Origin of the sequence: Pseudomonas sp. GM33, assembly GCF_000282295.1 — a bacterium.
In the GTDB taxonomy this organism is placed as follows: Bacteria; Pseudomonadota; Gammaproteobacteria; order Pseudomonadales; family Pseudomonadaceae; genus Aquipseudomonas; species Aquipseudomonas laurylsulfatiphila.
This window is the reverse complement of sequence record NZ_AKJO01000075.1, coordinates 1-44041: the sequence shown is the minus strand read 5'-3', so window position 1 is coordinate 44041 and position 44041 is coordinate 1. Positions and strand designations below refer to the sequence as shown.

Genomic DNA, 44041 nt, shown 5'->3' with positions numbered 1-44041 from the left:
CAAGCCCGCTCCCACAGGGTTACGTGGGCGCTACAATCGGCTCCTTTCCCCCAGGAGCAGACTTCCATGAGCGCTTCCCACCGCCGTCCGGTCCCTTTGTCCAAGGCTTATCGTCTGCTCAATCATGGCCCGACCGTGCTGGTCAGCGCCGCCCACGATGGCCGGCGCAACATCATGGCGGCAGCCTGGGCCATGCCGCTGGATTTCGAACCACCGAAAATTGCCGTGGTGCTGGACAAGTCCACCTGGACTCGCCAGTTGCTGGAAGCCTCGGGCACTTTTGTGCTGAATGTTCCTTGCGCTGCCCAGGCTGACATTGTGCAGACCGTCGGCTCGACCTCCGGCCTGGAATTGACCCAGGGCCAGGGGCGCGACAAGTTCGAGACCTACGATTTGCAGACTTTCACCGGTGAATCGGTCGATGCGCCGATGCTCGAGGGCTGCGTGGCCTGGCTGGAATGTCGCCTGTTGCCGGAGCCGAACAACCACCAGCAATACGATCTGTTCCTGGCCGAAGTGATTGCCGCCCAGGCCGACGAGCGCGTGTTCAGCGAAGGGCGTTGGCACTTCGAAGGGCAAGACGCCTTGCGCACCTTGCACCACGTGGCGGGCGGGCACTTCCTGACCATTGGCGAGCCGGTGGACGGCAAGACCTTGCAGCCGTAAGGTTTCGACTATTCAGGTTGTAAGCACATTCACCAGGAGGCCAGGCGATGAGAAAGCTGCGTGTAGGGATAATCTTTGGCGGGCGCTCGGCAGAGCACGAAGTGTCGTTGCAATCGGCGAAGAATATCGTCGACGCTCTCGATCGTTCTCGCTTCGAGCCGGTGCTGATCGGCATCGACAAACAAGGCCACTGGCACCTCAACGACCCTTCCAACTTTTTGCTGAATCAGGAAAACCCGGCGCTGATCGCCCTCAATCAGTCCAATCGCGAGCTGGCCGTGGTGCCCGGAAAAGCCAGCCAGCAACTGGTGGAAACCAGCAGTCAGGAAATGCTTGGCCATGTCGATGTGATCTTCCCGATCGTCCACGGAACCCTGGGTGAAGACGGTTGCCTGCAAGGTTTGCTGCGCATGGCCGATCTGCCGTTTGTCGGCTCCGATGTGCTCGGCTCGGCCGTGTGCATGGACAAGGACATCAGCAAGCGTCTGCTGCGTGATGCCGGCCTGGCCGTGACGCCGTTCGTGACATTGACCCGCGCCTCGGCGGCACGCACCGGGTTTGCCGAGGTTCAGTCCCGGCTCGGTTTGCCGCTGTTCGTCAAGCCGGCGAACCAGGGCTCTTCCGTGGGCGTGAGCAAGGTCGCCGACGAGGCCGAATACAGCGCAGCGGTGGAGCTGGCCTTGAGTTTTGATACCAAGGTGTTGATCGAATCCGCCGTCAGCGGCCGCGAGATTGAATGCGCAGTGCTCGGCAATGAAGAGGCGATCGCCAGTGGTTGCGGTGAGATTGTGGTCCGCAGCGGGTTCTATTCCTACGACAGCAAATACATCGACGACATGGCTGCTGAAGTGGTGGTGCCGGCCAATATCAGCGTCGAGGCCAGCGAGCGCATTCGCGCCCTGGCCGTCGAGGCGTTCCAGGTGCTGGGCTGCTCCGGCCTGGCCCGCGTCGATGTGTTCCTGACCGACAGTGGGGAAGTGCTGATCAACGAAATCAACTCGCTGCCCGGTTTCACCCGCATCAGCATGTACCCGAAGTTGTGGCAGGCCACCGGCATGACCTACAGCGAGCTGGTGACGCGGTTGATTGAACTGGCGCTGGAAAAACATCAGGTTCGGCAGGGGTTGAGGATCAGTCGCTAAGTGCGCTGCTGATTTTCGCCTGCTCATGAACAAAAGGGCCTACCCACCGGTAGGCCCTTTTTTGTTCTCGCGTGCGACTCAATCCCCCAGCGCTTGTCCCTCACGCCGCGGGTCGGCACCTCCCGTCAGCGACGCTTTGCCCTGGGCGTCCTTGACCCGAACAATCGCCTGGGTGCCGCTGGTCATGTCGATTTCGCTCACGCTGTGCCCTTTGTCTTTCAGCGCCTGAATCAGCGCGGGGCTGAACTGGCCCTGTTCCAGTTCGGTCGGGCCGTTGCGGCTGCCGAAGTTGGGCAGGTTGATGGCCGCTTGCGCATCGAGATTCCAGTCGAGCAGGCCGATGGTGGATTTGGCCACGTATTCGATGATTTGCGAGCCGCCAGGGGAGCCGACAGTGGCGAGGAATTCGCCGCTCTGGCGGTCGAAGATCAGGGTCGGCGCCATGGACGAGCGCGGGCGTTTGCCGGGTTCGACGCGGTTGGCGACTTTCTGCCCGTTTTCCTCGGGGATGAACGAGAAGTCGGTCATCTCGTTATTGAGCATGAAACCCTGAACCATGATGTGCGAGCCAAACGCTGACTCGATGGTGGTAGTCATCGACACGGCGCCGCCTGCGTCATCGACGGCCACCACTTGCGAGGTGGAAATCCGCAGTGGCGAACGGTCCGGCGCATAGGCCACCTGGATGCCCGGCGGTGTGCCGGGTTTGGCCGTGCCCATGCTGCGTTCGCCGATCAGGGCGGCGCGGCTGGCGAGGTAGGCCGGGTCGACCAGGCCTTTGACCGGCACGGGCACGAAGTCGCTATCGGCCAGGTACTGCGCGCGGTCAGCGTAGGCCAGGCGTTCGGCTTCCGAGATCAGGTGCACGGCTTGCGGGTCGGGTTCGCTGCCGGCCGGGGCTGTGGTCTTGACCGGCTTCAGCGGTGCCAGCGCCAGGCGCTTGTCGCGAGCCTCCAGGGCTTGCAGCGTGCCGAGGATCTGCGCCACGGCGATCCCGCCCGAGGACGGTGGTGGCATGCCGCAGACTTGCCAGCGCTTGTAGTCGGTACACAGCGGTGCGCGTTCTTTGGCCTGATAGTTGGCGAGATCGGTCAGGGACAGGCTGCCGGGGTTGGCGTGGCCCTGAACCTTGGCGGCGATTTCCTCGGCGACCGGGCCTTTGTACAGGGCATCCGGGCCTTCATGGGCGATGCGTTTGAACACGGCGGCCAGTGCCGGGTTCTTCAAGTTTGTGCCGACTACTTTTGGGCTGCCATCGGCATTGCGGAAATAGGCCATCATTTCCGGGGAGCGCTGCATGGACGAATCCGCCGCGATCAACTGGTGCAGGCGTGGCGAAATGGCGAAGCCTTGTTCGGCGAGCTGGATCGCCGGTTCAAACAACTGCGCCCAGGGCAGGCGTCCGTGTTTTTGATGGGCCAGTTCCAGGGCGCGCAATACGCCGGGAGTGCCCACCGAGCGGCCGCCAATCTGCGCCTGGGTGAAACCCATCGGTTGTCCATTGGCTTGCAGGAAAAGCTTCTCGGTGGCACCGGCCGGGGCGGTTTCACGGCCGTCGTAGGTGCGTACCGCCTTGCCATCCCAGAGTACGATCAATGCACCGCCACCGATGCCCGACGACTGTGGCTCGACCAGCGTCAACACCGCTTGCATCGCAATTGCCGCGTCGATGGCCGAGCCGCCCCGGCGCAGCATCTCCCGCCCGGCTTCGGCCGCCAGCGGGTTGGCCGCCGCTGCCATGTATTTTTCGGCGTGTTGAGCTTTCAGGTCGGTGCGGAAACCGGAAGCGCTTTCCGGGGCGAGCGGCAGCGTCGGCACCGAAGCGTTGTTGCACGCGGCCAGGGTCAAGGCACTGACGACCAGTGCCAGGGCAGGCAGGCGATGGCGGCGCAAAGCGAAGGTTGAAAACACGTGGGGTACTCCGTCCGTTGGATCTACGATCAGTGGACTTTATCGGCCGACCGGGAGGGACGCAAACCGGGGTCCCATGGCACTGACGTTTTTGTCCTTCATCAATGGCAGGAATTTCTGTAGGGTCGTTGCCAACAGACAGGCCAGAAAATCAACAAGAGGCAGACATGCACACCGAGTTCCCAACCCAGCCCGGCTACCGTGCCCAGCGTGAACAGTTCCTGGCCGCAGCGGCTGCCGCAGGCGCAACCTTGACTGAATATCCACACCCGCTCAAAGGTCCGTTCGGTGAGTCGCTGAGTACCGATGTGGCGGTGTTGGGGGATCCGGGCGCCAAGCGTCTGTTGGTTGCGCTGAGCGGCACTCACGGGGTTGAGGGCTTCTATGGCTCGGGCTGCCAGATCAAATGGCTGCAGGAGTTGGGCAAGCGTTCCCTGCCAAAGGATGTCGCCGTGGTCATGATCCATGCCATCAACCCCTGGGGCATGGCGTGGTTGCGTCGGGTCAACGAAGACAACATCGACCTGAACCGCAATCACCTGGATTTCCAGCGCCCGCTGCCGGACAACCAGGCCTATAACACCTTGCATGAAATCTATGCCTGCCCGCAGTTGCACGGCCCCGAGCGTGAGCGTGCCGATGCCTTGCTCGACGAGCAGATTCGCCTGCATGGCTGGCCAGCGGTGATGTCGATCGTCGAGGGCGGTCAGCATGCTCACCCCGATGGCCTGTTCTACGGCGGGCTGGCGCCGAGCTGGTCGAACCGCACGCTGCACCGGATCGTGCAACAGCATGTGGCCCATGCCGAAGTGGTCATGTGTTTTGACTTGCACACCGGTGCGGGTGAATACGGTCATCCGATGCTGCTGACCATCACCGAGTCCGCCTATCCGGCGCTGCCGGATGCGCAGGCGATCTACGGGCCGTGGCTCTACAGCCTGCAAACCGGCGCCGACACTGTCAGCGAAACCGGTGTGGCGGCAACGGCCACTGGCTACACCTCGCAGGCATTGATCAATGCACTGCCGCAGGTGCGCTTGATGCCTTTTGTCATCGAGTGCGGAACGTATCCGGGGCCGGACGTTCACCGCCATTTGCGCGATGACCACTGGCTGCATCTGTATGGCAATCCGGGTGACGCAACAGGGCGCGGGATCAAGTTGAATCTGCTGGAGCAGTTCTATCCGGCCGATAGCGATTGGCAGTCGATGGTCTGGTTGCGCACGTGGCAGATCTGGGAGCGGGCGTTGTCGGTATTGCCGACCGTGTAGGAGCGAGCCTGCTCGCGATGGTCGTTAACGATAACGCGTGTTTACTTGCTAAACGCGTTGCTCTTGAGTCCATCGCGAGCAAGCTCGCTCCTACAGGGATATAAAAGCGAGGCATAAAAAAACGGCCTACCTTTCGGTAAGCCGTTTTTAGTACTTGGTGGCTACACAGGGACTTGAACCCCGGACCCCAGCATTATGAATGCTATGCTCTAACCAACTGAGCTATGTAGCCAAGTGGCGCGCATTATTCACCGGTAACGGGGATGCGTCAAGCATAAATCTAAAATATTTCTCTGCGCTTTCAACCGTTTATCAAAATCTACCTTCCAAGCAGGGGTGACGGGCAGCGCTGGAACCAGCGACTGGCCTGTTCGTACGCGTGCGCCAATTGCAGCACAGCGAAGTCGGCCTGGTGTCTGCCGATGATTTGCAGGCCCATCGGCAGGCCGCTGGCGTTGAAGCCGACCTGTACGTTGGCCACCGGGCAGCCGGACAAGGTGCCGGGAATCACCACCTCCATCCAGCGGTGATAGGTGTCCATGCTCACGCCTTCAATGGAAGCGGGCCACGCTTGGGTCTTGTCGAACGGGAATACCTGGGCGCTGGGCAGTAGCAGGTAGTCATATTGTTCGAACAGCCTGGAGATCGCCCGATACCAGTCGCTGCGCGTCACTGACGCGGCAAACACTTCGCTGGCCGAGAGTTTCAGGCCGTTTTCCACTTCCCAGCAGGCTTCCGGTTTCAACAGCGCACGCTTTTGCGGGTCGGCATAGGTCGCACCCAACGAGCCGGCGACCATCCAGTGGCGCAAGGTTCGCCAACTGCTCCACAGCTTCTCTGGCGCGAATTCGGATTGAACCGGTTCAATGTGGCAACCCAGGCTTTCGAAGTCGGCAAAGGCTTTTTCGCACAGCGAGAGGACGCCTTTCTCCATCGGCAGATAGCCGTTGAAGTCGCCGAGCCAGCCCAGGCGAGTGCCTTTGAAATCGCGATCCAGCGGTGCCGCAAAGGCACTGCCGGACTCGGCAATCGACAGTGGCGCCCGCGCATCGGCCCCGGCCTGCACCGACAACAGCAACGCGGCATCGCGCACGCTGCGCGCCATGGGGCCTTCGTAACCGAGTTGGTCGATAAACAGGTCGGCACTGTCATCGAAGGGCACGCGGCCCTGGGACGGACGGAAGCCGAAGATGTTGTTGAACGCGGCCGGATTGCGCAGCGAACCCATCATGTCGCTGCCATCGGCCACCGGCACCAGGTGCATGGCCAGTGCCGCCGCTGCGCCGCCGCTGCTGCCGCCAGCGGTCTTGCTCGGGTCGTAGGCGCAACCGGTCGTGCCGAACAGCGGGTTATAGCTTTGCGAGCCAAGGCCGAATTCCGGGGTGTTGCTCTTGCCGATGATGATCGCGCCGGCGCCCTTGATCCGCTCGACCATGATGCCATCGCGTTCGGGAATGAAGTCCTTGTACAGCGGCGAACCCAGGGTGGTGCGGATGCCGCGCGTCAGGGACAGATCCTTGATGGCATGGGGCAGGCCGTGCATCCAGCCACGGTATTGGCCGCGGGCCAGTTCGGCATCACGGACATCCGCCTGGGCCAGCAGGTCATCCGGCGCTTGCAGGCTCACCAGCGCATTGATCTGCGGATTGAAGCGTTCGATATGGGCAAGATAAGTCTGCATCACTTCCCGGCAGGAAACCTGGCGCAGGCGGATGCGTTCGGCGAGTTCATGGGCCTGCAACAGGACCAGTTCGCTGATGATATTGGAGTTCATTGCAAGCGGCCTTTCAGACGGCTGGAAAAACGCCCCGCCTTTGCGTCGGGGCGGTGGAGATCAACGCATCAGGTTGGTCCAGAGACGGTCGGCCAGGCGGATCGCGCCTTCGCCGCAGGTCTTGCTGAACACCACTGGTGTGCCTTCGGGAATGTGCAGTTCCGGCGCGTCCTTGAGGCCTGCGTCGAGGAACGGCTCCACACCCTTGATCGGGCTCTGGTGCTTGAGGAAGTTCTGGGTCATCGCCGCGTTTTCAGGCTGGCTGAGGAACGCGATGAATGCCTTGGCGTTCGCCGGGTTCTTGCTGCCGGTCGGGATGACCATGTTGTCGACCCAGGCCAGTACGCCTTCTTTCGGGTACAGGTATTTCAGGCTCGGTTTCATTTCCCGGGCGCGCATCGACGAGCCGCCCCAGAAGGTCGACATGTCGATTTCACCGGATGCCAGGTTTTCGCGGATCGAGCCCGCCTTGGAACTGTAGGTTTTGACGAAGGGTTTCTGCGCCTTGAGCAGGGTCAGGATCTGCTGCATCTGCTTCGGATCTTCACTGCACAGCGGAATGTTCAGGTACAGGCTGGCCATGTCCACCACGTCACTGACCGAGTCGAACATGTTGATTCGCCCTTGCAGCTCGGCCGGTGGCTCGTAAAGCACCTTGAGGCTGTCGGCAGGGCCTTTGTAGCGCTCGGTATTGATCACCACGCTGGTGGTGCCCCAGATGAACGGTACGGAATAGGCGCCTTCCGGGTCCCAGGTCGGCTTTTTCAGGTTATCGACGACGCCGGCGTAGTAAGGCTCGCTGACCGGATCGAAACGTTCCAGCAGTTTTTCCTTGATCAGGATCGGAATGAACTGGTGGGAAGGGATCGCTACGTCATAACCGGCGCCGCCCTGTTTCAATTTGGCCAGCAGGGTTTCGTTGGAGTCGTAGGAGTCGACGGTGACTTCGATGCCGGTCTGCTTCTGGAATTTGGCGAGAATTTCCGGCGAAAAGTAACCGCTCCAGCTCACCACGTTGAGTTTTTCCGCGGCCTGAACACTGCCGGCCATGGTCAGCGGCAAGGTCAGGAACAACGAAGCGCCGATGCTTTTAATCCACTTGCTCATGCTATTTCCCCACAGTACGTAGAAAGTTCAGGATTTCTTTTTGCCCAGCAGATAGGAAAGGGTCACGAACAGCACCGAGACGCCCAGGATCAGGGTCGAAACGGCGTTGACGTCGGGTGTCACGCCCATGCGCAACAGGCCGAAAATGAAGATCGGCAAGGTCGTGGTGCCGGCCTGGGAGACCATCATCGAGATCACGAAGTTATCCAGCGAGACGATGAAGGCCAGCATCAGCCCGGAGAAAATCCCCGGCATCAGCAGCGGCAACGTGACTTTGCGAAAGGTTCGCCACGGGCCGGCGTAGAGGTCGGCCGAGGCCTGCTCCAGGGACAGGTCCATGTCGTTCAGACGGGCGCGGATCGGCAGAAAGGCAAACGGAATACAGAACACCGTGTGCGCGATGATCAGGTTGCCGTAGCCCAGGGACAGGCCGATGGTGGAAAACAGCGCCAGGGTGGCGACGCCGACCACGATTTCCGGCAGTACCAGAGGCAACATGATCGCGCCCATGGACAGTTGCAGGCCTTTGAACTTGGCACCCCGAGATGTGCCGAGGGCGGCGAGGGTGGCGATGGCTGTGGCGACCATGCTGGCGCAGACCGCGATCAACAGGCTGTTGCCGGCCGCCTGGCGCAGGGCCTGGTTGGCGAAGGCCGCGCGATACCAGTCGAAGCTGAAGCCGGTCCACACCGTGGCCGACTGGTTGGCGTTGAACGAGAACACCACCAGCACGACGATCGGCGCGTAGAGGTACAGGTAGAACAGGAAACTGAATCCGCCGAAGCCGGGGAAGTCCTGCACGCCCAGCGTATTGCGTTTGAACAGGCCGATCATCACGCACCTCCTTTGGCGATGCGCTGGCGTTCGGCACGCAAGGCATAAACCGTCAGTACCAACATCACCGCGGCCATCAGCACCAGTGAAAGCGCCGCGCCGAACGGCCAGTTACGTGCATCGCTGAACTGCCGGAAAATCAGGTTGCCGAGCATCATCCGCGTGCCGCCGCCGAGCAGTTCCGGGGCGATCATCGCGCCCAGGCAAGGCACGAAAGTGAGGATGGCGCCGGCGATGATTCCCGGTTTGGCGATCGGCAACACCACTTTGCGCAAGGTCCGGACGCGTCCTGCATAGAGGTCCTGAGCGGCCTCGAGCAGGCGGGTATCCATCTTCTCCAGCGTGGCGTAGATCGGCAGCACGACGAAGGGCGCATAGGTGTAGACCAGCCCCAACAGCACCGCGCCGTCGGTGTAGAGCAGTTGCAACGGCTGGTCGATGACCCCGAGGCCCATCAGGCTGTTGTTGATAACACCGGTGTTGCGCAGCAGCAGAATCCAGGCGTAGGTGCGGATCAACAGGTTGGCCCAGAACGGCACGGTGATCAGGAAGATCAGCAGGCCACGGCGATGGGCTGGTTGCATGGCCAGCCATACAGCCACCGGAAAACCGATCAGCAGGGTGATGACGGTGGTCAGCCCGGCGATGCCGATGGAACGCAGGGCGATGATGAGATAGGAGTCGGCAAACGCCAGGCTGTCATCCAGTTGTCGCTCGAACAGCAGCGAGGTGTAGGCGTCGCTGCTGAAGACCTTGTTCACCCCGCCGTAGGGGTTGGCTTCCATCAGCGAGTATCCGATGACGATCAGGATCGGCACGATCAGAAACAGGCCGATGGCAATCAGCGCCGGGCTGACACCGAGAAAACTCTGGAAGGCCCGCCGACGTTCCAGCGTGTTGGCAATCGGTAATGCGTGCATGGCAATTCCTCGTGCTCAATCGTGCAGGACGCTGGCGCTGCCCTGGTCGAACAACAGACCGGCCTGGCTGCCGACGGCGAAGCGTTTGCTCTGGTCGACGCAGTTGGGGGTGCGCACGGTGAGGCGCGAACCGTCGCTCAGGCTGACCTGGTATTGCAGGTCGGTGCCGAGGTAGATCTGCGCTTCGATCCGACACGGCAGAGCGTTGCCCGTGCTGGCAGGCACCAGATGCAAACGCTCGGGGCGCACGGACAGTGCGACGTTGGCGCCGACTCGCACATCGCTGCACGGCTGTGCGGGCAGCGGGTGACCGGCCGGGCCGGCGAACCAGGCCAGTCCGTCTTCGACGCGGGTGACCGTGCCTTCGATGAAGTTGGTTTCACCGATGAAGTCGGCGACAAAGCGGTTGCGCGGGCGTTCGTAGATGTCTTCCGGACGACCGACCTGCTGCACTTCGCCTTCGGACAACACGGCGATGCGGTCGGACATGGTCAGCGCTTCTTCCTGGTCGTGGGTAACGAAGATGAAGGTGATGCCGGTGCGTGCCTGAATGGTTTTCAGCTCTTCGCGCATGGCTTGGCGCAGCTTGAGATCGAGGGCCGAGAGCGGTTCGTCGAGCAGCAAGACTTTGGGATGCGGCGCCAAGGCACGAGCGAGGGCGACGCGCTGCTGCTGACCGCCGGACAGTTGCGCCGGCTTGCGGTTGGCAAAGCGCTCCATCTGCACCAGGGCGAGCATCTCGCGCACCCGTTCGGCCATCTGCGTTTTGTTCAGGATCTTGCCCATCGGGTGGGATTCAAGACCGAAGGCCAGGTTCTCGGCGATGGTCATGTGCGGGAACAGCGCGTAATGCTGAAACACCGTGTTGACCGGGCGCTGGAATGGCGGGCGGTCGGCGATGTTTTCGCCGTAGAGCAGAATCTCGCCTTCGGTAGGGAATTCGAACCCGGCGATCATCCGCAGGAGCGTGGTCTTGCCGCAGCCCGAAGGGCCGAGGAGGGTGAAGAACTCGTTGTCGCGAATGTCCAGGTCGATGCTTTTGAGCGCCACCGGGCCAGTCTTTGGATCGCCGTAAACCTTACGCACTGAGCGGATGGACACCGCCAGCGTTTGCAGCGAATGCAGGGCATTCATGCGTTACCTCCGATTCCCCCATCGTCCGCGAGTGCTGTAATCAGCCGGGCCGTCGGACCATGGATATTATTTTTCTGGGCAGGATCGAGATGCGTTCGAGTGTTGTAACCAGCTGTTTTTTTGTTCTGCTGTGGCTGGATTATCAGCGAGGGGTTGCGGGGGGGAAACTTCAATTTTAACATAGGGGCTGTTAAAAAATTTAACAGCAGAAGGCGTTCAGAACCATGCCTGACCAGCGTTTGCCACCCCTCAACGCGGTGCGTGCCTTTGATGCAGCGGCGCGCTTGGGCAGCTATGTGGAAGCCTCCAAAGCCCTGCACGTGACCCAGCCGGCCATCGGCCGCCATGTGAAGTTGCTGGAAGACTGGCTGGGCATCCAACTGTTCGAGCGCACCTCTCGCGGGGTCAACCTGACGGCGGCGGGGCAGAAGTACCACCGCAAGATCACCGCCGCCTTGCAGTTGATCATCGAAGCCGGAAAAGAGGCGCAGCCCAAACACGCCGAGCGCTGGCTGCGCATCATGGTAGTGCCAGGGTTCGCCAAGCGCTGGCTGATGCCGCGCATCGAGGCCATGCGTCACCTGCGCCCGGGTTTGAAGTTCGCCATCGAACCCAATTCGACCTTCACCGAAGTGGATGGCAAAAGCGCTGATCTGGGCATTGTCTACGGGGTGGACGGCCAATATGCCCACTCCCGCACCAGCCTGATTTGCCCTCGGGTGTTTCCGATCTGTTCCCCTGAATATCTGGCCAGCGTCGAGCCCATCGGCAGCCCCGCGGACCTGGTGAAACACAACCTGATCCACGTCGATGACGGCGAGTGGTGGAACCTGTGGTTCGCCGCCAACGACCTCGACATTCACCTCAATTCGGACATGCTCTACGTCAACAATGACCACGCGCTGTCGGTGGCCGAGAGCGGGCAGGGCATTGCGCTGGCCAACGAAGTGCTGGTGCGTGAAGAACTCCATTCCGGCAAGCTGGTGCGGGTGGTGGACGCGCAAGTGAAGCTGGAAAGCTATCGGGTACTCACGCCGTCCGCCGAACTGTCGGCGGACGTGGCGTGGTTTATCGACTGGCTCAAGACCGAACTTGAGCGGGACTTCCCGGAAGCGGTGATCCGTGCCTGAGCAGGGCTGCCGGATTCAACTCAAGCGGAAACGCCCGGTGTTGTCGCTCAAGGCTTTGCTGCCCTGACTCAGGGTGTCCGCTGCCTGGTTCACCGCACGGGCACCTTCGAGCAAACGTAGCGCCGCCTGATCGACCTGCTGAATATTGCCGCTGACCTCGTCGGCGGTACTGGCCTGCTCTTCCACCGCCGTGGCGATGTGCGCCAGGGTATCGGTGACACTCTGCACCGCACTGGCGATTTCTCCGAGCCGTTCGCCAAGGCCGGTGACCGCTTGCGCATCACTCTCTGCCTGAGTGCACGCAGCTTCCATCAGGTTGACGGCCTCGTTCACGGTGTGACGCAGGCTGTCGACCGTGCCGGCAATCTGTGCGGTCGACGATTGAGTGCGCTGCGACAGGCTGCGTACTTCATCGGCCACTACCGCAAAGCCACGCCCTTGTTCGCCCGCCCGCGCCGCCTCGATGGCGGCGTTGAGTGCCAACAGGTTGGTCTGCTCGGCGACGCCGCGAATGGTGTCGACCACCAGTTGAATCTGCTGTCCTTGCTCGCTGACCCGGCCCAGGGCGGCCGCTGTCTCGTTCAGACGTTGATTGAGTTGCTGGATGCTCGCGGTGGTGCGCTGGCTGTCGCGGCTGCTGTCGGCGGCAATGCGCCGGGTGTGCTGGGCGCTGCCGGACGCCTGTTCGCAACTGTGGGCGACCCCTTGTGAGGTGGCGGCCAGTTGCGTCGCCGCTGCGGCAATCTGGCTGATCTGCAATTGCTGGGCTTCGACTTCGCCCAGGGCGTCACTGGAGTGATAGTTGAGGGATTGCACCGCGTGGCTCAGTTGCAGGGTTTCGTGATCCACGCCTTGCAGGCTGGTGCGCAGTTGCACCACGGCGACGTTCAGCGCGGTGCTGATGACCGCCAGTTCGTCCCGTCCCTGAACCGGCACTTGCAGGCTCAGATTGCCATCGCGCAAGGCCTCGGCCAGCACCGTGATGCCGCTGGCGCTGCGGCGGATCGAAGCCTGCAAGCAGATGAACAGATACAGCGCAGCCAACAGCAGGCAGCCGAACACGGCGGCCACCACAATGAACTGGCGGATCGCCGAGCCGTGGTAGTAATCCAGGCGTTGATCCAGCGATACCAGCGACTGCTGGCGCAACGAGGCGAGGTCAGAGAGCAGGGCGTCTAGACTGCGTTCGAAGTCCTCTGGCTTGAGGTTGATGCTGCCGCCGAACACGCCGTCATCCAGCACCTTAAGGCCCGTATCGAGGCGCTTGAGGCTGTCATGGTAATGCCCGGCCCAGGTTTGCAGGGCGCTGGGCAAGCGCGCTTCGAGCAGACCAGCGGTTTTAACAAGCTGCTCTCGTGCATCGCCGATGCGGCTGCGCAGGTCGCGCAGTTGCAGGCGGCTTTGCAGGGTGAACTGCCCGGACACTACCGACGCCTGGCCCACCGCCGCCAGGCGACCGACTCGTTCGATCAGGTCGGGTGCGTGTTGGGTGGAGATCTGCGTCAGCAGATAAGTCTCCAGCCACGGTGCCAGTGTCAGGCGATTGTCCATGGCGATCTGCTCGCGCAAGGCCTGCAGGGCGCTCAGGGCGTTGGTGAAGCGATCGTAGCCATCCGGCCACCAGCCGACGCTGCTCAGGCTTTTCGAGTCGAGGCCATCAAGGGCGGTTTGCAGGGCCTGATAACGGCTGAGTGTTTCGCTCTCGGCAGCTTCTTTTTGCAGGGCATTGCCCAACTCGACGGTGGCCTGGCTGACGGCGGGTTGGACTGCATCGAAGGCGGCCATCGCGGCGAGGGTGGCGGGTGTCGGCTGGCGGTTGGTTTCCGTGGCGCGCCAGCGGGCGGCGCGATCACGCTGGGCGGCGAGCAGATCATCCAGTGCATCAAGCGCCAGCAGTTGCCGCACCCCGGCACGTTCGCCGGAGATCAGGCTGAGTTTGTCGCGATAGTCCTGGCCGATCATCCACAGGCTGCCGGCCAGCGGCAGGATAAACAGCAGAAACAACAGCTGGAATTTGCGCGCAAAGCCAAAACGCCCCAGCAACCCGATCCCCGGTGATAAAAAAGCCTGCATGCCCCAAGACTCCTATGGACACCACGCACCATTGGCGTGCGTCGGAGGTTGTTGCACCGCCGACTCGTGCCCTCTAAAAAGGCCTCGAAAGTTCACCCTTGTCCGCTCTGTAGGCTGACTCTGTGGCGAAACTTCCCATTGTCGGTCTCCTTTGTAAGGAAGCCGCGTTCAAGCCGACAAAGAAGGCAAGATTCAGACCATGGCGTTGCGCCATCAACGATGTGGCGATGAAAGTCGAGGTCGTTAGCAGGCTAAGGGGATGGCGTTGCCGCACTGAAAAATGGCACATTGGCGCATCTGCCCGTTTGTACCTCCTGTTGTCTGGAAATTCCCATGGCTATCAGCAACGCCCAGACCGGCTCAGTGCCGGCGTCCGCTACGCCCCAAAGCAGTCCCTTGGTAATGCGCATCATCGGCGCGGTGGCGCTGGCGCATTTGATCAACGACCTGATCCAGTCGGTGCTGCCGTCGATCTACCCGATGCTCAAGGCCAGCTATGGCCTGACGTTCACCCAGGTCGGCCTGATCACCCTGACATTCCAGTTGACGGCCTCGCTGTTGCAGCCGTGGGTCGGTTACTACACCGATCGCCACCCCAAGCCGTGGCTGCTGCCGGCGGGTACGGTGTGCACCCTGGTCGGCATTCTGATGATGTCGGTGGTCGGCAGCTTCCCGCTGATTTTGCTGGCGGCGGGCTTGATTGGCATCGGTTCTTCAACCTTCCACCCCGAAGCGTCCCGGGTGGCGCGACTGGCTTCGGGCGGGCGCTTCGGGCTGGCGCAATCGACCTTCCAGGTCGGCGGTAACGCAGGCTCGGCGTTCGGCCCCTTGCTGGCGGCGGCGATCATCATTCCCTACGGCCAGGGGCACGTGGCCTGGTTCGGCCTGTTCGCGGTGTTTGCGCTGTTCGTGCTGTACCGGATCAGCCGCTGGTACGCCAACCACTTGAACCTGTTCAAGCTCAAGCAAGGTCAGGCAGCGACTCACGGCCTGTCCAAGGGCCGAGTGACCAGTGCGCTGGTGGTGCTCGGGCTGCTGGTGTTCTCCAAGTATTTCTACATGGCCAGCCTCACCAGCTATTTCACCTTCTACCTGATCGAGAAGTTCGACCTGTCGGTCGCCAGTTCGCAGTTGCACCTGTTCCTGTTCCTCGGTGCGGTAGCGGCGGGGACATTCTTTGGCGGGCCGATCGGCGACAGGATCGGGCGTAAGGCAGTGATCTGGTTCTCGATCCTCGGCGTTGCACCGTTCACCTTGTTGCTGCCCCATGTCGACCTGTTCTGGACCAGCATCCTGAGCGTGGTCATCGGCTTCATCCTCGCCTCGGCGTTCTCGGCCATCGTCGTGTACGCCCAGGAACTGGTGCCGGGCAATGTCGGGATGATCGCCGGGGTGTTCTTCGGTTTGATGTTCGGTTTCGGCGGGATTGGCGCGGCGTTGCTGGGGCACCTGGCGGATATTCACGGCATCGAGTACGTGTATTACCTGTGTTCATTCCTGCCGTTGTTCGGGGTATTGGCGATCTTCCTGCCTCGTACGAAAAAGTCCTGATCCAGCACAAATCCCCTGTGGGAGCGAGCTTGCTCGCGATGACGGAGTGTCAGTCAGTATCTTTGTTGGCTGACACACCGCTATCGCGAGCAAGCTCGCTCCCACAGAAAAGCAAAAACAAGGCACAAAAAAAGCCGCGTATCAAACGCGGCTTTTTCTTGGGCGTGTAGCTTACACGTTGAAGCGGAAGTGCATCACGTCGCCGTCCTTGACGATGTAGTCCTTGCCTTCCAGACGCCATTTACCGGCTTCCTTGGTCCCGGCTTCGCCCTTGTACTGGATGAAGTCGTTGTAGGCGATCACTTCGGCGCGGATGAAGCCTTTCTCGAAGTCGGTGTGGATTACGCCAGCGGCTTGTGGTGCGGTGGCACCGACGCGCACGGTCCAGGCGCGGACTTCTTCGACACCGGCGGTGAAGTAGGTCTGCAGGTGCAGCATTTCGTAGCCGGCGCGGATCACGCGGTTCAGGCCAGGCTCTTCGAGGCCCAGGGCTTCGAGGAACATGTTTTTCTCTTCACCGTCATCGAGCTCGGCGATTTCCGCTTCGATCTTGTTGCACACCGGTACAACCACGGCGCCTTCTTCTTCGGCGATGGCCTTGACCACGTCCAGGTGCGGGTTGTTCTCGAAACCGTCTTCAGCGACGTTGGCGATGTACATGACCGGCTTGGTGGTCAGCAGGTGGAAGCCCTTGATCACCGCTTTTTCGTCGGTGCTCATGGTCTTCATCAGGCTGCGTGCAGGCTTGCCGAGGGTGAAGTGAGCAATCAGTTGCTCCAGCAGGCCTTTCTGGACCACGGCGTCCTTGTCACCACCCTTGGCGTTGCGCGCGACTTTCTGCAGTTGCTTCTCGCAACTGTCGAGGTCGGCGAAGATCAGTTCCAGGTCGATGATTTCGATGTCGCGTTTCGGGTCGACGCTGTTGGAGACGTGAATCACGTTCTCGTCTTCGAAGCAGCGGACCACGTGGGCGATGGCATCGGTTTCACGGATGTTGGCCAAAAACTTGTTGCCCAGGCCTTCACCTTTCGACGCGCCGGCAACCAGGCCCGCGATGTCGACGAACTCCATGGTGGTCGGCAGGATGCGCTTTGGATTGACGATGGCCGCCAGGGCTTCCAGACGCGGATCCGGCATCGGCACGATACCGCTGTTCGGTTCGATGGTGCAGAAGGGGAAGTTCTCGGCCGCGATCCCGGATTTGGTCAGGGCGTTGAACAGGGTGGACTTGCCGACGTTAGGCAGACCGACGATGCCGCAATTGAATCCCATGGTGTTTTCCCCGAGGAGTGAGTCAGGCCTTCTGGCTGTGCAGGTTTTTCATCGCGCGGTTCCATTCCCCGGCGAGGATATCCGGCAGCACGCCGAGGGCAAAGTCGATGCTGGCATCGAGTTTTTCCTGTTCGGCGCGTGGCGCACGACCCAGGACGAAATTTGAAACCATACTGGCAACGCCCGGGTGGCCAATGCCAAGCCGCAAGCGGTGAAAGGTATTCTGATTGCCCAGTTGCGCAATGATGTCGCGCAACCCGTTGTGACCGCCATGGCCGCCGCCTACTTTGAGCTTGGCAACGCCCGGAGGCAGATCGAGTTCGTCGTGCGCCACGAGAATTTCTTCGGGCTTGATGCGGAAGAAACCGGCGAGTGCCGCCACGGCTTGGCCGCTGCGGTTCATGTACGTGGTGGGAATCAACAGACGAACATCCTGACCCTGGTGCGAATAGCGCCCGGTCAGGCCGAAATATTTGCGGTCCGCCACAAGGTTCACGCCTTGTGCGTTCGCGATGCGCTCAACAAAAAGGGCCCCTGCGTTATGCCGGGTCTGTTCGTATTCAGCGCCTGGATTTCCCAGGCCAACGATCAGTTTGATGGCAGTCACGATAGGGGCCCTTCATTGGAGTGGTGGATAACATCGCCGCAATCAGGGAAAGCGGCGAAAGTGGACGAAAATTGCTCATTTACCATGATGTAAACTCCGCGTTCTCGCCCGCTTTCTCGCTATGCTCTAGTCCGCGATGTTTCCGGTCACTCCGGCAGCGCAGAGTAAATTACTCTGCAGCGCCTTCTGCAGCTTCTGGAGCAACACGTGGAGCGTGGACGTTGGCAACAGCCTTGTCATCGCCGTGTGCCAGGGCCACGAACTCAACGCCTTTAGGCGCCTTGAGGTCCGACAGGTGAATGATCGAACCGATTTCAGCGTTAGCCAGGTCGACTTCGATGAACTCAGGCAGATCTTTCGGCAGGCAGGAAACTTCGATCTCGGCAACAACGTGCGAGATTTCGCCGCCTTTCTTGGTCGGTGCTTCTTCGTTGATGAAGTGCACTGGAACGATCGCGGTCAGTTTCTGGCCAGCGACTACGCGTACGAAGTCAGCGTGCATCACGTGGCCTTTGGCCGGGTGACGCTGCAGGGCTTTGATCACGACGTTCTGCTTGGTGCCACCAACGTTCAGCTCGATGATGTGGCTGTAAGCCGCTTCGTTTTCGAGCAGTTTGGCAACTTCTTTGGCCAGCATGCTGATGGATTCAGGGGCTTTGTCGCCACCGTAAACTACAGCTGGAACCAGGCTTGCGAGACGACGCAGGCGGCGGCTCGCACCTTTCCCCAGGTCGGAACGCACTTCAGCATTCAGAGTAAAATCGTTCATGTTGTATCTCCAAAATAACCACACTCGCCCCAGCGTTTGCGACCAGCGCTAAAGGCGATATGGGCAAAAAAGCCCCGCCCCGACAGGAATGCCGGGGCGGGGCGCTTTTCGTCAACGAGACATTTCGAGAAGGGCAGGGCCCTTAGCGGAACATCGCGCTGATCGATTCTTCATTGCTGATGCGGCGGACCGCCTCGGCAACTACCGGTGCGATATCCAGTTGACGGATACGCGCACAGGCTTGTGCTGCAGCGGACAGCGGAATGGTGTTGGTCACCACCAGCTCGTCCAGCACGGAATTTTCAATGTTTTCGATCGCCCGACCCGACAGCACAGGGTGCGTGCAGTAGGCGAAAACCTTGGCAGCGCCATGCTCTTTCAGGGCCTTGGCCGCGTGGCACAGGGTGCCGGCGGTATCGACCATGTCATCAACCAGAATACAGGTACGCCCTTCGACATCACCGATGATATGCATCACTTCAGAGTGATTGGCTTTCTCACGGCGTTTGTCGATGATCCCGAGATCCACGCCCAGGGATTTGGCAACGGCACGTGCACGCACGACGCCGCCAATGTCCGGGGACACGATCATCAGGTTTTCGAAGCGCTGATCTTCGATGTCATCCACCAGAACCGGGGAGCCGTAGATGTTATCTACCGGAATATCGAAGAAACCCTGGATTTGGTCAGCATGCAGATCAACCGTGAGAACACGGTCGATGCCGACTACGGTAAGCATGTCAGCCACGACTTTCGCGCTGATAGCCACACGTGCGGAACGCGGACGGCGATCCTGACGGGCATAACCAAAGTAAGGAATAACAGCAGTGATACGAGTAGCCGAGGAACGGCGGAAGGCATCGGCCATCACTACCAGTTCCATCAGGTTATCGTTGGTCGGAGCGCAAGTCGGCTGAATAATGAAGACGTCTTTACCGCGGACGTTTTCATTGATCTCGGCTGTAATTTCGCCGTCGGAGAATTTACCGACAGAGATGTCACCGAGAGGGATATGCAGCTGACGTACGACACGCCGAGCCAGATCGGGGTTAGCGTTCCCCGTAAAGACCATCATCTTGGACACGCGCAGTACCTGAAGGCTGAGGGTAACCTGGATGAGTATAGGAAAATGGCAGGGGCGGCTGGATTCGAACCAACGCATGGCAGGATCAAAACCTGCTGCCTTACCGCTTGGCGACGCCCCTGTATCTGTTGCAACGATTACCCGGTAATCGGTTCCTTTAGAGCAGACTTTGAAGCTTGCGATGCAACATCGAAACGTTGCTTCCTTTTGCTACAAAACCTGTAAGGGTCTCTGTCAGAAGGGCCAAGACTTTATCAGCTTCAGCTTTGCTTGGGAAGCCCCCAAACACACAACTTCCAGTTCCGGTGAGTTTTGCTTCGGTAAATTTACCTAACAAATTCAAAGCGTTACGTACCTCTGGATAACGCCTTGTTACCACCGGCAAGCAGTCATTTCGACTGTTTCCCTTGGGAACGGGGCGCACTTTAATGGGAGGAGTGTTACGTGTCAACAACGGATCTGAAAAAATTTCTGCCGTACTTACAGAGACTTGCGGTACCAGCACCAGATACCACGGTTCTTCCGGGTCGACAGGGGTCAGTTTCTCCCCCACACCCTCGGCGAAAGCCGCATGACCACGAACGAAAACCGGGACGTCGGCGCCCAGTGTCAATCCCAGGCCGGCCAGGCGATCTTCATCCCAGCCCAATTGCCATAGGTGATTGAGGCCGAGCAAAGTCGTTGCGGCATTCGAACTGCCGCCGCCGATCCCGCCGCCCATGGGCAGGATCTTGTCGATCCAGATATCGACGCCCAGCGAACAACCGGATTGCTCCTGGAGTTTTTTCGCGGCCTTGACGATCAGGTTGCTGTCGTGGGGTACGCCGGCGAATTCGGTGTGCAGTTGAATGACACCGTCATCGCGCAGGGCGTAGGTGATTTCGTCGCCGTAATCGAGAAACTGAAACATCGTTTGCAGTTCGTGGTAGCCGTCTTCGCGGCGACCGAGAATGTGCAGCATCAAATTGAGTTTGGCCGGGGACGGCAAAGTCAGGCGATTGGCTGGCATGTCATGACCCCAGTTTGCGCGGTTGCCAGGCCTTGATCACCAGGGTGACGTCAAGGTCGGTGCCATGCAGCTTGATGCGCTCGGGCAGCCAGTAACCGTTTTGCTGGGTGTAGTCGGTGTATTCGACCTGCCAGCCATCCTGCTCGAGGTTGGCCAGGCGACTGTCGGCATCCAGGGTCAGGTGACTTTTGCTGTCCGGAGACGGGAGCCCGCGTACCCACCAGGCCAGATTGGACACCGGCAGCTTCCAGCCCAGCTGTTCTTCGAGCAGTACTTCCGGATTCGGCGCGTCGTAGCGTCCCTGGTTGGCGACTTCCAGCGACACCTTGCCCGGACGTCCGGTCAGGCGAGCCGCACCACGGCCCAGTGGCCCGGACAGACGAATATCGTAGTAATCCTGGCGCTGCAGCCAGAACAGCGTGCCGCTGCCCGAGTCTTTTGGCGCACGGATGCCGATCTTGCCGTCGATCTGCCAGCCGTCGAGGCCGGTCAGTTGCTGTTTGTGCTCGCGCCATTGGGCGGCGTTGCCATGTCCCTCGACCGATTCGCGGGGACCCAGGCCTGCGCAACCGGCGAGCAGGGCGATAAAGCTGAAAACGATGAAATGGCGCAAAAACATAATCTTAAAGAGTCTCTGATCCGGTCAGGCGTTTGATGGTGCCACGCAGGGTCGGGCTGTCAGGCTGTTCCTTGAGGAATTTGCCCCAGACTTGTCTGGCTTCGCGCTGTTTGCCGTTGGCCCACAGGACTTCGCCCAGGTGCGCGGCGACTTCCTGGTCGGGGAAGCGTTCCAGGGCCTGGCGCAGCAGGCGCTCGGCTTCGTCGAGATTGCCCAGGCGGTAATTCACCCAGCCAAGGCTGTCGAGTACCGCCGGATCTTCCGGGCTGATCTGGTGCGCCTGTTCGATCAGGGCCTTGGCTTCGGCGTAGCGTGTGGTGCGGTCGGACAGGGTGTAGCCGAGGGCGTTCAACGCCATGGCATTGTCCGGGTCGCGCTTGATGATCGTGCGCAGGTCTTTTTCCATCTGCGCCAGGTCATTGCGTTTTTCCGCCTGCATGGCACGGGTGTAGAGCAGGTTCAAATCGTCCGGGTATTGCTGCAAGGCTTGATGCAGAACGCTCCAGGCCTTGTCGCCCTGATTGTTGGCGGACAGGGTTTCGGCTTCGATCAGGTACAGCTGGATCGCGTAATCCGGCTGCTCGTCGCGCTCTGCCGCCAGCTTTCTTTGCGCTTCGGCGGTCCTGCCGTTGTCTATCAGGATGTCGGCCTGACGCAATTGCGCCGGCAGGAAATCGTTGCCCGGGCCCACCTTGGCGTACTCGATCAATGCGCCTTGCGGGTCGTTTTGTTCTTCGGCGATGCGGCCGAGGTTCAGGTGCGCCGAGTCGACGTGGCTGTCCCGGGCGATCAGGTCTTCAAGATAACCTTTGGCCTCGTTCCACGCCTTGGCTTCCAGGCAGACCAGTGCCAGGGAGTATCGCAGATCGTCGTCTTCAGGGTATTGCTGAACCAGGCTCGAGAACTCGGCCTTGGCGTCGTCCATACGGTCCTGTTCAACCAGCATCCGCGCATAAGTCAGGCGCAGGCGCTTGTCGTCCGGGTATTTCTTGATGCTTTTCTGCAGAAGCGGCAAGGCCTCGTCACCGCGATCGAGGGTTTGCAGCAGGCGTGCGCGCAGCAGAATCGGGGCAATTTCGCCGTCGTCCGGTGGATTGTCTTCCAGCAGTTTCAGTGCGCCTTTGGTGTCGCCATCCTGTTGCATCAGCAGCGCCTTGCCGAAAATCAGCTGGCTGTTGTTCGGATGGCGCTGCAGCAAGCGGTCGAAGCTTTTCATCAGGCCGTTGCGTGTGTCCTGGTCGGTGTCGGCCGCCGACAGCGCCAGGAAGTCGAAATGAGTGTCGCCCTTGCCTTGCAGGACTTTCTCCATATAGACCATGGAGTCGTCATAACGCCCGGCGCGGGCCAGTTGCACGGCAGCGGCGCGTTGCGCTTCGAGGTCGTCGGGGGCGTTTTTCGCCCAGATCAGTGCGGTGTCCAGGGCAGCCTGGTCGGCGCCCAGGTATTCGGCGATACGGAATGCCCGCTCCGAGATGCCCGGATCCTGGGTGTTGATGGCCTGGGTCACATAGTTGTCCAGGGCAATATCGAAACGATTGCGCTGGCCAGCCAGTTCGGCGCTCAACAGGCTGAAGACGGTTTCCTCGCTGAAGGAGCTGTAGACCTTCGGCTTTTCAGGGGCCGGGGTGCTGTCTTCAACCGGCGGCGTACCGTCCGACGAAACGGGTGCCAAGGCCTGGCAGCCGCTGAGGAAGACAAAAGCGAGGAGCAACGCGGAAGATCTATTCATATAGGAAGAGGACGACTAACCTGCGGTCGGATCATCATGACACAAGCTTTAGGCCAAACATAACCGGCCCGCCAATTTACCCAATCCCCGGACTTGCGCGATGCCCCTGTAGGAGCTGCCGCAGGCTGCGATCTTTTGATCTTGAAAAACAAAGTCAAAAGATCGCAGCCTGCGGCAGCTCCTACAGGTCGGGAACGAGAATGGCTCGCAAGCCGGGGCGTCCCATCGGCGCGATAGATATCGAGTAGTTGTTCTGATTCCGTCGAAGTAGGACAATTGCCGGCTTCACGTCACCATCAGCGACTTTGAATGGCCTTCCTTGCACTCGGTATTAACCACAAGACTGCTTCAGTAGACGTCCGCGAGCGCGTGGCTTTTACCCCTGAGCAGCTGGTTGAGGCCTTGCAGCAGCTCTGCCGACTCACCGACAGCCGCGAAGCTGCGATCCTCTCCACCTGCAATCGCAGTGAACTCTATATAGAACAGGATCACCTGTCGGCGGATGTCGTGCTGCGCTGGCTGGCCGAATATCATCATTTGAGCTACGACGAGCTGCGCGAAAGCGCCTATGTGCATGAAGATGATGCGGCAGTTCGTCACATGATGCGGGTGGCCTCCGGGCTCGACTCGCTGGTGTTGGGCGAGCCGCAGATTCTCGGCCAGATGAAGTCGGCCTATGCCGTGGCTCGCGAGGCGGGCACCATCGGGCCATTGCTCGGGCGGCTGTTCCAGGCCACATTCAACGCGGCCAAGCAGGTGCGCACCGACACGGCCATTGGCGAAAACCCGGTATCGGTGGCATTTGCCGCGGTGAGCCTGGCCAAGCAGATTTTCAGCGACCTGCAACGCAGCCAGGCCTTGTTGATCGGCGCCGGCGAGACCATCACCCTGGTCGCCCGCCATCTGCATGACCTGGGGGTAAAGCGCATCGTGGTCGCCAACCGTACCCTGGAGCGCGCGAGCATCCTGGCCGAGCAGTTCGGCGCTCATGCGGTGTTGTTGTCGGATATACCGGCAGAGCTGGTGCGCAGCGATATCGTCATCAGTTCCACCGCCAGCCAGTTGCCGATCCTGGGCAAGGGTGCCGTGGAAAGCGCCTTGAAACTGCGCAAGCACAAACCCATTTTCATGGTGGATATCGCCGTTCCCCGCGATATCGAACCCGAAGTCGGCGAGTTGGACGACGTTTACCTCTATAGCGTCGACGATCTTCACGAAGTGGTCGCCGAGAACCTCAAGAGCCGCCAGGGCGCTGCCCAGGCCGCCGAAGAGATGGTCTCGGTCGGCGCCGAAGACTTCATGGTCCGCCTGCGTGAATTGGCGGCGGTGGACGTGCTCAAGGCCTATCGTCAACAGAGCGAACGCCTGCGCGACGAAGAATTGCAAAAGGCCCAGCGCATGCTGGCCAATGGCAGCAGCGCCGAAGAGGTGCTGGTGCAACTGGCTCGCGGGCTGACCAACAAACTCTTGCACGCTCCGAGCGTGCAGTTGAAAAAGCTCTCTGCCGAAGGTCGCCTGGACGCGCTGGCGATGGCCCAGGAACTCTTTGCCCTCGGTGAGGGCTCATCGGATAGCTTTTCGGATAAAAAACCGCAATGAAAGCGTCACTGCTCAATAAGCTGGATATTCTCCAGGACCGTTTCGAGGAATTGACTGCCCTGCTGGGCGACGGCGAGGTCATTTCCGATCAGAACAAGTTCCGTACCTATTCCAAGGAGTACGCGGAAGTTGAACCGATCGTGGGCACCTATAAAGAACTGCTGAAAGTGCAGGATGACCTCGAGGGCGCCCAGGCGCTGCTCAAGGACAGCGACCCGGACATGCGTGAAATGGCCGTGGAAGAAGTCCGCGAGGCCAAGGAACGCCTGGTCACGCTCGAAGCCGACCTGCAGCGCATGCTGCTGCCCAAGGACCCGAACGACGGGCGCAACGTGTTCCTCGAAATCCGTGCCGGTACCGGCGGCGACGAGGCGGCGATTTTCTCCGGCGACCTGTTCCGCATGTATTCGCGTTACGCCGAGCGTCGTGGATGGCGGGTGGAGATCCTCTCGGAAAACGAGGGTGAACACGGCGGCTATAAAGAGGTGATTGCCCGGGTCGAGGGCGACAACGTCTACGGCAAGCTCAAGTTCGAATCCGGTGCGCACCGCGTGCAGCGGGTTCCGGCGACCGAATCCCAGGGGCGCATCCATACGTCGGCCTGCACCGTGGCGGTATTGCCCGAGCCGGACGAACAGGAAGCCATCGAGATCAACCCAGCCGACCTGCGCATCGATACCTATCGCTCCTCCGGCGCCGGTGGCCAGCACGTCAACAAGACCGATTCGGCGATCCGCATTACGCACTTGCCGTCCGGCATCGTGGTCGAGTGCCAGGAAGAACGCTCGCAGCACAAGAACCGCGCCCGGGCGATGTCCTGGTTGTCGGCCAAGCTGAACGATCAGCAGACCTCCGCCGCGGCCAACGCCATCGCCAGCGAACGCAAGCTGCTGGTGGGGTCCGGTGATCGCTCAGAGCGCATCCGCACCTACAATTTTGCCCAGGGCCGGGTCACCGACCACCGGGTCAACCTGACCTTGTATTCCCTCGACGAGATCCTCGCCGGCGGCGTCGAGGCGGTGATCGAGCCGTTGCTGGCCGAGTACCAGGCCGATCAACTGGCAGCGATAGGTGAGTAAATGACGATCATCGCCAGTTTGTTGCGTGCTGCCGATCTGCCCGACTCGCCGACGGCGCGTCTGGATGCCGAATTGCTGCTGGCGGCGGCGTTGGGCAAGTCCCGCAGTTTCCTGCACACCTGGCCGGAACGCATTGTGCCGAGCGAAGCGGCGCTGACGTTCGCCGAGTATTTGCAGCGCCGCCGCAGCGGCGAGCCGGTGGCCTATATCCTCGGCCAGCAAGGTTTCTGGAAGCTGGACCTGGAGGTGGCGCCGCACACGCTGATCCCGCGCCCGGACACCGAACTGTTGGTTGAGGCTGCGCTGGAATTGTTGCCGGCCACACCGGCCAAGGTGCTCGACCTCGGTACCGGCAGCGGCGCGATTGCCCTGGCGTTGGCCAGTGAGCGTCCGGCCTGGAGCGTCACGGCCGTGGATCGCGTGCTGGAAGCCGTCGCCCTGGCCGAGCGCAATCGCCAGCGCCTGCACTTGAACAACGCCAAGGTGCTGAGCAGCCATTGGTTCAGTGCCCTGGAAGGTCAGCGTTTTCAGCTAATCATCAGCAATCCGCCCTACATTGCAGCGGCCGATCCGCATCTGGTCGAGGGCGATGTGCGCTTTGAGCCGGCCAGTGCCCTGGTGGCCGGTGTCGACGGGCTCGACGATCTGCGTCTGATCGTCGCCCAGGCGCCGGATCATCTCGACGCTGGCGGCTGGCTGATGCTCGAGCACGGTTACGATCAGGCCGAGGCGGTCCGCGACCTGCTGCTGACTCGCGGTTTTGAAGAAGTCCACAGCCGCACCGATCTGGGCGGTCACCAACGCATCAGTCTGGGGCGCCTGCCGTGCTGAATGATCAGGAGTTGCTGCGTTACAGTCGGCAGATTCTGCTGCAACACATCGATATCGACGGCCAGTTGCGGCTCAAGGACAGTCGCGTATTGATCGTCGGACTCGGCGGCCTTGGCGCGCCAGTGGCGCTGTATCTGGCGGCCGCCGGCATTGGCGAGATGCACCTGGCGGACTTCGACACGGTCGACCTGACCAACCTGCAACGCCAGATCATTCACGACACTGACAGCGTCGGTATGACCAAGGTCGATTCGGCGCTCAAGCGCCTGACGGCGATCAATCCCGAGATCCGCTTGATAGCCCATCGCGCGGCGCTGGACGAAGATTCCCTGGCCGCCGTGGTGGCCGGGGTGGATCTGGTCCTCGATTGCTCGGACAATTTTTCCACCCGTGAAGCGGTCAATGCCGCGTGCGTCGCCGCCGGCAAACCGCTGGTCAGTGGTGCGGCGATTCGCCTTGAAGGCCAACTGTCGGTGTTCGATCCGCGTCGGCCAGAGAGTCCGTGCTACCACTGTTTGTACGGGCACGGCAGCGAAGCCGAACTGACCTGCAGCGAAGCCGGCGTGGTCGGTCCACTGGTGGGACTGGTCGGCAGCCTGCAAGCGCTTGAAGCGCTGAAGTTACTGGCCGGATTCGGTGAGCCACTGGTGGGGCGCCTGTTGCTGATCGATGCCTTGGGCACGCGCTTTCGCGAATTGCGGGTCAAGCGTGATCCGGGCTGCAGCGTCTGTGGGTCGAAACATGCGTGAAGCGCCGATTGGCGTGTTCGACTCCGGTGTCGGTGGACTCTCGGTGCTGGCCGAGATCCAGCGCTTGCTGCCCAACGAGACGCTGATGTACGTCGCCGATTGCGGCAAAGTTCCCTATGGCGAGAAAACTCCGGCATTTATCCAGCAGCGTTGCAGCGTGATGGCCGATTTCTTTCAGCAGCAGGGTGCCAAGGCCCTGGTGCTGGCCTGCAACACGGCAACGGTGGCCGGCGTCGCCGACTTGCGTCGCGACTATCCCGAATGGCCCATCGTCGGCATGGAGCCGGCCGTCAAGCCGGCGGCCGCCGCGACCCGCTCCGGCGTGGTCGGGGTGCTGGCCACCACCGGCACCTTGCAGAGCGCCAAGTTCGCCGCGTTGCTCGACCGCTTCGCCACGGACGTGAAAGTGATCACCCAGCCCTGTCCCGGGCTGGTGGAACTGATTGAAAACGGCGACCTGCATAGCGCCGAGCTGCGTGAGCTGTTGGCCGGGTATGTCGAGCCACTGCTGGCGGCTGGCGCGGACACCCTGATTCTTGGCTGCACCCATTACCCCTTTCTCAAGCCGATGCTCCGGCAGATGATCCCCGCGGACATCAGCCTGATCGATACCGGTGCCGCCGTCGCGCGGCAACTCCAGCGGCTTTTGGCCGAACGCGAACTGCTCGCCGCCGGGCCTGCCCGTGAAGCGCAGTTCTGGACCAGCGCCGATCCGCTTCATTTCAGAAATATCTTGCCGATATTGTGGAATACCTCTGGCGTTGTGCGAAGCTTCAACCGGTAGAAGGCTTTCTGGGGGAGTACGAAAAATCGGGGTGAACTTCTGATAAATCGCTGACTTCTATAGTTTTGCTGGGCCAGGCAACAAAAAAATCATACGAAATCGTTCGGAAAAGGAAGTTTCTAGTGAAGCGACTATTCTGCTTGGCCGCGATTGCGGCCGCATTAATGGGGCACACCTTTACTGCGCAGGCGGCAGGTGTGGAGTTCGCGGTTGGTCAGACCAGCGATTCGACCATGACGTATCGACTGGGCATGCAATTCGATTGGGACCAGAGTTGGTGGCAGAGCGACGTGGGTCGCCTGACCGGTTACTGGAGCGGTGCGTACACCTATTGGGAAGGTGACGAGAAATCCAGTAATCACAGCCTGTCGTTCTCGCCTGTGCTGGTTTATGAATTTTCCGGTCAGAACGTCAAACCCTACGTCGAGTTCGGGGTTGGCGTGGCGGCGTTTGCCAGTACCGAAGTCGAAAGCAACGATCTGGGCAGCGCCTTCCAGTTTGAAGACCGCTTTGGATTCGGTTTGCGCTTTGCCGGCGGACATGAAGTCGGGATTCGTGCGACGCACTATTCCAACGCCGGGATCACCACTCCGAACGATGGTGTAGAAAGTTACGCATTGCATTACACGATGCCGTTGTAAGACAGCAACGTTGTACTAAATGTGGGAGCGGGCTTGCTCGCGAAAGCAGTGGATCAGTCGACACTTTGATCGACTGATCTGACGCTTTCGCGAGCAAGCCCGCTCCCACATTGGTATTGGGACAACTTCAAATTAGCGATACGCCGTCGAAATCCCCAAGCGTTCGTCGATGCACTCCGGTGCGCCCATCTCGAACTCCCGGCAGATCAGCGGACGTTTTTCGTAGATGGTGCACATCATCGTGTTGCGATCCAGTGCGGCACACCAGCCGTCGTCCAGGCGCAGCATGACTTCCCCGCCCCAGTCATCGGTATCGATGAACCGTTCAGGCACACCCGTGTCGGTGATCAGCATGACTTCGAGCTGGCAGCAACAGGCTGCGCAGGTCGAGCACGTGACTGCGGGTTCCGCGATTTGCGTATGGGGGATGGTTTTCATGCCGCGCAGTGTAAGGCAGTCACCCGGTACTGTGTGAAAGGTCTGACGGACGCCCAGGTATCGGAACGTCCGGGATGCCGCTGCCGATGATGGCGACTTTCAGGGTTGGTCCTTGATCGGTGGCTGGCTGCGCACCATGCGCTTGCCGATCTCCAGTTTCACTTGGTCCGGCCGTTTGGACAGCGGCCAGAGGGCGGCCATGAACGCAGCCGGGAAAGCGATTTCCAGCGGGCGGTCCTTGAGCTTTTCGAAGATGTGTCGCGCAGCTTTCTCCACCGGCCAGCTCAAGGGCATGGGAAAGTCGTTTTTCGCCCTCAGCGGCGTTTCGACAGGCCCAGGGTTGATCACCGTGAGTTCTATGCCTTCAGGGGCCAGGTCGATGCGCAGGGATTCGAACAGGTAACGCAGCCCGGCTTTTGAGGTGCCATACGCTTCTGCCTCGGGCAGCGGCAGGTAAGTGACCGTACTGGCCATGGCCACCAAATGGGGTGCGGTACCGGCACGCAGCAAAGGCAGGGCGGCATCGATGCAATAACTACTGGCCAACAGGTTGGTACGCAACACATGCTCGACAATGGACGCATCGAACTGCTTGGCATCCACGTACTCGCTGGTGCCGGCATTGAGTATCACGGTGTCCAGCGAGCCCCAGTCCTCGGCAATCTGCTCACCGATCTCGCGCACGGTCTGGCTGTTGGTCAGGTCACCGGCCACCATCAGCACTTGCCCCGGATAGCGTTGCGACAAGACTTTCAACTGCGCTACCGAGCGCGAACTGACGGCCAGGTGCGCACCGGTTTTCAGGATTTCTTCGGCCAGGGCCGCACCAATGCCACTGCTGGCACCGGTCAGCCAGTATCGTCGTGCGAGTGTACGACTCATCCCAATCTCCTTTTCAGCCAGGCCATTGCCCGGCCCAATATGGGTAAACATTTATAAAGCAGAGCCCCGGCATCGAGGTAACCCCGGTGGCGGTCATTCATGATCCAACGCCGACGTATTGGCGTGACGGCAGATTTTTGAACGCCGTCAACGCACGCGTACGGGATGTGCTCAAGTCGACGATCGGTGAAGGGTAATCCACCCCACCAAAAAGGCCGCCGAGATTGGCGGGGTTGTGCACGTCTTTTTTATTCAGCCCTGCCAGCTCCGGCAGCCATTGCTTGATGAACACACCTTCGGGATCGAATTTTTCCGACTGGCTCAGCGGGTTGAAAATCCGGAAGTAAGGCGCCGAGTCGGTACCGGTGGAAGAGCTCCATTGCCAGCCACCATTGTTCGCCGCCAGGTCGCCATCGATCAGGTGACGCATGAAAAAGCGTTCGCCTTCGCGCCAGTCGATCAGCAGGTTCTTGGTCAGGAACATCGCCACCACCATGCGCAGGCGGTTGTGCATCCAGCCGGTGGCCAAGAGTTGGCGCATGGCGGCGTCGATGATCGGCAAGCCGGTGCGCGCCTGTTGCCAGGCCGCCAGTTCATCGGGAGCGTTGCGCCAGGCCAGCGCTTCGGTTTCCGGGCGAAACGCACGGTGCCGGGACACTCGCGGGTAGCCCACCAGGATGTGTTTGTAGAATTCGCGCCACAGCAGTTCGTTGATCCAGGTGACGGCGCCTGTGTTGCCGCTTTCGAACTCGCCCTGATTGCTGTTCAACGCGGCGTGCAGGCATTGGCGTGGTGAAATCACCCCGGCGGCAAGATAGGCCGAGAGCTGGCTGGTGCCGGGTTTTGCCGGGAAGTCGCGTTCGTTCTGGTAGTGGTCGATCTGCGCTTCGCTAAAGCTGTCGAGGCGACGTCGGGCTTCGGTTTCGCCGGCCGGCCACAGGCTGCTCAGAGGGTCACCGGGCGTTGCGAAACCTTCGACGCTCAAGGGGACCGCATCGCTGGCAATGTTCAGCGGCGCTTGTTTGTGCGGCGCGCGGACCAGGCCGGGCAGCGAGTGGTGCAGTCGTTCGTAGCAGACTTTGCGGAACTGGCTGAAGACCTGAAAGTAAGTGCCGGTCCGGGTCAGCACGCTTCCCGGCTTGAACAGCAATTGATCGAGGTAGCGGTGAACTTCGATGCCTTCGGCCTGTAGCGCCCGGGCGACCGCAGCATCGCGACGGGACTCGTGAATACCGTACTCATCGTTGAGGTGCAACGCGTCCACCTGCCACTGCCGGCACAGGTTCAGCAAGACGCTGGGCGCGTCATCCCAGCGGGGAGCCTGGCGGATCAGCAGAGGAATGTTCAGATGACCCAGTTCGCGGCTCAGCTCGCGCAGGTTACGCAGCCAGAAGTCCACTTTGCAGGGTGCGTCGTCGTGTTCCAGCCATTGCTCCGGACTCAGCAGATACACCGCCACGCAGGGGCCACGAGCCGCGGCGGCCGAGAGGGCGGTGTTGTCATGTAGGCGCAAGTCGCTGCGCAGCCAGATCAATTGCATTGGGGGATCCATGCGATTCATTTAAATCAGCCTGCATTGAACGAGTGCCTGATGTGCCGACAATGGGTCTTCGGCCAGGTACAAGTCAGTGATCTCGGTGGTACTTGCGGACAACTCGGCGTGGTGGATGCACACCGTTGGTCCGGCAATCATTTTTGGGCAACCGACACCTTTGAAAAGTTTCGGCAGTTGCACCAGATTCATGGCCTTGCTGGAGTACAGCAAAACCCCGCGGGGTTGCAGCAGTTCGACCGCCAAAGCCAGTTCGCCGACAGGCAGCGGCCCGTCGAAGACCTCCACCGGGCAATCCGCGCTGCTGATCAGCCAGGCCGTGAGCCACATCTGAGGTTCCATGGGCAGGTCCGAGTGATTGATCAACAGCATTGGCGCGGTGCGCAACTGACGATTGTTATGGTAGATGCGCGCGCCGAATTTGCTGCGTAGCCAGGCACAAAAAAAGCCCCGCTCCATCTGCGCACCGAATTGGCCCTGCCAGCGTTGCTCCAGAGTGGCCAGCAAAGGCATCAACAATTGCTCGCACAGGGTTCGCGGCGGATACAGCGCCATCGCCTGATTGACGTTGTCATCCAGAGCGCGTTCCTGCAATTCGCTGACTGCCTGCAGCAGCGTTAGCAGCAAGGTGTGCCAGTCGTTGTCGACGGACTCGCTGAATACTTGCGGCGTGTCGAGCAATTCCTTGACCTGGCTGACGGCGACGCCACGGTTGAGCCAGGTGAGGATGGCCTGGATACGTTGTACATGATCGGGCGAGAACAGCCGATGCCCCTTGGGGGTGCGTTGCGGCACGATCAGACCGTAGCGCCGCTCCCAGGCGCGCAGGGTTACGGCGTTGACGCCGGTCAGGCGCGCCACTTCACGGATTGGCAGCCACCCTTCGTCCAGCGCCTTTTTAAAGTCATCGCCGAGGTCTTCGCGGGCGCTGGTGTCGAGTGTCTTTTTCATCAGATGGCGTTTCGCAGGCTGAGGTTTTCCGGGTGCGGTTGCAGATAGACCTGCTGTGCGATGTACGGATCGGGGTGTTGGCGAAAGTGATGTTTGAGCAGCGTCAGCGGCACCACCAGCGGCACGATGCCTTGGTGGTATTGGCTGATCAGCTGTTGCACTTCCTGCTTGTCTTCGCGGCTGATGGCTTGTTTCAGGTAGCCACTGAGGTGTTGCAGGACGTTGGTATGGGTGCGACGGGTGGCGCATTTTTTCAGCGCTGCCATCAGTTCGCTGAAATATCGAGGGCCAAGTTCCTGCGGATCGTTTTTGCCCATGCTGCCCAGTAGATGGCCCAGGGCTTTGTATTGCACCGGATTGTGGGCCATCAGCAGGTATTTGTAGCGTGAGTGAAAGTCCGTGAGGCCGCGCCGGGTCAAGCCTTCCTGGCGTAGCTGCTGCCAGGCGCTGTAGGCGAATACGCGGGTGAGGAAGTTTTCCCGAAGCACCGGATCGTTGAGCCGGCCGTCTTCCTCCACCGGCAAGTCCGGGTGCAGCAGGCAGAAGGCCTGGGCGTAGATCCCGCGACCGCCACTGTCCGCTCGTGTGCCGTTGGCGTGGTAGACCTTGACCCGCTCCAGGCCACAGGACGGGGAGTTTTGCATGAAGATATAACCGCAAATATCCCCCAGCTGCGCTGCCATTTCCCGGCCGTAGGTGGCCAGCGGTTGTGTCACGTTCAGGTTGTGATCCAGGGTACCCACGGCTTCGGGTTGATCGGCACCACTCACCAGTCGAATCGGTTGGCGAGGTACGCCGAGACCGATGGCCACTTCCGGGCAGACCGGGATGAAATCGAAATAATCAGTGAGGGTACGGCTGCACAGCCGCGATTCCTTGTGCCCGCCGTTGAAGCGCACATCGAGCCCCATCAGGCAGGCGCTGATGGCTATTTTCGGTTTAACGGGGACGTGGGACATCGGAACACCTCGAATCTAAACCTGTACAAACATTTGCGTCTGTACAAGATAACTTCATCATAGATTCAAAGTTATACGAGTCAAATTTTTTGTATAGGTTTTTGGGTGCAATGCCCCCTGTAGGAGCTGCCGAAGGCTGCGATCTTTTGATCTTGAAAAACAAAATCAAAAGATCGCAGCCTTCGGCAGCTCCTACGGTTCATTGCAGGTGTTCATGCAAGCGGCGGGCAGCTTCCTGACCGCTTAGCCAGGCGCCTTCGACGCGTCCGGACAAGCACCAGTCGCCACAGGCATACAGCCCCAGGTCGGCATCGGCCAGGGTGCCCCATTCGTGATTGCTGGCGGGGCGGGCGTAGAGCCAGCGGTGGGCGAGGCTGAACGTCGGCGCGGGCATGGAACCGTGCAGCAGTTCGGCAAACGCGCCGTGCAGCTGCTCGATCACCGCTTCCTTGGGCAGGTCGATGTGTTGCCGGCTCCAGGCACTCGTGGCGTGCAGCACCCAAGTGTCGAGAGTGTTGTCGCGCCCGGGTTTGCTGCGGTTGCGGGCCAGCCAGTCGAGTGGGCTGTCCTGGACGAAGCAGCCTTCCATGGGCGTTTCCAGTGGCGTTTCGAAGGCCAGGGCGATGGCCCAGGTCGGGTCCATTTTCACCCCGGCGGCGGCCCCTGCGAGTTTCGGCGCCGATGCCAGCAGAGCCGTGGCCTGCGGCGCCGGCGTGGCGATTACGACGTGGCTGAACGGTCCGTGGGTGAAGCCCTCGGCGTCCTGCAGATGCCAGTGTTCTTCCCCGCGATAGACCTCGGTGATCCGGCAGGCGAAATGCACTTCAAGATCACCGATCAGGGCGCGGGTGATGGCACTCATGCGCGGCGTACCGACCCAGCGGGTCTGCTCGTCCGGCGACAGGTTGAGCTGACCGCCATGGTAGGTGTACAGCTGCGGCGTCCACTCGGCGACCCAGCCTCTGGCCTGCCAGCGTTGGACTTCCGTGACAAAGCGGCGGTCGCGGGCGGTGAAATACTGCGCGCCCATGTCCAGAGCACCCGCATCGCTGCGCTTGCTCGACATGCGCCCGCCGCTGCCGCGGCTTTTATCGAAAAGTTGAACCACATACCCGAGGTCCGTCAGGGCCTGGGCGGCGGAGAGTCCGGCAATGCCGGTGCCAATGATTGCGATAGGTACAGTCATAGGGGCCTCGTTTACCTTTCTGTACAGACTACGCCGGGGTTCAAACCTGTACAATATTGTTTTTTGGTATAACTTTTAGCGTTCTCGTTCTGACAGCTTGGCCTATTGTTAACCATAGAGCCTGCTCGATACCAAAGATCCCTGCTTATAAAAATAGACTAGTGGACAGGGTAAAACGCCACGCGAGGAAGAAGTCATGCACATATTGCTGACCGGCGGTACTGGTTTGATAGGACGTCAGCTCTGCCGGCACTGGTCGGGGCAGGGCCATCGCCTGACAGTCTGGAGTCGCAAGCCTGAAAAAGTCGCGAAAACCTGTGGTGCCCAGGTGCGTGGAATTGCCCGGTTGGAGGATCTTGGGCAGGAACCGGTGGATGCGATCGTCAATCTTGCCGGCGCGCCGATTGCCGACCGACCCTGGACGCACAAGCGTAAAGCCTTGTTGTGGAGCAGCCGGATCACGCTGACAGAAACCCTGCTGGCGTGGCTTGAGCGTCGCGAGCAGAAACCCCGGGTGTTGATTTCCGGTTCGGCTGTCGGCTGGTATGGCGACGGTGGCGAGCGCGAACTGACCGAGGACTCGGGGCCGGTCAGCGAAGACTTTGCCAGCCAGTTATGCATCGCCTGGGAAGAGACCGCGCAACGGGCTGAAGCGTTGGGCATCCGCGTCATCCTCATTCGAACCGGGTTGGTGCTGTCGGCCGAGGGCGGCTTTTTGTCGCGGCTGTTACTGCCCTTCAAGCTGGGGCTGGGAGGGCCGATTGGCAACGGCCGGCAATGGATGCCATGGATTCATATCGACGATCAAATCGCTCTGATTGATTTTCTTCTGCATCGTAACGAGGCCAGCGGTCCCTATAATGCGTGCGCACCCAAACCGGTGCGCAACCGCGAGTTTGCCAAGACGTTGGGCAGCGTGCTGCATCGCCCGGCATTCATGCCGATGCCGGCCTTCGTATTGAAGGTCGGGTTGGGCGAGTTGTCCTTGCTATTGCTGGGCGGCCAACGGGCCACGCCGGTTCGCTTGTTACAGGCGGGTTTCACTTTTCAGTTCACGGATTTGCGTGCGGCTCTGGATGATTTGTCCGCTCGCCTTTGAAATAGGATGTTGCATGACCGATCACGCGTTGCTTCTGGTCAACCTGGGTTCACCTGCCTCCACCTCGGTGGCGGATGTGCGCAGCTACCTCAATCAATTTCTGATGGACCCGTACGTGATCGACCTGCCATGGCCGGTTCGACGTTTGCTGGTGTCGCTGATCCTGATCAAGCGTCCCGAGCAGTCGGCCCATGCCTATGCCTCGATCTGGTGGGACGAGGGCTCGCCGCTGGTGGTGCTCAGCCGTCGCCTGCAACAGGCCATGACTGCCCAGTGGCAGCACGGCCCGGTCGAGCTGGCGATGCGCTACGGTGAGCCGTCGATCGAGTCGACGCTGGTGCGCATGGCTGCGGCGGGGCATAAGCGAATAACCCTGGCGCCGCTTTATCCACAGTTCGCCGACAGCACCACCACCACGGTGATTGCAGAAGCCAAGCGCGTGCTGCGCGAAAAAGGGCTCGATCTGCAACTGTCGATTCTTCAGCCATTTTATGATCAACCGGAATACATCGACGCATTGGTCGCCAGCGCGAGGCCACATTTGCAGCAGGATTACGATCACTTGCTGCTGAGCTTTCACGGATTGCCGGAGCGGCACCTGACCAAGCTCGATCCGACGGGGAAGCATTGCTTCAAGAATGAGGATTGTTGCAAGAACGCGTCGCCAGCGGTATTGGCCACCTGCTATCGCGCGCAATGCCTGCGTACGGCATCGGAGTTTGCCAAGCGCATGGGTTTGCCGGACGGCAAGTGGTCGGTGTCATTCCAGTCGCGCCTGGGACGCGCCAAATGGATCGAGCCCTACACCGAGGCGCGCCTCGATGAGTTGGCCAAAAGCGGCGTGAAAAAGATTCTGGTGATGTGCCCGGCGTTCGTTGCCGATTGCATCGAGACCCTGGAAGAGATCGGTGATCGCGGCAAGGAGCAATTCCGCGCGGCGGGGGGGGAGGAGTTGGTGCTGGTGCCGTGCCTCAACGACGACCCGCATTGGGCGCGGGCGTTGAGTGCGTTGTGCGAAAGGGCGCCGTTGGCGCTTTAAAAGCTTCGCGAGCAGGCTCGCTCCCACAGGGGAATGCATTCCAGACTGTGGGAGCGAGCCTGCTCGCGAAAGATATTTCATTAACAACAAAGCTCTTGAAACACTACAGCAGCGGCTCATTCGCCTTCTTGTGCTTCCAGCTGTCATTGCCCGGCAGGATCAGGTTCAAGCCAATCGCCACCACCGCGCACAGCGCGATGCCTTTGAGGCCGAAGTCGTCCGGCCCGGTGCCGGTGCCGATCAGCACGCCGCCGATCCCGAACACCAGGGTCACCGACACAATCACCAGGTTGCGCGCCTCGCCCAGATCGATCTTGTGGCGGATCAACGTGTTCATCCCCACCGCGGCAATCGAGCCGAACAACAGGCACAGAATCCCGCCCATCACCGGTACCGGAATACTTTGCAGTAGTGCGCCGAACTTGCCGATGAACGCCAGGCTGATGGCGAAGATCGCCGCCCAGGTCATGATTTTCGGGTTGTAGTTCTTGGTCAGCATGACCGCGCCGGTCACTTCGGCGTAAGTGGTGTTGGGCGGGCCGCCAAACAGACCGGCCGCCGTGGTGGCAATGCCGTCGCCGAGCAGGGTGCGGTGCAGGCCGGGTTTCTTCAGGTAATCGCGACCGGTCACGCTACCCACGGCAATCACGCCGCCGATGTGTTCGATTGCCGGGGCCAAAGCCACCGGAACGATGAACAGGATCGCCTGCCAGTTGAATTCCGGCGCAGTGAAGTGAGGAATGGCGAACCAGGGGGCCGCAGCGATCTTCGCGGTATCGACCACGCCGAAGTAGAACGACATGCCGAAGCCGACCAGCACGCCGGAAATGATCGGCACCAGGCGGAAGATGCCCTTGCCGAAAACCGCAACGATCAGCGTGGTCAGCAGCGCAGGCATCGAGATCATCATCGCCGTCTGGTAATGAATCAATTCACTGCCGTCACCGGCCTTGCCCATGGCCATGTTGGCGGCAATCGGTGCCATCGCCAGGCCAATCGAAATGATCACCGGCCCGATCACCACCGGTGGCAGCAGGCGGTCGATGAAACCGGTGCCTTTGATTTTCACCGCGAGGCCGAGGAAGGTATAGACGAAACCTGCCGCCATCACGCCGCCCATGGTCGCGGCCAGGCCGAACTGGCCCTTGGCGAGAATGATCGGGGTAATGAAGGCAAAGCTCGATGCCAGGAACACCGGCACCTGACGCCCGGTGACGATCTGGAACAGGATCGTCCCCAGGCCGGCCGTGAACAGCGCCACGTTCGGGTCGAGACCGGTGATCAGCGGCATCAACACCAGGGCACCGAAGGCCACGAACAGCATCTGTGCACCCGACAGCACCGTGCGCCAGAGCGGATCGTTGAACTCTTGCTGCATGCTCACGCGTCCTTCTGCTTGGTGCCGAAGATCTTGTCACCGGCATCGCCCAGCCCCGGGATGATGTAGCCATGTTCGTTCAGTTTTTGATCAATGGACGCGGTATAGATGATCACGTCCGGGTGAGCCTTCTCGACCACGGCAATACCTTCTGGCGCAGCGACCAGCACCATGGCGCGGATGTCCTTGCAGCCGGCTTTTTTCAGCAGGTCGATGGTTGCAACCATCGAGCCGCCGGTGGCGAGCATCGGGTCGATGATCATGGCCAGGCGTTCGTCGATTTCCGGCACCAGCTTCTCGAGGTAGGTGTGGGCCTCGAGGGTTTCCTCGTTGCGGGCCACGCCCACGGCGCTGACTTTGGCGCCCGGGATCAGGCTGAGCACGCCTTCGAGCATGCCGATGCCGGCACGCAGGATCGGTACCACGGTAATTTTCTTGCCGGCGATTTTCTCGACCGACACAGTGCCGCACCAGCCATCGATATCGTAGGATTCCAGCGGCAGGTCTTTGGTGGCTTCATAGGTCAACAGGGCGCCGACTTCCTGAGCGAGCTCACGGAAATTCTTGGTGCTGATGTCTGCGCGGCGCATAAGGCCAAGTTTATGACGGATCAGCGGGTGGCGGATCTCATGGATGGGCATGGGGAAAGGCTCCGGCGGCGGGCAAAAAAACCGGCCTAGATTAATCTATCCGAGGGTGTTGTCCTATAGACATACAGTACGTTAGTCCACAAACGCTTGATCTGGCCTCGCTTGATGCGTACCTTTGCCCGCTTTTCCCGAATCCGCCATCCCCTGGAGAGCACCATGTCCGCTGATCTCGAGCATATCCGTCAAATCATGCGAGAGGCTGACTGCCTGTACACCGAAGCTGAAGTCGAGGCGGCCATCGCCCGCGTCGGTGCACAAATCAACGATCAACTGGCGGATTCCAACCCGGTGGTGTTCTGCGTGATGAACGGCGGGCTGATTTTCTCCGGCAAGCTGCTGACCTATCTGCACTTCCCGCTGGAAGCGTCCTACCTGCACGCTACCCGCTATCGCAACGAAACCAGCGGCGGCGACCTGTTCTGGAAGGCCAAGCCGGAAGTTTCCTTCATCGACCGTGATGTCTTGATCATCGACGACATCCTCGACGAAGGGCACACCCTGGGTGCAATCATCGACTTCTGCAAACACGCTGGCGCACGTAAAGTGCACACCGCCGTGCTGATTGATAAAGACCACGACCGCAAGGCCCGTCCGGACCTCAAGGCCGATTTCGTCGGTCTGCCGTGCGTCGACCGCTACATCTTCGGTTACGGTATGGACTACAAAGGCTACTGGCGTAACGCCAACGGGATTTTCGCCGTTAAAGGAATGTAAGACATGGATATGCCGCGTTTTCTGGATCAGACCTTGTTCGCCGAGCTGGCGGGGAAAGCCGCGGCCAATCCTCGCGGGCGCCAACACCATAATTTCCATCAGATGGAAGACGCTTGCCATCGCATGGCGGTGGGGCTGCAGCCGTCCACCTATATCCCGCCTCACCGGCACTTGGGCGACAACAAGGCCGAAACCCTGTTGGTCCTCAAAGGCCGCCTCGGCGTGTTGATTTTCGACGAAGCCGGCGCCGTGCTGAGCAAGACAGTTCTGCAGGCCGGTGGCGACTGTGTGGGTGTGGATCTGCCAACTGGCGTATTCCACGGCTTGGTGGTGCTGGAAGCCGATAGCCTGATGTTCGAATGCAAGGCTGGTCCTTACCGTCCTGTCGGTGAAGGTGAGCTGGCGCATTGGGCGCCGCGCGAAGGCGAGCCCGGTGTTGCCGAGTATCAGGCCTGGATGCACGCGCAGTTCGATTGATTTTCTTCCTGTGGGAGCGGGCTTGCTCGCGAAAGCGGTGTGTCAGTCAACATCAAGGCGACTGACACACCGCTTTCGCGAGCAAGCCCGCTCCCACAGGGTGTCGCGTTCACAGCCCCACGTCCGCTCGCCCATGCTAGAGTGCCCGGCCCCGATTCCGGAGCCTGCCATGAACCCTTTTATCCGCAGCTGCGCCGCGCTGTTGCTGACCCTCAGCCTGCCCTTGGCCGCCGCCCCGGCGCCCATGCACAGTCAATTCCTGCCGCCGGACGATCTCACTTTGCGCGCTGCTGATCCCGAGCAGCAGCAACTGATGCAGGTCACCGATTATTCGGTGGTGGTCGGCGCTCAGCGTCAATCCACTCAACAGCCGATTCCGGTCACTTCGCCGTTGCTGATTCGTCTCAAGGGCAAATCCCTGAACAAGGGCGCTAACATCAGTCAGGTGCTGGTCAACTTCGATGGTGAAAGCAAGAGCCTGAAGAAGCCGATTTACGATGAGTCGAGCAAGACCCTGACCCTTTATTACCCGCTGGCGCAATACCGGGTGGTGATCGACTTGCTGCGTAACGAGACGGTGTATTGCCAGTTTCTCAGCTACGCCAATGGCCATGTCTGGGCCGATCTGCATACCGGCAGCACTCGTGCGCGTTGAGCCCTGTGCCTGCGCGGGGGTAAACTGCCCGCCCCGTGAAATGTCTGCGAGCTGGAGTCGGCAATGCGTAAAGATAAAAAACAAGTGATTGGTGACGAGATCGGCGATGAGCAGATCAAGTTGTTCCTCGATTTCGAACCGGTCGACGCGACTTCTCCGTCCCTGCACAAACTGGTCAAGGCTTACCGTGGCCTGCGCATCGACGATTTCGAGCGTTTCCTGACGTTCTTCGTCGAAGCCGGTTACGACGTGAATGGCAAGGATGAGCACGGCAATGACTTTGTTGCCCTGATCAAGGATCAGCGCAACGCGCCGGACTACATCGAGTTGATCGAGAAGGTTCGCGGTTAAGATCCAGAGATCGGTTGTTCCTGTAGGAGCTGTCGAGCGAAGCGAGGCTGCGATCTTTCAAAGGCATAAAAAAACGCCCCGTCCTCAGTGAGAACGGGGCGTTTTTTCATGGGGCCGAATCAAGCGTAGCTTTCGGTCTCGCTGCTGGCTTCAACCAGTTCCAGGGCAACGTTGTTCTGCGTGTTGATCTTGCGATACAACGCAGCGTCGGTTTCCAGAACCTTCTCCCGGGCCGGGAAGATTTCTGCCAGTTTGCCTGCCCATTCGCCCTTGGCTTTGCTCGGGAAGCATTTCTCGATCAGCTCGAGCATGATCGAAACAGTCACCGATGCACCTGGCGAAGCGCCGAGCAGTGCAGCCAGGGAACCGTCCTTGGCCGCGACCAGTTCGGTACCGAATTGCAGGATGCCGCCTTTTTTCGGGTCTTTCTTGATGATCTGTACCCGTTGGCCGGCCACTTCCAGGCGCCAGTCTTCGGCTTTCGCTTCCGGGTAGAAGCGACGAAGGGACTCCAGGCGCTGCTCCATCGACTGCATCACTTCGCTGACCAGGTACTTGGTCAGGTCCATGTTGTTTTTCGCCACGGCGAGCATCGGGCCGATGTTGCCGGCGCGAACCGACAGCGGCAGGTCCATGAAGGAGCCGTGCTTGAGGAACTTGGTGGTGAAACCGGCGTACGGTCCGAACAGCAGCGACTTCTTGCCATCGACCACGCGGGTGTCCAGGTGCGGCACGGACATTGGCGGTGAACCTACGGCAGCCTGGCTGTAGACCTTGGCCTGGTGGTGCTTGACCACTTCCGGGTTGTCGCAGCGCAGCCACTGGCCGCTGATCGGGAAGCCGCCGAAGCCTTTGCTCTCTTCGATGCCCGAGGCTTGCAGCAGCGGCAGTGCCGCGCCACCAGCGCCGAGGAAGACGAATTTGGCGTCGACTTCACGGGTGTTGCCGCTGTTGACGTCCTTGATGCTGACGGTCCAGCCGCCGTTGTTGCGCTTGAGGCCGGTCACGCGCTTGCAGTACTTGACCTGGGCATCGGGTGCGCTGGTCAGGTGCTTGAGCAACTGGTTGGTCAAGGCGCCGAAGTTGACGTCGGTACCATTGATCACTCGGGTGGCGGCAAGGGTTTCGCCGGGGTCGCGCCCAGGCATCATCAATGGCATCCACTCTGCCATTGTCGCCTTGTCTTCGGTGTATTCCATGTCGGCGAAGGCGTGGTGCTTGCTCAGCACCTTGAAGCGTTCCTTGAGGAAGGACACGCCGCTGTCGCCCTGCACGAAACTCAGGTGTGGCACCGGGCTGATAAACGATTTGCACGAGCCGAACGTGCCTTTTTTGGTCAGGTACGACCAGAACTGCTTCGACACCTCGAACTGGGTGTTGATGTGCACGGCTTTCTTGATGTCGACGGCGCCATCGGCTGCCTGCGGCGTGTAGTTGAGCTCACACAGCCCGGCGTGACCGGTACCGGCGTTGTTCCACGGGTTGGAACTCTCCGCGGCACCGGAATCCATCAGCTCGACGACTTCCAGCTTGATCGCGGGGTCGAGCTCTTTGAGCAGGACTGCAAGGGTGGCACTCATGATGCCGGCCCCAACCAGTACTACGTCGACTGCTTCGTTATGCGCCATTTAACGCGTCTCCAAAATCTGCAGCACCAAATTGTCGGCATGGCTGCCAGGTGTTCCGGGGCGTGTCAGTGTGGCCCCAAGGTATCCATGGCAGTATCGCCATGTCCGAATCTTCGCAATTTATCGCAACTTCGACGGACGCTACCTGCCGGGTCTAATAAGAGCCCTATGGACTCATTTCAACGTGCGACTGGCAATTCGACTTATGGTCGATACATCCGTTTGTGCAACCAAATCCGTAGCGGACAGGCTTCAGGCTCCGGTGTTCGAGGAATACTCGGTCCTGTGTCGTTGGGCTGTTGTAGACGCTAATGGTGCATGTTCAGACGCAAAACTATTCATTTGCTCGCCACACTCTTGTGAAGTTGTGAAAACCCGTTTTTTTCACGCTCTTTTGAAGACGTGAACCTCAAAAAGGGCTGTCCCAGCCTGGCACCGTGCCCGGGTGGATTGCCGCCATGGGATACAGGGCAGGCAAAAACGGGCAAACAGCTCAGTGACCGAGCGTAATGACAGCTCTGCAGATTCGCGAAAAGCGGAGGTTTTGCTCAACAAAACAGCAAGCGCGCCAGCTTCACTCGATCTGTGTGGGCGGCTCTCTGTGGGCGGAGCGGGGGGTCAACACAAGCGCATTGACGATGCTGCGAGGCCCGATCAGGAGACGTCCTTATAATCGGGGGGAGATTGTATCTAAGAAACGCAGGGAAATGGTCGTGTTTTATGACTTTTATTAGGTGTTTGGTCAGGTCGTCAGCAGTTGCTGTGCACGCGAGCGTGGCTGGTGCGGTTGCGAAACGACGCGAGCGCCGGCTGGCAGCGGCTGATTCAACCAGTTCAGGCGGATTTCCTCGATTTCAACCCAGCCATCTCCCATGGGCTGCAAGCTGCACTGCTTGAAGGCCTGGCAGTGGCCGTTGCGGTCGAGCTGGGCGAAGCAACGGTGCAACGGGCGTGGCGCGAACAGAGAGATCAGATGGCGCATGGTGAAGTACCGTGTGGGTGATTGCCGGGAAGATTGCCCGTAGGCCGTTACGTGCAAGTGTAGGAGTGGTGACATCTGTGTGACATGAACTGCAGTCCCCAGGGTTTGTCAGAGATTTCATCAAACACTGTGAGGTGCTGGTTCCCCACAGTGGCGCACCGCTATACTGCCGGCCTGTTTGTGCCCGATTCTGGAGAGAAGAGCATGTTGCAACGCCTGTTGTTCGGTTTGATCACTGTGACCAGTTTGACCCTGGTTGGCTGCGCCCACAGCCCGCAACAACTGAGCCCGGAACCCAAGCTGACCGCGCAGTTGGCCCCGGTCGGCCATGGCCAGCCCGTCGTGGTGCGTGTCGTGGACGGTCGCCCGTCGCCGACGCTGGGCACCCGTGGTGGCCTGTACCCGGAAACCAGCGCGATCACCGTGCAGGGCGCGCAGATCCTGCCGAAGCTGCAGGCCCAGGCTGAAGCCGCCGTGCGTCTGTTGGGCTTTACCCCGACGAACAACGCCATGAATGCGCCGCAACTGACCGTGACCCTGGCGGAACTGAAGTACCAGTCGCCCAAGGAAGGCATGTACGTGACCGAAGCCACCATCGGCGCAACGTTCCGCTCGGATGTGCAGAACGCCAACCGTCGCTACAGCGGCCGTTATGGTTCGTCCCTGGACCAGCGCTTCGGCATGGCGCCGAACCAGGAAACCAACACCAAGCTGGTCAGCGATGTGCTGAGCGATGCGTTGACCCGCCTGTTCAAGGACCCGACCGTAGGGCAGATTCTGGGCGAGTAATGCGAGCCCCTGTAGGAGCGAGCCTG

The 44041-nt window shown here is 60.4% G+C and carries 42 protein-coding genes, 2 tRNA genes and 1 pseudogene; 18 read left to right on the top strand and 27 right to left on the bottom strand.

The features are described 5' to 3' along the window. Positions 1-66 precede the first annotated feature (66 nt). Positions 67-666, top strand: coding sequence for a flavin reductase family protein (locus PMI26_RS17270; protein ID WP_007973913.1), 600 nt, complete (start codon positions 67-69; stop codon positions 664-666). A 47-nt stretch (positions 667-713) separates the two neighbouring features. After that, the gene (ddlA, locus tag PMI26_RS17275; protein ID WP_007973912.1) at positions 714-1808 is read left to right on the top strand and encodes a D-alanine--D-alanine ligase; all 1095 of its coding nucleotides are present in this window, start codon (positions 714-716) and stop codon (positions 1806-1808) included. Positions 1809-1886: 78 nt separating this feature from the next. Here the strand turns inward: ddlA and ggt are convergent, their stop codons facing one another. Then, positions 1887-3719: a gamma-glutamyltransferase gene (ggt, locus tag PMI26_RS17280; protein ID WP_007973911.1), complete on the bottom strand. Its 1833-nt coding sequence runs from the start codon at positions 3717-3719 to the stop codon at positions 1887-1889. A gap of 167 nt (positions 3720-3886) precedes the next feature. On the opposite strand from ggt, the gene PMI26_RS17285 reads away from it, so the two are divergent. Further along, on the top strand, positions 3887-4990 hold the full coding sequence (locus PMI26_RS17285) for a DUF2817 domain-containing protein (RefSeq protein ID WP_007973910.1): 1104 nt from the start codon (positions 3887-3889) through the stop codon (positions 4988-4990). Between the two features lie 155 nt (positions 4991-5145). On the opposite strand, the gene PMI26_RS17290 is transcribed toward PMI26_RS17285, so the two are convergent. From PMI26_RS17290 to PMI26_RS17315, 6 genes are all read right to left on the bottom strand, one after another. Beyond that, positions 5146-5222 (bottom strand) — tRNA-Met (locus PMI26_RS17290). An 87-nt stretch (positions 5223-5309) separates the two neighbouring features. Beyond that, a complete protein-coding gene (locus PMI26_RS17295; RefSeq protein ID WP_007973908.1) occupies positions 5310-6764 on the bottom strand; it encodes an amidase in 1455 nt (484 codons plus the stop codon). A 60-nt stretch (positions 6765-6824) separates the two neighbouring features. Next, positions 6825-7871: an ABC transporter substrate-binding protein gene (locus tag PMI26_RS17300; protein WP_007973906.1), complete on the bottom strand. Its 1047-nt coding sequence runs from the start codon at positions 7869-7871 to the stop codon at positions 6825-6827. A 27-nt stretch (positions 7872-7898) separates the two neighbouring features. After that, positions 7899-8705, bottom strand: coding sequence for an ABC transporter permease (locus PMI26_RS17305; protein ID WP_007973905.1), 807 nt, complete (start codon positions 8703-8705; stop codon positions 7899-7901). Beyond that, the gene (locus tag PMI26_RS17310) at positions 8705-9625 is read right to left on the bottom strand and encodes an ABC transporter permease (RefSeq protein WP_007973904.1); all 921 of its coding nucleotides are present in this window, start codon (positions 9623-9625) and stop codon (positions 8705-8707) included. The genes PMI26_RS17305 and PMI26_RS17310 overlap by 1 nt, the downstream gene beginning before the upstream one ends. A gap of 15 nt (positions 9626-9640) precedes the next feature. Further along, a complete protein-coding gene (locus tag PMI26_RS17315) occupies positions 9641-10759 on the bottom strand; it encodes an ABC transporter ATP-binding protein (protein ID WP_007973902.1) in 1119 nt (372 codons plus the stop codon). Positions 10760-10983: 224 nt separating this feature from the next. Between PMI26_RS17315 and PMI26_RS17320 the strand changes: the two genes are divergently transcribed. After that, the gene (locus PMI26_RS17320; protein ID WP_007973900.1) at positions 10984-11889 is read left to right on the top strand and encodes a LysR substrate-binding domain-containing protein; all 906 of its coding nucleotides are present in this window, start codon (positions 10984-10986) and stop codon (positions 11887-11889) included. A 15-nt stretch (positions 11890-11904) separates the two neighbouring features. On the opposite strand, the gene PMI26_RS17325 is transcribed toward PMI26_RS17320, so the two are convergent. Then, entirely contained in the window at positions 11905-13440 is a 1536-nt protein-coding gene (locus PMI26_RS17325) for a methyl-accepting chemotaxis protein (protein ID WP_443200843.1), read from the bottom strand. Positions 13441-14295: 855 nt separating this feature from the next. Here PMI26_RS17325 and PMI26_RS17330 point away from each other — a divergent pair. Further along, positions 14296-15513 (top strand): MFS transporter, encoded by a 1218-nt coding sequence (locus PMI26_RS17330; protein WP_007973896.1) that lies wholly within the window; start codon positions 14296-14298, stop codon positions 15511-15513. 171 nt (positions 15514-15684) lie between these two features. On the opposite strand, the gene ychF is transcribed toward PMI26_RS17330, so the two are convergent. The 8 genes from ychF to PMI26_RS17365 form a co-directional block, all read right to left on the bottom strand. Beyond that, positions 15685-16785 carry a redox-regulated ATPase YchF gene (gene ychF / locus PMI26_RS17335; protein WP_007973894.1) on the bottom strand — a complete coding sequence of 367 codons (1101 nt, stop codon included), beginning with the start codon at positions 16783-16785 and terminating at the stop codon, positions 15685-15687. A gap of 22 nt (positions 16786-16807) precedes the next feature. Then, positions 16808-17392, bottom strand: a complete 585-nt coding sequence (gene pth, locus PMI26_RS17340; protein WP_007973893.1) for an aminoacyl-tRNA hydrolase — start codon at positions 17390-17392, stop codon at positions 16808-16810. 169 nt (positions 17393-17561) lie between these two features. Continuing rightward, positions 17562-18161, bottom strand: coding sequence for a 50S ribosomal protein L25/general stress protein Ctc (locus PMI26_RS17345; protein WP_007973891.1), 600 nt, complete (start codon positions 18159-18161; stop codon positions 17562-17564). A gap of 142 nt (positions 18162-18303) precedes the next feature. Next, the gene (locus tag PMI26_RS0129560) at positions 18304-19245 is read right to left on the bottom strand and encodes a ribose-phosphate pyrophosphokinase (protein WP_003171603.1); all 942 of its coding nucleotides are present in this window, start codon (positions 19243-19245) and stop codon (positions 18304-18306) included. 46 nt (positions 19246-19291) lie between these two features. Further along, positions 19292-19366 (bottom strand) — tRNA-Gln (locus PMI26_RS17350). A 36-nt stretch (positions 19367-19402) separates the two neighbouring features. Continuing rightward, positions 19403-20254 (bottom strand): 4-(cytidine 5'-diphospho)-2-C-methyl-D-erythritol kinase, encoded by an 852-nt coding sequence (gene ispE, locus PMI26_RS17355; protein ID WP_007973888.1) that lies wholly within the window; start codon positions 20252-20254, stop codon positions 19403-19405. 1 nt (position 20255) lies between these two features. Beyond that, entirely contained in the window at positions 20256-20873 is a 618-nt protein-coding gene (lolB, locus tag PMI26_RS17360) for a lipoprotein insertase outer membrane protein LolB (RefSeq protein WP_007973886.1), read from the bottom strand. Between the two features lie 4 nt (positions 20874-20877). After that, the gene (locus PMI26_RS17365; RefSeq protein ID WP_007973884.1) at positions 20878-22602 is read right to left on the bottom strand and encodes a tetratricopeptide repeat protein; all 1725 of its coding nucleotides are present in this window, start codon (positions 22600-22602) and stop codon (positions 20878-20880) included. Positions 22603-22911: 309 nt separating this feature from the next. On the opposite strand from PMI26_RS17365, the gene hemA reads away from it, so the two are divergent. From hemA to PMI26_RS17395, 6 genes are all read left to right on the top strand, one after another. Beyond that, positions 22912-24201: a glutamyl-tRNA reductase gene (hemA, locus tag PMI26_RS17370; RefSeq protein ID WP_007973881.1), complete on the top strand. Its 1290-nt coding sequence runs from the start codon at positions 22912-22914 to the stop codon at positions 24199-24201. Next, positions 24198-25280, top strand: a complete 1083-nt coding sequence (prfA, locus tag PMI26_RS17375; RefSeq protein ID WP_007973879.1) for a peptide chain release factor 1 — start codon at positions 24198-24200, stop codon at positions 25278-25280. The genes hemA and prfA overlap by 4 nt, the downstream gene beginning before the upstream one ends. Next, entirely contained in the window at positions 25281-26111 is an 831-nt protein-coding gene (gene prmC, locus PMI26_RS17380) for a peptide chain release factor N(5)-glutamine methyltransferase (RefSeq protein ID WP_007973878.1), read from the top strand. Then, the gene (locus PMI26_RS17385; RefSeq protein ID WP_007973877.1) at positions 26105-26860 is read left to right on the top strand and encodes a molybdopterin-synthase adenylyltransferase MoeB; all 756 of its coding nucleotides are present in this window, start codon (positions 26105-26107) and stop codon (positions 26858-26860) included. Before prmC ends, PMI26_RS17385 begins: the two co-directional genes overlap by 7 nt. Beyond that, the gene (murI, locus tag PMI26_RS17390; protein ID WP_007973876.1) at positions 26853-27644 is read left to right on the top strand and encodes a glutamate racemase; all 792 of its coding nucleotides are present in this window, start codon (positions 26853-26855) and stop codon (positions 27642-27644) included. The genes PMI26_RS17385 and murI overlap by 8 nt, the downstream gene beginning before the upstream one ends. A gap of 122 nt (positions 27645-27766) precedes the next feature. Beyond that, positions 27767-28285, top strand: a complete 519-nt coding sequence (locus PMI26_RS17395) for an acyloxyacyl hydrolase (RefSeq protein ID WP_007973874.1) — start codon at positions 27767-27769, stop codon at positions 28283-28285. A gap of 132 nt (positions 28286-28417) precedes the next feature. Here PMI26_RS17395 and PMI26_RS0129555 read toward each other — a convergent pair whose 3' ends face one another. The 7 genes and pseudogenes from PMI26_RS0129555 to PMI26_RS17420 form a co-directional block, all read right to left on the bottom strand. Beyond that, complete coding sequence (locus PMI26_RS0129555) at positions 28418-28723, bottom strand: YkgJ family cysteine cluster protein (protein WP_015096814.1); 306 nt, start codon at positions 28721-28723, stop codon at positions 28418-28420. A gap of 99 nt (positions 28724-28822) precedes the next feature. Then, positions 28823-29605 carry an SDR family NAD(P)-dependent oxidoreductase gene (locus PMI26_RS17400; protein WP_007973870.1) on the bottom strand — a complete coding sequence of 261 codons (783 nt, stop codon included), beginning with the start codon at positions 29603-29605 and terminating at the stop codon, positions 28823-28825. Beyond that, positions 29602-29697 (bottom strand): annotated as a pseudogene (locus PMI26_RS31540) (transcriptional regulator); the annotation flags it as partial. The gene PMI26_RS17400 and the pseudogene PMI26_RS31540, both read right to left, overlap by 4 nt. Positions 29698-29702: 5 nt before the next feature. Next, entirely contained in the window at positions 29703-31145 is a 1443-nt protein-coding gene (gene phrB / locus PMI26_RS17405; protein ID WP_007973868.1) for a deoxyribodipyrimidine photo-lyase, read from the bottom strand. Positions 31146-31166: 21 nt separating this feature from the next. After that, the gene (locus PMI26_RS17410) at positions 31167-32108 is read right to left on the bottom strand and encodes a MerR family transcriptional regulator (RefSeq protein ID WP_007973866.1); all 942 of its coding nucleotides are present in this window, start codon (positions 32106-32108) and stop codon (positions 31167-31169) included. Next, positions 32108-33067 carry a YbgA family protein gene (locus PMI26_RS17415; RefSeq protein WP_007973864.1) on the bottom strand — a complete coding sequence of 320 codons (960 nt, stop codon included), beginning with the start codon at positions 33065-33067 and terminating at the stop codon, positions 32108-32110. Before PMI26_RS17415 ends, PMI26_RS17410 begins: the two co-directional genes overlap by 1 nt. Positions 33068-33266: 199 nt before the next feature. Further along, the gene (locus PMI26_RS17420) at positions 33267-34253 is read right to left on the bottom strand and encodes an NAD(P)/FAD-dependent oxidoreductase (RefSeq protein WP_007973863.1); all 987 of its coding nucleotides are present in this window, start codon (positions 34251-34253) and stop codon (positions 33267-33269) included. Between the two features lie 196 nt (positions 34254-34449). On the opposite strand from PMI26_RS17420, the gene PMI26_RS17425 reads away from it, so the two are divergent. Further along, entirely contained in the window at positions 34450-35352 is a 903-nt protein-coding gene (locus PMI26_RS17425) for a TIGR01777 family oxidoreductase (protein ID WP_007973861.1), read from the top strand. Between the two features lie 13 nt (positions 35353-35365). Next, the gene (gene hemH, locus PMI26_RS17430; protein WP_007973859.1) at positions 35366-36391 is read left to right on the top strand and encodes a ferrochelatase; all 1026 of its coding nucleotides are present in this window, start codon (positions 35366-35368) and stop codon (positions 36389-36391) included. A gap of 103 nt (positions 36392-36494) precedes the next feature. Here the strand turns inward: hemH and PMI26_RS17435 are convergent, their stop codons facing one another. Further along, on the bottom strand, positions 36495-37769 hold the full coding sequence (locus PMI26_RS17435) for a uracil-xanthine permease family protein (protein WP_007973857.1): 1275 nt from the start codon (positions 37767-37769) through the stop codon (positions 36495-36497). Between the two features lie 2 nt (positions 37770-37771). After that, complete coding sequence (upp, locus tag PMI26_RS17440; protein ID WP_007973856.1) at positions 37772-38410, bottom strand: uracil phosphoribosyltransferase; 639 nt, start codon at positions 38408-38410, stop codon at positions 37772-37774. Between the two features lie 165 nt (positions 38411-38575). On the opposite strand from upp, the gene PMI26_RS17445 reads away from it, so the two are divergent. The 4 genes from PMI26_RS17445 (at position 38576) to PMI26_RS17460 (ending at position 40616) form a co-directional block, all read left to right on the top strand. After that, positions 38576-39133, top strand: a complete 558-nt coding sequence (locus PMI26_RS17445) for a hypoxanthine-guanine phosphoribosyltransferase (protein ID WP_007973854.1) — start codon at positions 38576-38578, stop codon at positions 39131-39133. Positions 39134-39136: 3 nt separating this feature from the next. Then, the gene (locus PMI26_RS17450; protein ID WP_007973852.1) at positions 39137-39610 is read left to right on the top strand and encodes a WbuC family cupin fold metalloprotein; all 474 of its coding nucleotides are present in this window, start codon (positions 39137-39139) and stop codon (positions 39608-39610) included. A gap of 169 nt (positions 39611-39779) precedes the next feature. Further along, positions 39780-40265, top strand: a complete 486-nt coding sequence (locus PMI26_RS17455) for a hypothetical protein (RefSeq protein WP_007973851.1) — start codon at positions 39780-39782, stop codon at positions 40263-40265. 63 nt (positions 40266-40328) lie between these two features. Then, entirely contained in the window at positions 40329-40616 is a 288-nt protein-coding gene (locus tag PMI26_RS17460) for a PA4642 family protein (RefSeq protein ID WP_007973850.1), read from the top strand. A gap of 119 nt (positions 40617-40735) precedes the next feature. On the opposite strand, the gene mqo is transcribed toward PMI26_RS17460, so the two are convergent. Both mqo and PMI26_RS17470 read right to left on the bottom strand, forming a co-directional pair. Continuing rightward, positions 40736-42244: a malate dehydrogenase (quinone) gene (gene mqo / locus PMI26_RS17465; protein ID WP_007973849.1), complete on the bottom strand. Its 1509-nt coding sequence runs from the start codon at positions 42242-42244 to the stop codon at positions 40736-40738. A 742-nt stretch (positions 42245-42986) separates the two neighbouring features. After that, entirely contained in the window at positions 42987-43226 is a 240-nt protein-coding gene (locus tag PMI26_RS17470; RefSeq protein ID WP_007973848.1) for a hypothetical protein, read from the bottom strand. A gap of 204 nt (positions 43227-43430) precedes the next feature. Here PMI26_RS17470 and PMI26_RS17475 point away from each other — a divergent pair, with 204 nt between their 5' ends. Further along, positions 43431-44015 (top strand): YajG family lipoprotein, encoded by a 585-nt coding sequence (locus PMI26_RS17475; RefSeq protein ID WP_007973847.1) that lies wholly within the window; start codon positions 43431-43433, stop codon positions 44013-44015. The last annotated feature ends 26 nt before the right edge of the window (positions 44016-44041 follow it).

Coding starts and splice junctions, on each gene's coding strand:
- PMI26_RS17450 (WP_007973852.1), top strand. CDS start 39,137: ATGGATATGCCGCGTTTTCTGGATCAGACCTTGTTCGCCGAGCTGGCG.
- PMI26_RS17330 (WP_007973896.1), top strand. CDS start 14,296: ATGGCTATCAGCAACGCCCAGACCGGCTCAGTGCCGGCGTCCGCTACG.
- hemH (WP_007973859.1), top strand. CDS start 35,366: ATGACCGATCACGCGTTGCTTCTGGTCAACCTGGGTTCACCTGCCTCC.
- upp (WP_007973856.1), bottom strand. CDS start 38,410: ATGCCCATCCATGAGATCCGCCACCCGCTGATCCGTCATAAACTTGGC.
- PMI26_RS17455 (WP_007973851.1), top strand. CDS start 39,780: ATGAACCCTTTTATCCGCAGCTGCGCCGCGCTGTTGCTGACCCTCAGC.
- PMI26_RS17305 (WP_007973905.1), bottom strand. CDS start 8,705: ATGATCGGCCTGTTCAAACGCAATACGCTGGGCGTGCAGGACTTCCCC.
- PMI26_RS17320 (WP_007973900.1), top strand. CDS start 10,984: ATGCCTGACCAGCGTTTGCCACCCCTCAACGCGGTGCGTGCCTTTGAT.
- mqo (WP_007973849.1), bottom strand. CDS start 42,244: ATGGCGCATAACGAAGCAGTCGACGTAGTACTGGTTGGGGCCGGCATC.
- PMI26_RS17475 (WP_007973847.1), top strand. CDS start 43,431: ATGTTGCAACGCCTGTTGTTCGGTTTGATCACTGTGACCAGTTTGACC.
- PMI26_RS17400 (WP_007973870.1), bottom strand. CDS start 29,605: ATGAGTCGTACACTCGCACGACGATACTGGCTGACCGGTGCCAGCAGT.
- PMI26_RS17365 (WP_007973884.1), bottom strand. CDS start 22,602: ATGAATAGATCTTCCGCGTTGCTCCTCGCTTTTGTCTTCCTCAGCGGC.
- PMI26_RS17325 (WP_443200843.1), bottom strand. CDS start 13,440: ATGGACAATCGCCTGACACTGGCACCGTGGCTGGAGACTTATCTGCTG.
- PMI26_RS17415 (WP_007973864.1), bottom strand. CDS start 33,067: ATGTCCCACGTCCCCGTTAAACCGAAAATAGCCATCAGCGCCTGCCTG.
- PMI26_RS17285 (WP_007973910.1), top strand. CDS start 3,887: ATGCACACCGAGTTCCCAACCCAGCCCGGCTACCGTGCCCAGCGTGAA.
- PMI26_RS17425 (WP_007973861.1), top strand. CDS start 34,450: ATGCACATATTGCTGACCGGCGGTACTGGTTTGATAGGACGTCAGCTC.
- PMI26_RS17470 (WP_007973848.1), bottom strand. CDS start 43,226: ATGCGCCATCTGATCTCTCTGTTCGCGCCACGCCCGTTGCACCGTTGC.
- PMI26_RS17460 (WP_007973850.1), top strand. CDS start 40,329: ATGCGTAAAGATAAAAAACAAGTGATTGGTGACGAGATCGGCGATGAG.
- prfA (WP_007973879.1), top strand. CDS start 24,198: ATGAAAGCGTCACTGCTCAATAAGCTGGATATTCTCCAGGACCGTTTC.
- PMI26_RS0129555 (WP_015096814.1), bottom strand. CDS start 28,723: ATGAAAACCATCCCCCATACGCAAATCGCGGAACCCGCAGTCACGTGC.
- PMI26_RS17445 (WP_007973854.1), top strand. CDS start 38,576: ATGTCCGCTGATCTCGAGCATATCCGTCAAATCATGCGAGAGGCTGAC.
- lolB (WP_007973886.1), bottom strand. CDS start 20,873: ATGTTTTTGCGCCATTTCATCGTTTTCAGCTTTATCGCCCTGCTCGCC.
- murI (WP_007973876.1), top strand. CDS start 26,853: ATGCGTGAAGCGCCGATTGGCGTGTTCGACTCCGGTGTCGGTGGACTC.
- PMI26_RS17345 (WP_007973891.1), bottom strand. CDS start 18,161: ATGAACGATTTTACTCTGAATGCTGAAGTGCGTTCCGACCTGGGGAAA.
- PMI26_RS17310 (WP_007973904.1), bottom strand. CDS start 9,625: ATGCACGCATTACCGATTGCCAACACGCTGGAACGTCGGCGGGCCTTC.
- ychF (WP_007973894.1), bottom strand. CDS start 16,785: ATGGGATTCAATTGCGGCATCGTCGGTCTGCCTAACGTCGGCAAGTCC.
- ispE (WP_007973888.1), bottom strand. CDS start 20,254: ATGCCAGCCAATCGCCTGACTTTGCCGTCCCCGGCCAAACTCAATTTG.
- PMI26_RS17410 (WP_007973866.1), bottom strand. CDS start 32,108: ATGAAAAAGACACTCGACACCAGCGCCCGCGAAGACCTCGGCGATGAC.
- PMI26_RS17420 (WP_007973863.1), bottom strand. CDS start 34,253: ATGACTGTACCTATCGCAATCATTGGCACCGGCATTGCCGGACTCTCC.
- prmC (WP_007973878.1), top strand. CDS start 25,281: ATGACGATCATCGCCAGTTTGTTGCGTGCTGCCGATCTGCCCGACTCG.
- ddlA (WP_007973912.1), top strand. CDS start 714: ATGAGAAAGCTGCGTGTAGGGATAATCTTTGGCGGGCGCTCGGCAGAG.
- PMI26_RS17435 (WP_007973857.1), bottom strand. CDS start 37,769: ATGCAGCAAGAGTTCAACGATCCGCTCTGGCGCACGGTGCTGTCGGGT.
- PMI26_RS17300 (WP_007973906.1), bottom strand. CDS start 7,871: ATGAGCAAGTGGATTAAAAGCATCGGCGCTTCGTTGTTCCTGACCTTG.
- hemA (WP_007973881.1), top strand. CDS start 22,912: ATGGCCTTCCTTGCACTCGGTATTAACCACAAGACTGCTTCAGTAGAC.
- phrB (WP_007973868.1), bottom strand. CDS start 31,145: ATGCAATTGATCTGGCTGCGCAGCGACTTGCGCCTACATGACAACACC.
- PMI26_RS17270 (WP_007973913.1), top strand. CDS start 67: ATGAGCGCTTCCCACCGCCGTCCGGTCCCTTTGTCCAAGGCTTATCGT.
- PMI26_RS17295 (WP_007973908.1), bottom strand. CDS start 6,764: ATGAACTCCAATATCATCAGCGAACTGGTCCTGTTGCAGGCCCATGAA.
- PMI26_RS17315 (WP_007973902.1), bottom strand. CDS start 10,759: ATGAATGCCCTGCATTCGCTGCAAACGCTGGCGGTGTCCATCCGCTCA.